This window comes from Streptomyces sp. NPDC050997 (assembly GCF_040660135.1).
GTDB lineage: Bacteria > Actinomycetota > Actinomycetes > Streptomycetales > Streptomycetaceae > Streptomyces.
This window is the reverse complement of record NZ_JBFAGK010000009.1, coordinates 283,660-341,330: the sequence shown is the minus strand read 5'-3', so window position 1 is coordinate 341,330 and position 57,671 is coordinate 283,660. Positions and strand designations below refer to the sequence as shown.

The window sequence follows — 57,671 nt, the reverse complement described above, 5'->3', positions numbered from 1 at the left end:
GGGCGATCAACGAGAACTGGACCTCCATGATCCGCCAGGACTTCAGCCGGGGCAGCGAGCCGGGTGTGTTCGACATGGACGGTGCCAAGGTCGGCCTGGTCACCTGCTACGAGGCCGCCTTCGACTGGGCCGTGCGCTCCGAGGTCACCGACGGCGCACAGATGATCTCCGTCCCGAGCAACAACGCCACCTTCGACCGCAGCGAGATGACCTACCAGCAGCTCGCCATGTCCCGGGTGCGCGCCGTCGAGCACAGCCGGACCGTCGCCGTCCCGGTGACCAGCGGGGTCAGCGCGATCATCATGCCGGACGGCCGGATCACCCAGAAGACCGGCATGTTCGTGGCCGACTCACTGGTCCAGAAGATTCCCCTGCGCTCCTCGCAGACGCCCGCCACGCGGCTGGGCACCCTGCCGGAGATCGCCCTGGTACTGGTCGCCGCGGGCGGACTCGGCTGGGCGATCGGCGCCGGTATGCGCCGCCGACGCGCCGGTGACGTGTAGCCGTACGCCCGACGCACGCCCAGCGAAGATCACCGAGTGATGAGACCGGCCCGTTAGGGTCGGTCTCATGGCTACTCCTGACTTCATCACTACGCTCCGGACCTCCATCGGCCACCACTTGCTCTGGCTGCCCGGCGTCAGCGTCGTCGTCTTCGACGACGAGGGGCGCGTGCTGCTCAACCGCCGCTCCGACACCGGCAAATGGGCGCTGATCGGCGGTATTCCGGAGCCGGGTGAGCAGCCGGCGGCGTGCGCGGTGCGGGAGGTCGAGGAGGAGACGGGGGTTGTCTGCGTGGTGGAGCGGGTGATCGCCGTGCAGGCCCTCAAGCCCGTCACCTACGACAACGGCGATGTGTGCCAGTTCATGGACATCGCCTTCCGCTGCCGTGCTGTCTCCGGGGAGGCCCGGGTCAACGACGACGAGTCGTTGGACGTGGGCTGGTTCGCCGTGGATGGCCTGCCCGAGCTGAACGAGTTCGCGCTGCAGAGGATCAAGCAGGCACAGTCGGGCACACCCACATGGTTCGACCCCACGAGTTCCGAGTGAAGTATGGGTGGTGACCATATGGGGTGGGAGACGGGTGCTGCCTAGGGTCGGGACATGACCGCTCGTAGTGCCCCTCCGGGAACCCACTCCTCCACCCTCGACCTCGGCGGCCGCACCGCCCTCGTCACCGGTGCGGCCGGCGGCATCGGCCGCGCCTGCGCGTTGCGGCTCGCCGCCGCCGGGGCCAAGGTGAGAGCGGTCGACCGGGACCGCGCCGGTCTTGAGACGCTCGCCGACCAGGGCCGGGACCTCGCCGGCACCGTCGAGGCGCACGTGCTCGACCTCACCGACCTGGAGGCCGCCGAACTCGCCGCCGCGGGCACCGACATCCTCGTCAACAACGCCGGGCTGCAACTGGTGCGCCCCATCGAGGAGTTCCCGCCCGACGTCTTCCACACCATGCTCACCGTGATGCTGGAGGCACCCTTCCGGCTCATCCGCGGCGCCCTGCCCCACATGTACGGGCAGGGGTGGGGCCGCATCGTGAACGTGTCCTCCGTACACGGTCTGCGTGCCTCGGCCTACAAGTCGGCCTATGTGACCGCCAAACACGGTCTGGAGGGGCTGTCCAAGACGGCCGCCCTCGAAGGCGCGGCCCATGGGGTCACCTCGAACTGTGTGAACCCGGCATATGTGCGCACGCCACTGGTCGAGGCACAGCTCGCCGACCAGGCCCGGGCACACGACATCCCCGAGGAACGGGTGCTGGCCGAGGTGCTGCTGCAGGACAGCGCGGTCAAGCGGCTGATCGAGCCGGAGGAGGTCGCGGAGGCCGTGGCATACCTGTGCGGGCCGCACGCCTCCTTCGTGACCGGCACCTCGCTCGTCCTCGACGGCGGCTGGACCGCCCACTGAGCGGTCGGACCCCGGTCGCCCGCGGAGTTTTCCACAGGGCGGAACGGACGGCCGGACGATGGGGAATCCTGTGAGCATGTCCCGCGATCACGTGCAATCAGGCCAACGAGTCGGTACCGGCGGTGCCGCCGCGTCGGACGCCCGTGCGTCCGCCGTAGACGCGTCGGCCGACGGCGGGCCCTATGACAGCAGGCCGGGCGGGAGCGCGCCGAGCGACGGTTCCGAGGCGCCGGGCCTCGCCGGTGCGGGCACCGCGCCAGAGTCCGGCAGCGGCGAGCTGTCCGTGTCCGGCAGCGGTGAGACGCGCGCGCCCGGCAGCGCCGAGGCGCCGTTCCTGGAGCTCCTCGCCCGGGGTGCGTCCGCCGACGCCTATGAGCAGCCGGTGCTGATCGCCCGTGCCGAGGGGAGGCCGGCCGAGGAGATCGCCGCGCTGGAAGCGGTCAAGCCGCTGGCGCTGCGCGTCCGCTCGGAGCTGGAGGGCCGGCGCCGACGGGAGGCCGAACTGTCCGCGCTCTTCGAGACCGCCCATGACCTGGCCGGACTGCGCGACCTGGACGCGGTCCTGCAGGCGATCGTGCAACGCGCCCGCTCGCTGCTCGGCACGGACGTCGCGTATCTCAGTCTCAACGACCCGGCGCGTGGTGACACCTACATGCGGGTCACCGAAGGCTCGGTCGCGGCCCGCTTCCAGCAACTGCGCCTGGGGATGGGGGAGGGACTCGGCGGCCTCGTCGCCCAGACGGCCAGGCCGTACGTCACCGACGACTACTTCAAGGACGCCCGTTTCCAGCACACCCTCGTCATCGACGCGGGCGTGCGCGACGAGGGCCTGGTCGCCATCCTCGGGGTGCCGCTGATGCTCGGGCCCCATGTGATCGGGGTCCTGTTCGCGGCGGACCGGCGGGCCCGGGTCTTCGAGCGGGAGCAGATCGCTCTGCTCGGATCCTTCGCGGCGCTGGCCGCCGCCGCCATCGACACCGCGAACCTCCTCACCGAGACCCGCTCCGCACTCGGCGACCTGGAGCGGGCCAACGAGATCATCCGGGACCGCAGCGGGGTCATCGAACGGGCCTCGGACGTCCACGACCGCCTCGCCGAACTCGTACTGCGCGGCGGCGGAGTCCACGACGTGGCCGCCGCCGTCTCCGAAGTCCTCGACGGCACGGTCGAGTTCACCGAGCCCGCCGCGGCACCCGCCCGGGCCGTGGAGGTGTCCCGCGCCGAGGGACACGCGGTACGGCACGCGGACGACTGGATCGCCGCCGTGGCCGCCGGCGGTGAACTGCTCGGCGCGCTGGTGCTGCGCGGCCACCCGGGACTGGACCCCGTCGACCAGCGCACCCTGGAGCGCGCGGCCATGGTCACCTCGCTGCTGCTGCTCGCCCGACGCTCCGCGTCCGAGGCCGAACAACGGGTGCGCGGCGAGCTGTTGGACGACCTGCTGGACGTCCGGGACCGCGACCCGCGGCTGCTGCGCGAGCGGGCCTCCCGGTTGTCCGCCGATCTCGACGCCACCCATGTGGTGCTCGCCGCGCGCCTGGACGGTACGGCGGCCGACGCCGACCAGGAGGCGGCCGCACGCCGGCGTCTGTGGTCCGCCGCGTCCCACCTCGCCGCGACCCGGCACGGTCTGGCCGCCGCCCGCGACGGCGGCACCGTCCTGTTGCTGCCGCTGGAGCCGGGCGACACCGCGACGGAGGTGGCCCGCCGCACGGCCCGCCACCTCGGCACCGCCGTGCACGAGTCGGTCACCGTCGGAGCCTCCGCCCCCGTCGCGGACCTCGCCACCCACCCGGACGCCGTGGCCACCGCCTATGAGGAAGGCCGACGCTGCCTCGACGCCCTACGGCTGCTCGGCCGCTCAGGTGACGGGGCCGCCGCCGACGACTTCGGTTTCCTGGGCCTCCTGCTGGCCGGGGACCGGGACATCACGGGCTTCGTCGACCGTACGATCGGCCGGGTCGTCGCGTACGACGAACGGCGTGGCACCGACCTTGTGCGCACCCTTGACGCCTACTTCGCGAGCGGGATGAGCCCGGCCCGCACCAAGGACGAACTGCACGTCCATGTGAACACGGTCGCTCAGCGGTTGGAGCGGGTCGCGCGTCTCCTGGGCGACGACTGGCAGAGCCCCGCTCGGGCCCTGGAGATCCAACTCGCCCTGAGGCTGCACCGGTTGTCGGGCGGGGGACGAGGCTGACCCCCGTACGCTCGAACGTACGGGGGCCGGATCGGACCTGTCGGCTCGTACTTGCCCCCCGGGGGGCTCGGACTCGCCGGCTCGGGCCTGGTGGAGGCGGCGGGAGTTCAGACGGCGCGGGCGTCCGCCGCCTCGGCGGTGGTGGGCTCCGCGTCCGCGGAGGGCTCCACATCGGTCAGGTCCCGATGACGGGTCTCCTTGGCCACGCCCACGGCGATGATCGTGAGGACGGCCGCGGCGATGACGTACAGCGCGATGGGGGTGGAGCTGTCGTAGTCGGCCAGCAGCGCGGTGGCGATCAGGGGCGCGGGCGCGCCCGCCGCTACCGAGGCGAACTGGGCGCCGATGGAAGCCCCGGAGTAGCGCATCCGGGTCGCGAACATCTCGGAGAAGAAGGCGGCCTGAGGCGCGTACATCGCCCCGTGCATCACCAGGCCGACGGTCACCGCGAGGATCAGGTTGCCGAAGCCGCCGGTGTCGACGAGCGAGAAGAACGGGAACATCCACAGGCCGACGCCGACCGCGCCCAGCAGGTAGACGGGACGGCGGCCCACACGGTCCGACAGGGCGCCCCAGGCCGGGATCACCGCGAAGTGCACGGCCGACGCGATCAACACGGCGTTGAGCGCGGTCTGCTTGGAGACGCCGGCCGACGTGGTGGCGTAGACGAGGATGAAGGCGGTGATGACGTAGTAGCTGATGTTCTCCGCCATACGTGCGCCCATCGCCACCAGCACATCCCGCCAGTGATGCTTCAGCACGGAGACGATCGGCAGCTTCTCGGGCTCCGCCTGTGCCGCCTTGCGGGCCTCGGCCTGCGCCAACGCCTGCTTGAAGACCGGCGATTCATCGACAGACAGACGAATCCACAAACCGACGACCACCAGCACACCGGAGAGCAGGAACGGGATCCGCCAGCCCCAGCTGCCGAACGCGCTGTCCGACAGAACGGCGGTCAGCAGGGACAGCACGCCGGTGGCGAGGAGTTGTCCCGCGGGCGCGCCGGTCTGCGGCCACGAGGCCCAGAAGCCGCGCCGCCGCGCGTCCCCGTGCTCGGACACCAGCAGTACGGCGCCGCCCCACTCGCCGCCCAGCGCGAACCCCTGCACCAGCCGCAGCACGGTCAGCAGCACGGGAGCGGCGCTGCCGACCGTGGCGTGCGTCGGCAGCAGCCCGATCGCGAAGGTCGCCCCGCCCATCAACAGCAGGCTCAGCACCAGCAGTTTCTTCCGGCCCAGCCGGTCGCCGTAGTGCCCGAAGACCAGCGCACCCAACGGACGGGCGGCGAACCCGACGGCATACGTCAGAAACGACAGAAGCGTGCCGACCAGCGGGTCCGAGTCCGGGAAGAACAGCTTGTTGAAGACGAGGGCGGCCGCGGAGCCGTAGAGGAAGAAGTCGTACCACTCGATGGTGGTGCCGATGAGGCTGGCGGCGACGATGCGTTTGAGGCTGGCGGGGGTTTCCGGCGCTGGGGGAGCGGTCGCGGGGGAAGACATCGGTACCACTTCCAAGCGGTTGGCGGGGACGTGTTCGTGTGGCCATACCGTAGGAATACGCAGGTCAGCGGCACATGTGGTGGGACACCATAGTTCTGTGTGCGGAAGTGCGTGCGGCCACCATGAGGGCGGCGTCGGGGGGCTCCACGAGGGCCTCGATCGGTCCCGAGGGAGCACTGTCTGAGGTGCGGCGACCTTGTATCGCCGAACTGGCGGCGACCCACCGAAGAGGGCGCGGACGGCTCCGGCGTACGTGAGCTCTCAGTCAAGGTGGAAGATCTCCTCCGCGGGGGCCCACCACTGTCCCTCGGCCGCGGTGTCCAGGGGCCGCTGGCACGGGTCCGTCAGGGCCCACCACTCGCGCGAGATCGGGTCGGCGGCGATCGCCGCGGTGTCCGCGGCGTAGTCGGTGCCCGTGTACTCGAGGTAGCTGAACAGCAGGCCGTCCCGCAGGAAGATGGAGTAGTTGCCGATGTTGGCACGCCTGAGGGCTGCCAGGACGTCCGGCCACACGGCGGAGTGGAGTGCGCGGTACTCCTCCTCCTTCTCCGGACGCAGCCGAATCACGGTAGCGAAGCGCTGTACTTGCATCAGTCCGCCTTCTGTAGCCGCAGCCCGTCCATACCGCTGGTGGCCGCCGCCGATTCCGTGAGGATGGATCTGCTTCATCTGGCAAGCAGGACCTTAAGGATGGGATCTATTCTGTGCAACATCCTGACGGAAATGCGTAGTTTCTTCCGCTTTGACCGCATCCTTGCAGGGCTTCTGCCTCAGATCTGTCCGATCTCTTCCCAACGTGCAGCGGCAGTGCCATATTGGCCACCATAAATGAACCAGATTAATCAGTGGTGGCAAGAGGGGGCACGCCTTGGGCGAGTCAACACAGGTTCCTGACAAGGGAGATGACGTGGCGTCACGTCCCTACCGCCCGGGATATGAACTGGTCGCGGAACAACTGCTGAACTACATCGCCCAGGAGAACCTGCGGCCCGGCGACCGCCTCCCCACCGAACAGGGCCTGGCCGAGATCCTGGGAGCATCCCGCAACGTCACCCGGGAGGCCGTGAAGGTCTTGGCCGCCATCGGCCGGCTCAATGTGCGGCGAGGCGCCGGTATCTTCGTCGCCGCGTCGGTCGGCGGGCTGCTGGACGACGAACTCTCGCACTTCCGGCCGACCAGCATGGAAGACGTCCGCATGCTCCTGGACTACCGCAAGGTGATCGAGTCGGAGACAGCACGCCGTGCCGCCTCCCTCGCCACTCCGATCGAGGTCCGGGCCATACGGGAGAGCGCGGAGAGCTCCCTGGCAGCGGCCACGAAGAACGACGTGGACGCCTTCGCCAAGGCTGACGCTGCCTTCCACGACTCGGTGGGCGCCGCCTCGCACAACGTGTTCCTGAGGTCGAGTGTCGCCGGTGTGAGGCGCTTGGCATCCCAGTCCGACGTGCTGCTCTTCCACGGCGATGTGCCCGGATCGCTGGAGGTCGCCGCGGGGCAGCATGTGGCCGTAGCGGAGGCGGTCGCCGCGGGGGCGGCCGATCTCGCCGAGCGGCTGATGGTGGAACACATCGCCACCACGCAGAGCCAGTTCGAGAAGAAGATCCGCGACCGGCTGTTCGGTCCGGGCGCTCACGCGGCCGCTGAGGGACCTCCGGGGACTTCGAAGAACGGCAGCACCGGGGCTCCACCGCCGTCCGCGGAGGCAGCAGCCTCGTAAACCGGCTGACCCCGCATGTGCGGCAGCACAGCGGCCGAGCCGTCCAACGCCCTGGGAGTTCCGGTGGACGACCGGGACTCCCAGGTATCACCTCCTCAGGCGATTGGATACGTATGCTTCATCCGTCTGCGCGCAGGGGCGTCTTCGCGCCGCTGCGAAGAAGTTTCACGGCCGCCGTCTCGGTGGCCGCGGTGGCAGCCCTGCTGAATGCCGTGCCGGCCCAGGCGGCTCCGCGATCGCCGGACCTCGATGTCTATGTCTCTCCCACCGGCCGGGACGTGGGCTCAGGTAGCGCCGCACACCCTTTCAGGACGCTCGACCACGCGCGGGACTATGTGCGCGACGTCAAGCAGAAAGCCAAAGGCGACATCCATGTCCGGCTCATGTCCGGTACCTACCGGCTCAGCCGTACGTTCGCCCTGACCGCCCGGGACTCCGGCCGCGACGGACACAAGATCGTCTACGAGGCCGCCCCCGGCGCACAGCCGGTGATCAGCGGAGGCGAGCGGATCACCGGCTGGGTTCCGGCCGACGGAGCAGGACGGGTCTACAAGGCCAAGGTGGGCGACATCGACACCCGCCAGCTCTATGTGGACGGCGAACTGGAGACCCGGGCGCGCAGCGCCAAGAACCCCTCCGGCTTCAGCAAGACGTCCACCGGCTACGCCTTCACGGACTCCGGCCTCAACACCTACAAGCGTCCCTCGGACCTGGAGGTCGTCAGCTCCTGGGGCTGGAAGCTGATGCGCTGCCCCGTGCAGTCGATCGCCGACAACAAGATGACCATGCAGCAGCCCTGCTGGCACAACGCCCATCTCCAGCAGGGCCAGGAGATCCAGAACCCGACCTGGCTGGAGAACGCCCGCGAACTGCTGGACACACCCGGTGAGTGGTACCTGGACAAGGGCGAGGGCGAGATCTACTACATGCCCAAGGCCGACCAGAACCTGTCCACCGCGACCGTCACCGTGCCACTCGTGCAGGACCTGGTGGACATCAACGGCACCAGGACCGACCCGGTCAGCAACGTGTCCTTCCGAGGCATCACCTTCTCCTACTCCACCTGGCTCGCGCCCAGCTCCTCCGAGGGCCTCATCGAGGGCCAGGCCGGCTTCCGGATGGTCGGCAACGACCCCGACTTCGACGCGACCCGCCTGAAGTGGCAGAAGACGCCCGGCGCCGTCAATGTCAACTACGGCCACGGCATCGGCTTCGAGGGCAACACCTTCACCCATCTCGGCGCGGTAGGGCTCAACCTGAACACCGGTACCCAGGGCTCCGACATCACGGGCAACGTCTTCCGCCAGATCGCCGCCACCGGCATCCAGATCGGCGGGGTCGAGGTGATCGACGCCCACCCCGACGACTCCCGGGACATCACCAAGGACACCAGGGTCGACAACAACGTGGTCACCAAGGTCGCCGACCAGTACAACGGCTCCATCGGCATCCTGGCCGGCTACACCGACCACACCACCATCACCCACAACAAGGTCTACGACCTGCCCTACACCGGCATCTCCGTCGGCTGGGGCTGGGGCCTCACCGACCAGGGCGGCAACAGCAACTACTCCCCGGGGAATCTGGGCGTACCGATCTGGGACACCCCCACGACCAGCCGCGACACCGAGGTCACGGACAACGAGATCTACGACATCATGAAGTCGCAGGCCGACGGCGGCGCCATCTACACACTCAGCACCAACCCCGGCGGCGTGGTGTCCGGCAACTACATCCACGGCATACCGTCACCCGCCTACGGCGCGATCTACCACGACGAAGGCAGCCGGTACTGGACGAACACCGGCAACGTTCTGTGCGACGTCGCGTACCAGTGGCTGTTCCTCAACCACGGCATGGACATCAACGCCACGGGCAACTTCACCACCCAGCCTGCCTACTCCGCCCAGGCCAACAGCACGGGCAGCACCATCAGCGGCAACACCACTGTGGGTTCCTGCGGCCAACTGCCGGCTTCCGTGGTCAACAACGCGGGCCTCCAGCCGAGTTACCGCCACCTCGACCCGGGCCCCGAGGTCTCCGACCACCAGGCGCCCAGCAAGCCCGGCACTCCGACCGCGGCCGCCGATTTCCCGACGGTGGCAGACCTCTCCTGGGCGGCATCCACCGACGACACCGCGGTCACGGGCTACTCCGTCTACCAGGACGGCAAGCTGATCAGCGCCACCGGCAAGACCTCGGTGCGCCTTTCGGGCCTGACCGCCGGGAAGACGTACGCCTTCCAGATCACCGCCCGTGACGCCGCCGGCAACGAGTCCGAGCCCAGCCCGACACTGCACGTCACCATGCCCTCCGGCACGGACCTCGCCCTCAAGAAGTCCATCACCGCCTCGTCGTACTCAGAGGGCAACACTCCCCAAAAGGCGGTGGACGGTGATCTGTCCACGCGCTGGGCGCAGGGCCTCGGCCTGCCCGACCCGTCCTGGATCCAGGTCGATCTCGGTGCGTCGTACGACGTGAACGGCGCGATCACGACCTTCGAGAAGGCCAGCGGGTACAAGTACCGCATCGAGGTGTCACCCGACGAGGTCCACTGGAAGACGCTCGCGGACCGCACCGCCGCGAACACCACGGCGGCGACCGACTACGCCCACACGGACGATCCGGTCACGGGCCGTTTCGTGCGACTGACCGTCACCGGATCCAGCTGGAACGGCGGCAGCATCTACGACTTCCAGGTCTACGGCACTCCCAGCACCGTCACGGACCACACGGCCCCTACGGCACCGGGACAGCCCACGGTCAAGCCGCTGCTGCCCGGCCTGGTGGATGTCAGCTGGCCCGCGGCCACCGATGACACCGGCGTGACCAGCTACGTCGTCTACCAGGACGGCAAGCGGATCGCTGTCACCGACGCCACGACCCTGCGGGTTTCCGGCCTGACCGCCGACACGGAGTACTCCTTCACCGTCGTGGCACGCGACGAGGCACTGAACGCCTCCGACCCCAGCAAGGCGGCTGTCGTCACCACGCCGGCCGACCACGACCTGGCCCTGAACAAGCAGGTCACCGCCTCGTCGTCGTACTCCAACGACTACGCGCCCGAGAAGGCTGTGGACGGGAATCCCTCCACTCGCTGGGCGCAGGGCTCGGGCCTGCCCGACCCGTCCTGGATCCAGGTCGACCTGGGCAAGGACACCGGCGTCTCCAGCGTGGTGACCACCTTCGAGAAGGCCGGCGGCTACAAGTACCGCCTGGAGTACTCCACCGACGGCACGACCTGGTCCATGTTCGCGGACCACACATCCGACCCCACCTCGTCGTGGGCCGACTACTCCTTCGCCGACAAACCCGTCACCGCACGCTACCTGCGCCTGACTGTCACCGGTTCCAGCGGGAACGGCGGCAGCGTCTACGAGCTCCAGGCGTACGGCGGCTTCTGAGTACTCCGCTTCCGAGCCGGCACCTTTCACATCTCGTACAGGAAACGAAAGCCAGGATGAAGATCACCCATGTCGAGGTACACCGGATCGATGTTCCGGCAGCCAGTCCGCCCTTCCGCTGGCGCGACGGGCTGAGCGGAAGCGCTCCGGCGGGCGACGGCGCGGTCCTGCGCATCGGGACGGACGAGGGAGCCGAGGGCGTGGCGGTGTTCGCCCGCCCGGGCGCCTACTCCACCCTGCGGGACCTGGTGGACCGGGTCTTTCGTGAGGAACTGGTCGGAGCCGACCCGTTCCAGCGGGAATGGCTGTGGCACCGGGTGTGGGAGCTGGACCGTATCCACGAACTCCCGCTTCCCACGCTGGGCCTCATCGACATCGCCTTGTGGGACCTGGCCGGCCGGTACCACGGCCAGCCGGTCTGGCGCCTGCTCGGCGGCTTCCGAGAAGCCATCCCCGCCTACGCCTCCACCTCGACGTTTTCCAGCATCGCGGAGTTCCTCGACGTGGCGGACCAGTGCCTGGCCCTGGGGTACCGCGGCATCAAACTGCACGCCTGGGGCGATGCCCGCCGTGACGCGGAACTGTGCCTGGCCCTGCGCGAGCACGTCGGTCCGGACGTCCCTCTCATGTACGACGGATCGGCGGGCTTCGACCTGCCCGACGCGATCCGGCTGGGGCGGGCGCTCTCCGAGGCCGACTACCTCTGGTACGAGGAGCCGATCCGCGAATTCAGCATCTCGGCCTATCAGAGGCTCGCCGAGACCGTGGACGTACCGCTTCTGGTGGCCGAGACCTCCGACGGAGCGCACATGAACGCGGCGGACTTCATCCGGGCCGGTGCCGCCACCTTCGGTGTCCGGGCCGGCACCACCCTCCGAGGCGGCATCACCGGCGCCATGCGCACCGCACATCTCGCCGACGCCTACCGGCTGCGGGCCGAGGTGCACGGTTCGGACATTCCCAACCACCACCTGTGCATGGCCATCTCCAACACCACCTACTACGAGTCCCTGGTGACCTCGGCGGACGTTGTCCGAGAGCGCCACGTGGACGACCAGGGCCTGGTGCACGCCCCCGCGGGGCCCGGCATAGCCCTTCCCCTCGAGTTCGGCTACGGCAACGAGCTGCTGCCGTTCGTCGAGCAGCCGCGCTGAACGGCGCAAGAACAGAAAGGCAAGGCAAGACAATGGGGTCTTCCAGATCTTCGAGAACCGGCCGGCGTCACTCGCTGCTCCGCACGGCGGCAGTCACGCTGTCCCTGGCCACCACGGCCGCCCTGGCAGGCTGCGCCAGCGCCGACACCACCACCCCTTCCTCCTCCGGGCAGTCGGCGTTCAAGCCGGCCGCGCAGAAGGAGGGCTCGCGGATAACGGTGTGGGCCGACTCCACCAGACTGCCGTCGGTGCAGGCTTACCAGAAGTCGCACCCCGACGTGAAGATGAAGATCGTCACGTACGACGGCGGAGCCGACGGCTCGACGTATCTGCAGTCGAAGGTGCAGCTGTTCGACCGGACCGGCAGCGGCTGGCCGGACGTGGTGTTCGGCACGCCGACCGACGTGACCTGGGCGTCGGAGGCCACCAAGCCCGGCGGGCAGCCGTTCGCCGCACCCCTGGACGAGAAGCTCGTACCGAAGAGCACCCTGGACGGGTTCGCCAAGGGTTCGCTGACGCCCTGTCAGTTCAACGGCCACACCTACTGCATGCGCAATGACATCGCGCAGGTTGTCCTCTGGTACAACAAGCCCCTCATGGACAAGTGGGGTTACAAGGTCCCCACCACCTGGGAGGACTACGAGGCCCTCGGCAAGCAGGTCGCCAAGGATCATCCGGGCTATCTGGTCGGCTCGGTCGGCGACACCAACTCCCACGAGTCGTACTTCTGGTCTGGGCAGTGCCCCGCGTTCAGCCTGGTGAAGCCCGACACCCTGCGCACTGATCTGCAGGACCCGAAGTGCACCCGGATGGCGAAGCTCCTCGACAACCTGATCAGCGCCAAGGCCATCGCCACGCAGGGCTTCTTCAGCCAGGGATTCGCCAAGAACAGCGGCAGCAAGGTCCTGATGGCCTACGGCCCTTCCTGGTACGGCCAGTACCTCTTCAAGGCCGGCTTCAAGACTCCGGCCAAGCAGATCGCCGCGGCGCCCCCTCTGACCTGGAAGGGTGAGAGCACGACTGCCACGGGCAACGTCGGCGGCGGCGTGTGGATGGTGTCCTCGCACAGCGCCGACCTCAAGGCGTCCACGGACCTGGTCACCTGGCTGACCACCTCCGACGAGAACCAGGCCACCGCGCCCACCTATCCGGCCTACACCCAGGCCGCGAAGGCCTGGCTGGCCAACCCGGCCAACAGGAACTACTTCGCCAATGATGTGAGCGAGCCGTTCGAGCAGGCCGCGAACGCGGTGTGGACCGGCTGGTCGAACACCAAGTTCTCGGACTCCACCGCCTGGTCCAGCGTCGTCCTCCCGGCTCTGACCTCCGGAAAGAGCCTGACCGACACGCTGCCGGCCTGGCAGCAGGAGATCGCGGGCGAGGCCAAGACCCAGGGCTACAAGGTGGTCGATCAGTGACCTTGCTGGAGACCGAGCGCGTCGCCGTCTCCCCCTCGCGCCGCGGCACCACGCCGCGGCGCGAGGGCCGCGGTCGCGCGGGATACTTCTTCGTCGCCGGCTACGCGCTGCTGCTGCTCGCGTTCGGCGTCTTCCCCACCGGGTACGCGTTCTACCTCGCGCTCACCAATGACCAGGGCCAGTTCACCGGGCTCAACCAGTTCGTGAAGGTCATCCAGGACTACCGCTTCGCTCCGGCCTTCACCCACATGCTGATCTACCTGGTCATGTGGCTGGTGACCCTCGTCGTCCTGGTCGTGCTGACCGCTGTGATTCTGCGCAGCCGCGTGCGTCCGGGCACATCGGCGCTCTTCCGCTTCCTGTACTACATCCCCGGCGCCCTCGCCGGAGTGGCGAGCGTTCTGGTCTGGCTGTTCATGCTGGACCCCGACGTCAGCCCGGTGTCCTGGCTGCTCACCAGCATGGGGTTGAAGACGTTCGCCGCCGTCCTGGCGCCCGGCAACCTGCCCCTGATCCTCATGTTGATCGCCTTCTGGACCGGCGCCGGAGGCTGGATGGTCGTCATGTACGGGGCTTTGAACAACATCCCTGACGAGGTGCTGGAAGCAGCCCGCATGGACGGCGCGGGCCCGTGGCGCACCGCCTGGCACATCCAGATCCCGATGATCCGGCAGTGGATCGTCTACATGACGATCATGGCTTTCGCGACGGGCACCCAGTTGTTCGTCGAGCCCCAGCTTCTCCAGACCGCCAGCCTCGGCAGGGTGAGTCCCACCTGGTCGCCGAACCAGCTCGCCTACGTCTACGCCTTTCAGCAGGGCGACTTCAACGGCGCCGCCGCCATCTCCGTCGTCCTCCTTGCCGTGGGCCTCCTCGCCGCCGGGCTACTGGTCGCTCGCTCGAACCTGTTCAAGTTGGATGAGAAATGACACAGACCGCTCTCTTCGTGACGGCCGTGAGGCGGCGTATCCGTCCTTCCAGGACCCTCCCCTTCCTGGTCGTAGGACTCCTCCTGGCCTTGCTGCTGTTGTTCTTCGTACTGCCGGTGATCTGGCTGCTGTTGGCGCCGTCGAAGACGGCCGGCGCAGTGGTGCGGGACAACCCCCTCTCCTTCGGTTCGTTCCATCAGATCGGCACGGCCTGGCGGCACCTGTTCGCCTTCCAGGACGGCGCCATGATGACGTGGCTGCGTAACTCGGCCGTCTACTCGGGCGGTTCACTCATCCTGACGCTGGCAGTCAGCGTTCCGGCCGGCTACGCGCTGGCGCTGACGAAGTTCCGGGGACGCAAGGCGCTCCTCGTGATCACCCTCGTCACCATGATCATGCCGCAGGCCACCCTGGTGCTGCCGATCTTCCTGGAACTCAACCGCTTCCACCTGATCGGCACCATCTGGTCGGTGATCCTGCCCTTCTCCTTCTACCCGTTCGGCGTGTACCTCGTGTACATCTACTTCGGGAGCAGCCTCCCCAGGGACCTGCTGTCCGCCGCGCGGATCGACGGCTGCACGGAGTGGCAGCTCTTCTCACGCATCGCGCTCCCGCTCGCCAAGCCGGTGGTCGGACTGGTCGCGTTCTTCAGCTTCGTGGGCAACTGGAACAACTTCTTCCTGCCCTATCTCGTCCTGCCGAGCAGCGAGCAGTTCCCCGTCCAGGTGGGCCTGAACCAACTGCTGACCTCCACGCCGTCCTTCAACCCCGTCGCCGGCGCCGGACTGAACGTCACCATCCCCGAACTCGCCCTGGCCGTCATCATCGCCATCCTGCCTGTGCTGGTGCTCTTCCTCTTCTCACAGCGCACTCTGGTGTCCGGGATGCTCGCCGGAGCGAGCAAGGAATGAGCCCCTCCGCGCCGCCCTCTTAGCCATCGAGGGTCGCGGACACGGGCTCGGTGGCCGGTGCTCCTGGCGGCCCGGGCGGCGCTCGGACGCATCGCCGCCCGAGGCGCCCTGGGCATCGACACCGGGGGCCTGGCGCCCGTACCGGGCCGGATCGTGGTGGGCGCGTCGGCGTGAACCCCGCAGCAGCACCGATCTGGGGGTGAAGTGCCTGAAAGCCGTGCGGTACGGGGGAGCGGTTGCTGTGGAGGTCCTGTGTGCACCTCCTCGTGTGCGGTGGGGACGGCTACGTGGCAGGCCACCGTAGAAAGGCGCAGGTCAGAGGCGGGCACATGTGGTGGGACGCCATAGTTTCATCCGGTCGATTGGCAGCCGGTCTCCGGTGCCCCGGGGCGTGGGACCGCTGTGACTTCTCCCACCTGCTCTTGCCGGGGCGAGGAGCGCTTACCTACGTTCGGTCGCATGTCCTCCCACGGCCGGTCCTTTCCCGGCGAACCGGACGAACCCGCTGAGGCGAGCAGGCCTGCCTCGGACCGAACTGGCGCCGTCCCCACCGTCGACCTGGCCATCGACCTGAGCTCACACGAACTGCTCCGGCGCGTTCATGTCCTGGACGCTCTGGGCCCCGACTGGGACCCCGTCGCCGCACTGCGCGGCGAGGAAGCGGCGTATGAGCTGCTGTATTCCGGCCTGAGCGCGGAGCAGCAGCGCGTGTACGACGAGCTGGTCTCGGCCGGTGTGCTTCCGCGGAGAGGGGACGGTCATGCTGCCGCTTGACCCGCAGGCCGACATAGGGCGCCGCGCCTGGGTGGCCTGCCCCAACTGCGACGACCGTCGCGGGTGCGGCACCTGCGAGCAGGGGCGCACCTGCTCCGAGCACTGGCGCTACCTGCTCTCCAACATCGGCAGCCTGCTCCACCTGCAGTGCCGGTCGTGCACCCACATCTGGACGCACGAGACCCACTTCGGTGCCACCCGCTCCCCGTGGGAGCGCATCACCAGCGGCCTGCCCCCACGCTGATCATTCACAACGGCCGACTCGGTGAGCCGGGTCGCCGGTGCCGTCGCGGGCGATGGCCGGTGAGGCCGGACGGCGGATCGGCACCCGCTTTCGGATGACCTCACCGTTTGTCGTCCGGGGACGGCAGGCCCCCTGGCCGAGGATCGCGGTCGGCGGCCACCCCTTCCTGCCGTTCGTCCGTCCGGAGGCAGTCGTGCACATCCTGCTCCTAGCCAGCGCGTTCAACAGCCTCACCCAGCGCGCCCACGCCGAGCTGCGCGACCGCGGCCACACCGTGGCGGTCGAACTCGCCCTGCCCGGCAGCCCGTTGCCGGACGCGGTGCGGCGGCACACACCGCAGCTCATCGTGGCGCCGATGCTGAAGACGGCGATCCCCGAGGAGATGTGGACGGCGCACACCTGCCTCATCGTCCATCCCGGGCCCGTGGGCGACCGCGGACCGTCCTCCCTGGACTGGGCGATTCACGAGGGCGTCGACGAGTGGGCCGTCACCGTCCTGCAGGCCGCCGAGGAGATGGACGCCGGTGACGTGTGGGCCTGCGTACCGTGCCGGGTCCCTCCGGTGTCCAAGAGCGAGGTGTACCGGGGCGAGATCGCCGACGCCGCGCTCGAAGCCATCATGCTCGCGGTGGAGCGCTTCGCCGGGGGGACCCACGTACCGCGCGAGCAGGACCCGGCAGGCACGGCCGACGCCCGCCTGCGCCCGCGTCCGTACCTCGACCAGAGTGTCCGGCGGATCGACTGGGCCGAGGACTCCACTGAGACCGTCCTGCGCAAGCTGAGGGCGGCGGACTCGCAGCCCGGTGTGCTGGACGTGCTGCTCGGCGGTGAGTGGTATCTGCACGGCGGACACCCCGAGAGCGTGCTGCGCGGCCGCCCGGGCGAACTGCTGGCCACCCGGTCCGGTGCGGTCTGCCGGGCCACCAAGGACGGGGCCGTGTGGATCCCCGAGCTGCGGCCCCGACGCGCGCCCGGGCAGCCGCCCACGTTCAAACTGCCCGCCGTGCGGGCCCTGGGCGACCGGCTGCCGCCGCTGCCCGAACATGCCCTGCCCCTGCTGCCCGAGGTGCGGCAAATTACCTGGACGGACATCCGCTACCGGGAGGACGGGAACGTCGGCTTCCTCTCCTTCTCCTTCCCCGGCGGCGCCATGAGTACGGACCAGTGCCGACGTCTGCTGGACGCCTACCGGGAAGCATGCGCGCGGCCCACATCCGTGCTGGTGCTGGGTGGCGAACGCGACTTCTTCTCCAACGGCATCCACCTCAACGTCATCGAGGCGGCCGCCGATCCCGCCGCCGAGTCCTGGGCGAACATCAACGCCATCGACGACCTGGTCGAGGCGGTCCTCACGACGACGGACCGGCTGGTGGTCTCGGCGGTCGCGGGCAACGCCGCGGCGGGCGGGGTGATGCTCGCCCTGGCGGCCGACGAGGTGTGGTGCCGCTCGGGCGCCGTACTGAACCCGCACTACCGTCTGATGGGCCTGTACGGCTCGGAGTACTGGACCCACACCCTGCCCCGCAGGGTGGGCCCCGAGACGGCCGAACGGCTCATGGGTGAGGCGCTGCCGGTGAGCTCGGCGGCCGCACTGCGCCTCGGGCTCGTCGACCGGGTGGTCGACGGCGGTCCCGACGGGTTCGCGCGGGAGGTCGGCGGCCTGGCGGGGCGTCTGGCGTCACTGCCGGCGACGGCGTCACGGATCATCGCGAAGAAGACGGAGCTGGACCGGCTGGAGAGTACGACCCCACTCGCCGGCTTCCGTGAGCGGGAGCTGACCCGGATGCGCCGGACCTTCGACGACCCGGACGCCCCGTATCACGCTCTGCGCCGTTCCTTCGTGCACAAAGAGCGGCCGCAGTCCACCCCGCCGCACCTCGATCCGGACGCGTTCGCGTAACCCGGTCCGATCCCCTCGGCCGCGGATGTCACCGGAACGGCCCTCTATGGCATCTCATCGCGGCGGACCGGCTGATACGAAGGAACGCGACGGCCGAAATACAGGCCTTCATCCCTTACCTCCCCAGGAGGCGGTCCCATGACTGAGGCCACGCCGGGCACGGTCCGCGCTGCGGACGCCGACAGTGCGCCCGCCGAGGAGACACCCACGATCCACATCCTCTGGATCAACGCGGGGCTGAGCTGCGACGGCGACTCGGTCGCGTTGACGGCGGCCATGCAGCCCAGCATCGAGGAGATCGTGCTCGGTGTGCTGCCGGGTCTTCCGAAGATCGCCGTCCACTGGCCGCTCATCGACTTCGAGAGCGGTCCGGTCGGCGGCTCGGACACGTTCATCGAGTGGTTCTTCAAGGGGGAGCGGGGTGAGATCGACCCGTTCGTCCTGGTCGTCGAGGGCTCCATCCCCAACGAGGCGATCAAACCCGAGGGTTACTGGTGCGGCTTCGGCGACAACCCGGAGACCGGCCAGCCGATCACCACCAGCGAGTGGATCGACCGGCTCGCCCCGAAGGCGCTGGCGGTCGTCGCCATCGGCACCTGCGCCACCTACGGCGGCATCCACGCCATGGCGGGCAACCCGACCGGCGCCATGGGCGTGCCGGACTACCTCGGCTGGGACTGGAAGTCCCACGCCGGCATTCCCATCGTGTGCGTCCCCGGCTGTCCGATCCAGCCCGACAACTTCTCCGAGACGCTCACCTATCTCCTCTATCAGGCGGCCGGCTCCGCCCCGATGATCCCGCTGGACGACAAGCTGCGCCCGACCTGGCTCTTCGGGGCCACCGTCCACGAGGGCTGCGACCGCGCGGGCTACTACGAGCAGGGCCAGTTCGCCCTGTCGTACGACTCGCCGAAGTGCCTGGTCAAGCTCGGCTGCTGGGGCCCGGTCGTCAAGTGCAACGTGCCCAAGCGCGGCTGGATGAACGGGATCGGCGGCTGCCCCAACGTCGGCGGCATCTGCATCGCCTGCACCATGCCCGGGTTCCCCGACAAGTTCATGCCGTTCATGGACGAGCCCCCCGGCGCCAAGGTGTCGAGCAACGCCAGCGAGGCCTACGGCACCGTGATCCGCAAGCTGCGGTCGATCACCGCCAGGACGGTCGACAAGGAGCCCAAGTGGCGCCGCACCGGAGACAAGATCACCACCGGATACCGACCCCCGTGGTGAACATCCGCCACACGTAATCCCGCTCCCCGTTTCGTGCACCCCCCACACGAACCTCCCGCGCAACGAAGGGCACGGCACACAGATGGCACCGAAGACGAAGGCGGCCGGCGACGGCAGCGGCCTGGTGGAGATGGCCTGGGATCCGATCACCCGGATCGTGGGCAGCCTCGGCATCCACACGAAGATCGACTTCAAGCAGAAGCGGGTCGCGGAGTGCTACAGCACCTCGTCGGTCTTCCGCGGCTACAGCGTCTTCATGCGCGGCAAGGACCCCCGCGACGCCCACTTCATCACCAGCCGCATCTGCGGCATCTGCGGCGACAACCACGCCACCTGTTCGGTGTACGCGCAGAACATGGCGTACGGCGTGAAGCCCCCGCACCTCGGCGAGTGGATCATCAACCTCGGTGAGTCCGCGGAGTACATGTTCGACCACAACATCTTCCAGGAGAACCTGGTAGGGGTCGACTACTGCGAGAAGATGGTCAAGGAGACCAACCCCGGCGTGCTCGAACTCGCCGAGCGCACCGAGGCCCCGCACGCGGGGGAGCACGGCTACCGCACCATCGCCGACATCATGCGCTCGCTCAACCCCCTCGAAGGGGAGTTCTACCGCGAGGCCCTCCAGGTCAGCCGCTACACGCGCGAGATGTTCTGCCTGATGGAGGGCCGCCATGTGCACCCCTCCACGCTCTACCCGGGCGGCGTCGGCACCATCGCCTCCGTACAGCTCTTCACGGACTACCTCAGCCGGCTGATGAAGTACGTGGAGTTCATGAAGCGCGTCGTGCCCCTGCACGACGACCTGTTCGACTTCTTCTACGAGGCGCTGCCCGGCTACGAGGAGGTCGGCCGCCGCCGGGTCATGCTCGGCTGCTGGGGTGCGCTCAACGACCCCGAGTACTGCGACTTCACCTACGCCAACATGACCGACTGGGGTCGGCGCATGTTCGTCACGCCCGGCATCATCGTCGACGGCAAGCTCGTCACCAACGACCTCACCGAGATCAACCTCGGCATGCGCATCCTGCTCGGCAGTTCCTACTACGAGGACTGGCAGGGCCAGGAACAGTTCGTCACCCACGACCCGCTCGGCAACCCGGTGGACCCGCGCCACCCGTGGAACCAGCACACCATCCCCGCCCCGCAGAAGCGCGACTTCGGCGACAAGTACAGCTGGGTCATGTCGCCCCGCTGGTTCGACGGCAAGGACCACCTCGCCCTGGACACCGGCGGCGGCCCCATCGCCCGCCTCTGGTCGACCGCCCTGTCCGGACTCGTCGACACCGGGTACGTGAAGGCCACCGGTCACAGCGTGGTCATCAACCTGCCCCGCACCATGACCAGGCCCGAGACCACCTTCGAGTGGAAGATCCCGAAGTGGAGCAACGCGCTGGAACGCAACCGCGCGCGCACCTACTTCCAGGCCTACACCGCCGCCGTCGCGCTGCACTTCGCCGAGAAGGGGCTGGAGGAGGTCCGGGCCGGACGCACCCAGACCTGGGAGAAGTTCGAGGTGCCGGACGAGGGTCTCGGCGTCGGCTTCACCGAGGCGGTCCGAGGTGTCCTCTCCCACCACATGGTGATCCGCGACGGCAAGATCGCCAACTACCACCCGTACCCGCCCACCCCCTGGAACGCCAGCACCAGGGACACCTTCGGCACGCCGGGCCCGTACGAGGACGCCGTACAGAACACGCCCATCTTCGAGGAGAACACCCCGGAGAACTTCAAGGGCATCGACATCATGCGCACCGTCCGCAGCTTCGACCCCTGTCTGCCCTGTGGCGTCCACATGTACGTCGGGGGCGGCAAGACGGTGAAGTCGATGCACGTGCCCACCGGCCTGAGCGGACTGGGCGGATGAGCGCGGTCACCTCGGCGGAGCAGACCGGGCGGCGTGTCGAGGAAGTCCTCGACAGGCTGGCCGCGAGCGGCGACCCGGCCGCCGCCGCGGCGGCGGAGGAACTCGTCCGGTCCCTCATGGACTTCTACGGCGCCGGCCTGGCCCGCATCCTCCACCTGCTGTCCTCCGCTCCCGGCGAACCGCCGGCCGGACTGCTCGGCGACGAACTGGTCGCGAGCCTGCTCGTCCTGCACGACCTGCACCCCGAGGACCGCGACACCCGTATCGCCCGGGCCCTGGACAGCGTCCGGGAACACAGCCTGGACGTCGTGGGCTTCGACGAGAAGAGCGGCGCCCTGACGCTGCGGGCCCAGGAGACCGGCGGCTGCGGTTGCGGCTCCGGCGCGGGCGAGGGCGCCCGGGAGGCCGCCCTGGCGGCGCTCGCCTGCTTCGCACCGGAGGTCAGGGACGTCGACGTACAGACCGCACCCGCGGGGCCCACGCTCCTCCAGATCGGCACGGCACCGGCGGGGGCCCGATGACGGCGTCCCCGACGACGCGCACGCCCGGCCTGCGGAGGTTCCTCACCGAGAGACCTCCGCAGCCCGAACGGTGCGAACTGTGCGCGGTGACGGTGGAGGCGGACCACCGCCACCTGGTCGACACCGAGAAACGCGCCCTCGTCTGCGCCTGCCCACCCTGCGCGCTGCTGATGGAACAGCCGGGCGCCGCCGCGGGCCGCTTCCGCACGGTCCCGGCCCGCTACCTCACCGACCCCGGACATCACCTCGACGAGAGCGCGTGGGACGCGTTGCAGATCCCGGTCGGCGTCGCCTTCCTGTTCCGCAACGCCGCGCTCGACCGGTTGGTCGTCCTGTACCCGAGTCCGGCCGGAGCCACCGAGAGTGAACTCGAACCGGTCACGTGGACGGAGGTCCTCGGCGGCAGCCGTCTCGCCGAACTGCTCGAACCCGACGTGGAGGCGCTGTTGCTGCGGCGTACCGACGGCCGTTGCGAGTGCCACCTCGTACCGATCGACATCTGCTACGAACTCGTCGGCCGTATGCGCCTGTTGTGGCAGGGCTTCGACGGTGGTGCCGAGGCCCGCGCCGCTCTGGACGCGTTCTTCGCGGACGTCTCGCGACGCGCCCGGCCGGTGGGCGAGGCGGTGCGGCCGTGACGGAGTTCTCCTTCGCCTGCACCGGCGTCCGCGCCGACCGGTACGCCGCCGGACCGACCCTCGTCTTCCGGCTGCGCGTCACCGCCGCCGGCAACGCCCGCGTGCACGCCCTCGCGCTGCGCTGCCAGATCCGCATCGAACCCGCCCGCCGAACCTACGAGTCCGCCGAGGCCGGCGGCCTGGCGGACCTCTTCGGTGACCGCTCACGCTGGGGCAGCACACTCCAGCCGGTGCAGTTCGCCCAGGTCTCGCTCATGGTCCCCGGCTTCACCGGGGAGACCGAAGCCGACCTCGTCGTGCCCTGCACCTACGACATGGACGTCGCCGCGACCCGCTACCTCACCGCCCTCACCGGCGGCGAGGTCCCGCTGCTGATGCTCTTCTCCGGTACGGCGTTCACCGGGGACGGCGGTTTCCAGGTCGAGCCGGTTCCGTGGGACCGGGAGGCGACCTTCCGGATGCCGGTCGCGACCTGGCGGGAGATGATCGAGCAGCACTTCCCCGGATGCGGCTGGATCCGGCTGCCCCGCGACACCATGGACGCCCTCCTCGCCTACCGCTCCCGGCACGCGCTGCCCTCCTGGGAGGCGACCATCGAGGCCCTGCTCGACGACAGCGGCACCCCGGACCCGCCCGCGAGCGACCCGTTCCGCGCGCTCACCGGCACCACCGGAAGGACCGAACCGTGACCGTGACCGCGTTCGCCTCCGAGACGGAGGAGCGGTTCGCCCTCGCCCGGCAGGTGGCCGACGCCGTTCTCTTCGAGGGCTATGTGCTCTACCCGTACCGCGCCTCGGCGGCCAAGAACCGGCTGCGCTGGCAGTTCGGGGTGCTGGTGCCGCCCGGCTGGGGCGCCGAGTGCGAGGAGCACGACTTCCAGCACACCGAGTGCCTGATGGAGCCGAAGGCGGGCGCGATCCTCTCGGTCGAGGTGCGCTTCCTGCACGCCCGACGGCGCACGGTGCAGCGGGCCCTCCCGGACGGCGGCTTCGAGACCGTGCCCGAACTCCGCCTAGACGACCGGGTGTTGGTGCCCTGGGACGAGGGGGGCGAGGAGCGCGTCGAGGTGGTCGCCTCGGTGGACGAACTCCTCGGCGACGGTGTCACGCATCATTTCCGACGCCCCGCCCGGGAGGACACCGAACCGGTCCTGGACGCGGCCGGCCGCACCGTCGGCCGACTGGTCCGGCGATGCGAGGAGATCAGCGGGACGCTCCGGCTGTCCGCCGGCGAACTCGACGGCCCCTACCGGACCATGCGGCTGACCGCCGTCGTCGAGAACACCAGCGACTGGACACCCCCCGAGGGCCGCGGCGCCGACCGGGACGCGGCGCTGCCGCACTCCCTGGTGGCCACCCACCTCCTCATGGCACTCAGCGCCGGATCGTTCCTGTCGATGACCGATCCCCCCGAGTGGGCGAAGGGCGCCGTCGCCGCCTGCCGCAACCTGCACACCTGGCCCGTACTCGCCGGTGAACCCGGCCGTGCCGACCTCGTGCTGTCCTCGCCGATCATCCTGGAGGACCATCCGGCCATCGCCCCGGAGAGCCCCGGGGCGCTCTACGACGCCACCGAGATCGACGAGATCCTCGCGCTGCGCACCGCGGCCCTCACCGACGAGGAGAAGCGTGAGGCCCGGGGCACCGACGAGCGGGCCGCCGCCGTGATCGAGCTGGCGGACTCGATGCCGGCCGAGGTGCTGGAGCGTCTGCACGGGGCGGTGCGCAGCCTGCGTGAGGCGACCGGCCCCGCCGCCCCGGGGGACGGCTTCCCCGACGAGCACGGGGTGCCGCGTCCGGACACCCCCTGGTGGGACCCCGCGAGCGAGGCCGGATTCGACCCGGCGCGGGACCGTGTGGTCGTGGCCGGCCGGTCGGTGGGCCAGGGCAGCCGCGTCGAGTTGCGTCCGGGCCTGCGGCGCACCGACGCGCAGGACATCTTCCTGCGGGGCCGCACCGCGAAGGTCGAGGCGGTGCTGCACGACGTCGACGGCGGGGTGCACCTGGCGGTCACGGTCGAGGGTGATCCGGGTGCCGACATCCGCCGCGAGCAGGGACGCTTCCTGTACTTCCAGCCCGACGAGGTCACACCGCTGGAGGACGACGTATGAACGCCTCCCCGCAGTCAGGCCCCAGGACCCTCGTCGCCGGCATCGGCAACATCTTCCTCGGGGACGACGGTTTCGGTGTGGAGACCGTGCGCCTGTTCGCCGAGCGTGACCTGCCCGGACACATCGAGGTCGTGGACGTCGGGGTGCGCGGGGTGCATCTCGCCTACCAGCTCCTGGACGGCTACGACACCCTCGTCCTCGTGGACGCCACGGCACGCGGCGAAGCCCCCGGCACGCTGTACGTCATCGAACACGACGTCGGCGACGGAAGCCCTTCGCCCGTCGCCCCCGCGCTGGACGGCCACCGGATGACCCCGGACACCGTCCTGGCGCTGCTGGGCACCCTGTGCGCCGGGACCGGCGGCGAGCCACCGCGCCGCGTCCTGGTCGTCGGATGCGAACCGGCCTCGGTGGACGAGGGCATCGGTCTCAGCACGCCGGTGTCCGACGCCGTACCGGAGGCCGTCCGGCTGATCGAAGAACTGCTGACCAACGGCGAGCCGGGAGAGTCCGCGCCGCGGGCCACGGCCGGTGGGATCTCGACATGAGGAGAGACGGATGAAGAAGATCGTCATCGGTGGAGCGGCCCTGGCGGCCCTGGTCGCCATCGGCGCCGAGGTGCTTCCCGACGTGCGGCGCTACCTGCGGATCCGCCGGATGTGACGCGTGGCGCCACCGGCGTGCGTGCGGTTGCGTCGAACGGCGTACCCGCCGGCCCGTGACGGCGTGCCGGGCCGTACGACCCGGCAGCGCGCGCCTCTAATGAAGGCCGACCGGGGCCGGCCGCGGAAGGACTCAGACCCATGCACGAGATGTCCGTCGCGCTGGCCGTCGTCGACCAGGTGACTGAGGCCGCTGAGCGGGCCGGTGACGTCACGGCCGTGCGAACGGTACGGCTCCAGGTCGGCGAACTGGCCGGAGTCGTACCCGACGCGCTCGCCTTCTCCTTCGAACTGGCCTGCGCCGGAACCCTGCTGGAAGGCGCCGAACTGGTCACCGAAGCGGTGCCGGGACGGGCCCGCTGCACGTCCTGCGTACACGAATGGGCCGTCGGCATGCCGCCCCGGCTGACCTGCCCCGGGTGCGGCGGAACGCGGACCGACCTGCTCGCGGGCCGGGAACTGCAGATCGTCGACGTGCACTGGGAGGACGGCGGCCCCACGCACGCACCCACCCGCGAACCGATCTCCGAGGAGCGCTGAACCATGTGTCGTGTCGTCGACCTGCGCCAGGCCGTACTCGCGAAGAACGACGCGAGCGCCCACGAACTGCGTGCTCACCTCGCGTCCCGAGGCACCGCGGTCGTCAACCTGCTGTCCAGTCCGGGCAGCGGCAAGACCGCGTTGCTGGAGCGCGAACTGCTGCGGGCACGGGAGCGGTCCGTTCCCGTCGCGGCGCTGAGCGCCGATCTCGCCACCGAGAACGACGCGGCGCGCCTCGCGCGTTCGGGCGTCCCGGTCAAACAGGTGCTCACCGACGGACTGTGTCATCTGGAGGCGGGGATGCTCGCCGGCCACCTGGACGGATGGCTGCCCGACGACACCCGGCTGCTGTTCGTGGAGAACGTCGGCAATCTGGTCTGCCCGGCCTCCTACGACCTGGGGGAGACGTTGCGGGTCACCCTCGCCTCCGTGACGGAGGGCGAGGACAAGCCGCTCAAGTACCCCACCGCCTTCGGCCTGGCCCATCTGGTCGTGGTCACCAAGACCGACATCGCGGAGGCCGTCGAGTTCGACGAGGCCGCCTTCCGCGCGAACGTGGAGCAGGTCAATCCGGGAGTCGAGGTGGTCCTGACCTCGGCACGCCGGGGGCAGGGAGTCGGCGCGCTGCTCGACCGGGCGATGGCAGTCGCGGACGGCGCACCCGTCCACTCGCCGGTCATGGCCCGGCTGCCCCATCACCACGGTCACACCCATGAGCACGACGGTCATACGCATGACGACGGTCACACGCACGCGGCCGACGGTCATACGCACGCGCACCCGGAGGCCGCCGGCACGATGGCCCACACCCACCCGTGAGCGGTCCGCAGGCCCCGGCCGCCGTCGCCGAGGACACTCCGCGACGCCGCCGGGTCACGGTCCGGGGAGTGGTGCAGGGCGTGGGCTTCCGGCCCTACCTGTACGGCCTCGCCACCGAACTCGCCCTGGCCGGACACGTGACCAACACTCCGGAGGGCGTCGTCGTGGAGGTCGAGGGCACCGCCTCGGCCGTGGCCCGGTTCTGCGACCGGATCGCCGCCCAGGCACCCCCGCTGGCCCGCGTGGAGTCCGTCCACCACCGGGAGATGGCCCCCGCCGGCGGCACCGCGTTCACCATCCTCACCTCCCGCACCGACGGGCCGGCCCGCACCCTGGTCTCCCCGGACTCCGCCACCTGCGCCGACTGCCTCGCCGAGCTGGCCGACCCGGCCGACCGGCGGCACCGTCACCCGTTCGTCAACTGCACCCACTGCGGCCCACGTTTCACGATCGTCACCGGCGTGCCGTACGACCGGGCCCACACCACCATGGCCGGCTTCGCGATGTGCGCCGACTGCGCCCGCGAGTACGCGGATCCGGCCGACCGCCGGTTCCACGCGCAGCCGGTCGCCTGCCCGGCCTGCGGGCCGCGCCTGCGGCTGGTCGTCGCGCAGCAGTCAGGGGTCAGCAGTGCCGAGGGGGCGGACCCGGTCACCGAGGCGCGCACACTGCTGACACGGGGCGCGATCCTCGCCGTGAAGGGCCTGGGCGGCTATCACCTGGCCTGCGATGCCACGAACCAGGCGGCGGTCGCCCTGCTACGACGTCGCAAGGCGCGCGGGGACAAGCCGTTCGCCCTCATGGCCAGGACCGCGGACGATGTCCGTCACCTCGTCCGGCTGAGCCCCGAGGAGCGGAGCCTGCTCGAAGGCCGGGCCCGGCCGGTCGTCCTGGTCAGGCGCCATCCGCACGCCCACGGGAATGGGTGGCCCGCCGACGCCGTCGCGCCCGGCAGCCCCGACCTCGGGGTGATGCTGCCGTACACGCCCCTGCACCATCTGCTGCTCGGCCTGCCCGGCGACCCGGACGGCCCCCGGCTGCTCGTCATGACCAGCGGCAACGTGTCCGGTGAGCCGATCGTCACCGACGACACCGAGGCGCTGGAACGGCTCGCGCACCTGGCCGACGCCTGGCTCACACACGACCGGCCGATCCACGTCCCGTGCGACGACTCCGTGGTCCGCGTCTGCGACGGAAAGCCGCTGGTGATCCGCCGCTCCCGTGGCTACGCCCCACTGCCGGTCTCCCTCCCCCTGCCCGTGCGGCCGGCTCTCGCCGTCGGCGGAGACCTGAAGAACGCCTTCTGTCTGGGGGCGGGCCGTCGCGCCTGGCTGTCGGCGCACATCGGTGACATGGACGACGTCGGTACGCAGCGGACCTTCGAACGCGCGGTGGCGCAGCTGGAGTCCATCACGGGGGTGCGGCCCGAGACCCTGGTCTGCGACCGGCATCCCGGCTACCGCTCCGCCCGATGGGCCGACCGGAACGCGGCGCGCCGGCCCGTCGTACGCGTCCAGCACCATCACGCGCACATCGCCGCAGCGATGGCCGAGCACGGCCTTGACGGCACCCGGGCGGTGATCGGCGTCGCCTTCGACGGCACCGGACATGGCGACGACGGCGCCGTGTGGGGCGGGGAGTTCCTGCTCGCGGACTACGACCGCTTCACCCGGTTCGGACACCTCGCGTACGTCCCGCTGCCCGGTGGCGACGCCGCGGTGCGCCGCCCGTACCGCATGGCGCTGGCCCATCTGAGGGCGGCCGGGATCGGCTGGTCCGACGACCTCGCCTGTACGGCCGCCTGCGCGCCAGACGAACTACGCCTCCTGGAACGGCAGTTGGAGCGGGGCCTGAACTGCGTCCCCACGTCCAGCATGGGCCGGCTCTTCGACGCCGTGTCCTCTCTCGCCGGGGTGTGCCACCGAGCCGGATACGAGGCGCAGGCCGCCGTAGAGCTGGAGGGCGCGGCTCTCGACGCACCCGTCGACGACACCACCGCGTACGTCTTCGCCCTGCGCATGTCGGAGGAGAGCCGGGGCGGCGTCGTACGGGCCGATCCGGCACCCGTACTCGCGGCGATCGTCGACGACCTGCGCGCGGGCGTCGAGCCGGCCCTCGTCGCGGCTCGCTTCCACCGGAGCGTGACCGGCCTGGTGCGCCGGATCTGCGCGCGGGCCCGAGAGCGGTACGGGCTGGACACGGTCGCCCTGACGGGCGGCGTGTTCGCCAACACGCTGCTCTCCTCGGCCTGTGCCGCCGCCCTGCGCGAGGACGGCTTCACGGTCCTGCGGCACCACCTGGTGCCGCCCAACGACGGCGGCCTGGCGCTGGGCCAGCTGATGGTGGCCGCCCGGGCCACTTCCACCGACTGAGCAAAGCGCGACCCACAGCGAGGAGAGGCTCATGTGCCTGGCGGTACCCGGCAAAGTGCTGGACATCGAGGAACGGGACGGCACCCGGATGGCCACCGTCGACTTCGGCGGCGTGGTCAAGGAGGTGTGCCTGGAGTACCTGCCCGACCTCCAGGTCGGCGAGTACGCCATCGTCCACGTCGGGTTCGCCCTGCAGCGGCTGGACGAGGAGTCGGCGCGGCAGACACTCGAACTCTTCGCCGAACTCGGCCTGTTGCAGGAGGAGTTCGGCGATCCCTGGGAAACGGCGGCGGCGGAGGCGGGCGCGGACCCGGTGGAAGAGGGGCACAAGTAGTGAAGTACATCGACGAGTTCCAGGACCCGGAGCTGGCTCGCCGGCTCCTCGACGACATCCACGCCACGGTGACCAGGCCATGGGCGCTGATGGAGGTGTGCGGAGGGCAGACGCACAGCATCATCCGCCACGGCATCGACCAACTCCTGCCGAAGGAGGTGGAGTTGATCCACGGGCCCGGCTGTCCCGTGTGCGTGACCCCGCTGGAGGTCATCGACAAGGCTCTGGAGATCGCCTCCCGACCCGAGGTGATCTTCTGTTCCTTCGGTGACATGCTGCGCGTGCCGGGCACGGGACGGGACCTGTTCCAGGTCCGCGGCGAGGGCGGTGACGTGCGCGTCGTCTACTCGCCGCTCGACGCGCTGCGGATCGCGCAGCGGAACCCGGACCGCGAGGTGGTGTTCTTCGGCATCGGCTTCGAGACGACCGCGCCCCCCAACGCCATGACGGTCCATCAGGCCCGGAAGCTGGGCATCGGGAACTTCAGCATGCTGGTGTCCCATGTCCGCGTACCCCCGGCCATTGAGGCGATCATGTCGTCGCCGAGCTGCCGGGTGCAGGGCTTCCTCGCGGCCGGACACGTCTGCAGCGTGATGGGCGTGGGGGAGTACCCGGAACTGGCGGAACGCTTCCGGGTGCCGATCGTCGTGACGGGCTTCGAGCCACTGGACATCCTCGAAGGGGTGCGCCGGGCCGTCGGTCAGCTGGAACGCGGTGAGCACACCGTCGACAACGCCTACGCCCGTGCCGTCCGCCCGGAGGGCAACCCGGCCGCCCGGGCCATGCTGGAGGACGTCTTCGAGGTCACCGACCGTGCCTGGCGCGGCATCGGGGTGATCCCCGACAGCGGCTGGCGGCTGTCGTCGAAGTACCGCGACCACGACGCCGAGCACCGGTTCTCGGTCGAGGGCATCCGGACGGAGGAACCGGCCGAGTGCCGCAGCGGAGAGGTCCTGCAGGGGCTGCTCAAGCCGCACGAGTGCGAGGCCTTCGGCACCCTGTGCACCCCCCGCACCCCCCTGGGAGCCACCATGGTCTCCAGCGAGGGCGCCTGCGCCGCGTACTACCTCTACCGGCGGCTGGACATGCCCACCACCACAGCCCGGGAGGCGAGCCCCGTTGTCTGACACCACCGATCTCCCCGCCCTGGACGTCGAGGCGTGGACGTGTCCGGCGCCCCTGCGCGACCGGCCCCGTGTCGTCATGGGCCACGGCGGCGGTGGAGTCCTCTCCGCCGAACTCGTCCAACAGATCTTCGCGCCCGCCTTCGGGGGCGAGGTGCTCGCCCAGCTGGGTGACGCCGCCGTCCTCTCCCTGGGCGGCGCCCGGCTGGCGTTCTCCACCGACTCCTACGTGGTGCGGCCGCTGTTCTTCCCCGGCGGCAGCATCGGTGACCTGGCGGTCAACGGCACCGTCAACGACCTCGCCATGAGCGGCGCCCGCGCCGCCTACCTCTCCTGCGGATTCATCCTGGAGGAGGGCGTGGAGCTGGACGTGGTCACGCGGGTGTCCGAGGCGCTGGGCGCGGCCGCGCGCACCGCCGGTGTGGAGGTGGCAACCGGCGACACCAAGGTGGTGGAGACCGGACACGGCGACGGGATCTACATCAACACCGCGGGCATCGGACTCGTCCCGGCGGGTGTCGACCTGCGTCCGCAGCGGGTCGTCCCCGGCGACGTCGTGATCGTCAGCGGCGCCATCGGCGTCCACGGGGTGGCGGTCATGAGCGTGCGCGAGGGCCTGGAATTCGGAGTGGAGATCAAGAGCGACTGCGCCGCGCTCGGCGGACTGGTCGACGCCATGCTCGCCGTCACCCCGGATCTGCACGTCCTGCGCGATCCCACCCGAGGCGGCCTGGCGGCCACACTCAACGAGATCGCGGAGGCCTCCGGAACGGGGGTGGTCATCCGGGAACGCGACGTCCCGGTCCCGCCTGCCGTGGCCAACGCCTGCGCCATTCTCGGGCTGGACCCCATGTACATCGCCAACGAGGGGAAGCTGGTGGCCTTCGTCCCGCGCGAGCACGCCGACGCCGTCCTCGACGCGATGCGGGCCCATCCTCTGGGAGCGGACTCCGTGATCATCGGTGAGGCCGTCGAGGCGCATCCCGGCATGGTGGTGGCCCGGACCGGCCTCGGGGGAACCCGGGTGGTCGATCTGCCGATCGGGGAGCAGCTGCCGCGGATCTGCTGACAGAGATGTCGCTCGTCGAGGACTCGGCCGTCCACGTCCCGGACACCCCTCGGCGCCTGTCCGGCACGATCCGCCGGACAGGCGCTGATCCGATCAGCGCCCGGACGGCGGGTCCTGCGGGTCCACGCCGGTCTCGGCGGAGGCGTCCTTGGTGCCGCTGGGGCGCTGGGAGCGGCCCTTGCGTCCGGTGTCCCGCCGGCCCTTCTCGTCCGCGTCGCCGTACTTCTCGCCGCGCGCACCGCGACTCTCGGCCGTGTCGCCCGGAACGGACTTCGTCTCCTCCCGGGACTTCGTCCGGCCCCGGCCCTTTTCGCCGGCCTTCTCCGCATCGAAGGAGCGGCGGGCGCTCGGGTTGTCCTGCTGACGCGTCTCATCCACATCGGGCGACCAGCCGTGCTGACCGGTTCCCTGGTGACGGCTGGGGCCCTTTCCGTGCGGTGGCTCGGAAGAAGGGGGTTTCTTGGACATGGTCCGACCTGCCTGTTCATGGTCCGTGGGGGACGCCGGTCAAGCGTCGCGATATGGGTCAATTGTCTCCTATTGCGAAGTGTCGAGCATGTTGTGGCTGGGGCTGGTCCCCGCAGAAGCACCGGCGGCCGGAAAGCGACGCTGAACCTGTGGGGGACCTGAGAAGTTGTGTGACCCATGTTGCGTCCGGGAAGGCGCCGCTCTCATGAGCACCCCCCACCGGAGCACGGTAGCCAAGGCCGCGGAGCAAAGCCTGGGCGGGCGAGCGGCGCCGCCCTTCGTCCCCGTCCCGGCGCCACGGCGCAGAAGCGGCGGACATGGCTTTCCGTCGGCACTGCGTGGTGGGCGGGTGGCGGGGCTCGACGGATTGCGGACGGTCGCCGTGGTGCTGGTGATCGTCTATCACCTGGAGCCGGACGCGGTGCCCGGAGGCTCGGTGGCCGTGGACGTCTTCTTCACGATCAGCGGGTTCGTCATCACCCGGCTGCTGGTCGCCGAGTACGCCCGAACCGGCCGCGTCGACCTGCGGTCGTTCTACCGGCGGCGGTGGCTGCGGCTGGGGCCGGCCATGCTGGTGATGTGCACGGTCACCGCCCTGCTCTCGGTGGCGCTCCCACTGCCGCTGTTCGACGGGGCGTGGGTGGCGGCGGCGCTGGCCGGGGCCTCGGTGGTCAATCTCGTACGGGCCGGTGAGTCCGGACCGTACTCGGATCTCACGGCGCCGCTCAGCCACACATGGTCCCTGGGAGTGGAGGAGCAGTTCTATCTGGCCTGGCCGCTTCTGCTGCTGGTGCTGCTGCGGCGCGCGACGGCGCGGACCGTGCTGAGCTGGGTGGCGGTGCTGTGCGTCCTGCCGGTGCTCTGGCGGATGGTGCTGTGGGACCCCACGGCGGCGCACCGCATCTACAACGGCCCCGACACCCGCGCCGACCAACTCCTCGTCGGGGCGCTGCTGGCCGTCGTCCTGGCCCGACTCCGTGCCGACGACCCCCGACTGGCGCTGCTGCGCAGTTGGGCGGGACGGCTCTGCTGGCCGGCGCTCGCGCTGTTGGGGCTGATCGCCTGGCAGATCCCGATCACGGAGGCGAGCGGGTGGAACCCCGTGTGGTTCACGGTCGGATTCCTGGCCGCCGCCGTTCTGTCGGCCTTGGTGGTGGCCGCGCTGGAACTGTGCCCGCGGTCGTGGCCCTCCCGTCTGCTGTCCGTGTCCGCGGCGGCGTGGGTCGGACGCAACCTCAGCTATGGGATGTACCTGTGGCACTACCCCGTCATCAGGTTGCTCTCCGACCTCGGCGTGGAGGGCGGTCGACTGCTCCCCGCCGGGTTCGCGGCGACGGTCGCGGCGGCTCTTGCCTCGTACCTCCTCGTCGAGCGGCCCTTGTCGCGACGTGACCGGGTCCGCGTGCGACGGCTGGAGGCAGGTGCCATCGCGGCGCGTTCACCCACCGTGTGAGGATCTTTTCTCAGGTGACACCTGAGGCAAAGGCGGCTGTACTTCCCCCGTGGTCGACTACAGGCAAAGGCACACCGCGGACTGGCTCCGCTACTTGGCACGCCGCGGGTACGACGCGGCCAGGCCCCTGGCCGCCGGGGTCGAGGGCGCCGTCTACCGGCTCGACGAGGGCACGATCGCCAAGGTGTGGAGCGGCAGACCACCGGCCGACCTCGACCTGACACGCCAGGTGTACGCGGACATCGCTCGCCACCCCTTGCCCTTCGCCACACCGGACATCGTCAAGGTCGAGGAACACGAGGGTGTCCTCGTCACCTACGAGCGCGCGCTGCCGGGGTCACCCTTCGGCCAGGACTCACCGGTTGGACCCGAAGGACGCGAAGTGCCCCGTGAGGAGACCGGCGCTCTCCTCACGGTCCTGAGCGGTCTGGCCACCGTCCCGGGCACCGAGGCCATGCGACAGCTCACGGTCCAGGGCGACGACCGCCCACTCTGGCGGGGCCACACGCGCTTCCCCGACGCCCTCGCCGGCCTCGTCGAACGGGCCGCGCGCCGCCACGGCAGCCTGCTCGACGCCCACGTCACGAACCTTTCCGCGAAAGTCGTACGAGCCGTTCAGTCGCTCAGGGCGCTACCCGACACTCCCGTCACCGTCATCCACGGCGATCTCGTGCCGCCCAACATGCATGTCGACGACTCCGGCCGGCCCGTCGCCATCCTCGACTTCGGCTTCTTCACCACCGCCGGCGACCCCGCTTTCGAGGCCGCCGTCACCGCCGCCATCTGGGACATGTACGGGCCTCACGCCGAGGAGCACACCGCCGCCCTCACCCGTCTCTTCGCCACCGAGCTGCACTACGACCCGGACACCCTGGCGCTCTACCAGACGGTCTACGCCCTCGCCACCTACGACTTGTTCAGCCCGGACGGCAGCGACGGCCACTTCCGCTGGTGCGCCGCCCTCTTGAACCGCGGTCCCGGCTGACTCGGCGAAGGGTCGGCCCGGGAGGAGTTCGTCAGCCGCTTATGGGTGGTCGTTCGGGAGTTCAGTGCCGTCGGCCACTTACGTCAGCCGTGGGCCTCGCTATGGTGGGCCTGAAGCGGACAGTAGTCCGCTCGCGGGTAGAGTGGCGGACAGGTGTTCGACTGAGTAGGGGGTTCGGGTGTGAGCGCGGGAGGAGGGCCAGTGGAGCCAAGGGGTGACGTGCCTCAGCGCTCGGACGCACAGCGTAATCGCGAGCGCATCCTGAAGGTGGCGCTGGTCGAGCTGACGCGCTCCCCGGACGCCGCGCTGAGTGCGATCGCCAAGAAGGCGTGTGTAGGGCAGGGCACCTTCTACCGCAACTTCCCCAACCGTGAGGCACTCGTCCTGGAGATCTACCGCCACGAGGTGCAGCAACTCGTCGACAGCGCGGCCCAACTGCTGCGGACCCGGGAGCCCGACCAGGCTCTGCGTGAATGGATGGACGGCGTCGCCCGGTTCGCCATCGCCAAGGCCGGACTGGCCGACGCGCTGCGTCAGGCCACCAGCGCGACCGGAAGCCCGGCGAAACAGGGATACGCGTCCATGCTCGCGGCGATGGAACTCCTGCTCAACGCCAACCGTGAGGCCGGCGTCATCCGGCCGGATGTGACCGCCGAGGACTTCGTCCTCGCGATCGCGGGTGTCTGGCAGATCGACCCGCACGGGGACTGGCAGTCCCGGACCGCCCGGCTCCTGGACCTCATCATGGACGGCCTGCGCACCGGAGCTCCCGGCCGTCGGTGAGACGGGCGACGTATCCGCCCTCGCCCCGGTGTCTTCGCGAACTGCTGGCGTACACACGGTAGTTGGTGTGGAAAACTGTCGTGAGTCATGCGCGGTCAAGGGGGCCGTCGCGGTCACCGAGAGGAGCGCAGGGTGACACAGAACGGCGTCCGCCCCGACGAGATCGACACCAGCAGGCCCCATCCTGCTCGGATCTACGACTATCTGCTGGGCGGCAAGGACAACTACGAGGTGGACCAGCGGGCCGGGGACGAACTCGCCGCCGCCGCACCCGAGGTGCGGATCGGTGTGCGCGCCAACCGTGCCTTCCTGCGACGCGCCGTCCGGCATGTGGTCGGCAGCGGCGTCCGCCAGATCCTCGACATCGGGACCGGGCTGCCCACCTCGCCGAACGTGCACGAGACCGCCCAGGAGCTGGCGCCGGACGTACATGTCGCCTACGTCGACAACGACCCGATCGTCAACGCACACGCCGGCGCGCTGCTGAGCGACTCCGGCGCGAGCAGCGTCGTGCTCGCCGACCTGCGCGATCCGCGGGCCGTCCTGGACCACCCCGACGTGCGGCGGGTCATCGACTTCGACGAGCCGGTGGCCCTGCTCCTTGTCGCCGTCGTGCACTTTCTCACCGACGCGGACAAGCCCGGCCAGATCATCGCCACCCTGCGCGACGCGCTACCGGCCGGAAGTTTCCTGGTGCTCTCGCACGCCACCGGCGACTTCGCCGATCGCAGCGCGGCTCAGGACGTCTACAGCAAGGCGTCCGCCACTTTGAACCTGCGGTCCCGGGACGAGATCGCGGGGTTCTTCGACGGTTTCGAGCTGGTGGATCCCGGCCTCGCCCAGGCCCCGTTCTGGCGTCCGGACACCCCGCCCCCGGCCGGATCCGCCGAGATCGGCTTCTACGGCGGCGTGGCCCGCAAGACCACCTGAACCACCACGGACAGCCGAGGCGTCCGACCAGCCGTCCAGCAAGCCCCCGGGTCAGCGGCCCGGGGGCTTGCTGCTGCGCTCAAGCAGGTGCAACGGCAGCTCGCCGACGACCAGGCGCTTGACCTTCACCGAGAGCAGCGATCGCGCGGCCGCCCTGCCAGCCACCGCGCAACGGTCCCCGGACTACCGCGAAGTCGTGCTCAGCTTCATCGAACGCCGACCGCCTACGTGCGCAGGTCTGGGCGAGGCCACGTCCACGCTCGAGGAGGCCACGTCGTGACCCGCCCCGAACTCCCGCTGCACCGCCGCACGATCACCGTCCGCGCGTACCAGGAGCCCGGCGACGAGATCTCGGTGGAGGCGGACATGGCGACCTTCCCGCACGCCGAGTGCCCGCTGATCGCCCCGGTCTTCGAGGGCCTGGTCGGGATGAGCGTCGCCGCCGGATACAGCCGGGCGGTCCAGGCCCGGTTCCGCGGGGTGTCCGGCTGTACGCACCTGTACGAGCTGGCCCGTGCTCTTGGTCCCGCGGTCGTACAGGCCGCCATCTCGGCGGGAGCGTCGCGTCGTGTCGGCGGCGATCCGACCCACAACCCGCGAGGCACCGCCGGAGTGCTGAACAGCTGCCGCGCAAACCCGACGCGGGCCGGCGCCCGGGCACCGGCCCACGTCCGGTCCCCGAGCTCAGCACCTTCGAGAGCGCCGACTAGTCGACGTCCACCGGGCCGTTGTCGGCCTTCTTGTCCTTGCCCGAGCGCAGCTGGATCAGGCCGTTGGTGGTGCCCTCCTCGGGGTGGCGGCCGTCGGAGGTGTCCGGGCCGTTCAGGTTCTGCCGGACCGAGTCGAGGATCGTCAGGCCCTGGGACACCAGGCCCGCGGCGATCTCGCCGAGGCCGTCCGCGCCGTTGAGGACGTTGACGTTGGCGCCGGCGAGACCGCCCGCGGCCTCCTTCACGATCTGCGGGAGCTGGTCGATCAGCATCCGGTCGAGCGCGACCCGGTCGTAGGAGGCCGCCGCCTCGGCCTGGATCTTCATGCGCTGCGCGTCGGCGGCGGCGAGCACCCTGATCCGCTCGGCCTCGGCCTCGGCGGGCTTCACGATCTCGGCCACCAGCTGCTGCTGGCGCAGTTTGGCCTGGCGCAGGGCCAGGTCCGTCTGGGCTGCCAGGACCTCCTGCTGGGCGTGGGCCTGCGCCAGCGGTCCGGCCTGGGCGGACTGCGCCTGCGCGCGGTCCACCTGGGCGGAGTACTCCGCCTTGACGATGGCGGTCTGCCGGGAGTACTCGGCCTGCTTGCGGGCCGCCTCCTGCTGCGCCTCGACCGAGGCCTGGGTGGCCTGGGCCTGGGCGATCTGGGCCTGCCGCTGGATGGCCGCCTTGTGCGGCGCGGACATCGCGTCGATGTAGCCGGCGTCGCCGTCGTCGATCGACTGGATCTGCAGCGAGTCGACGATCAGGCCGATCTTCGCCATCTCGGTCTTCGAGGTGTCCAGGACCTCCGCGGCGAGCTTCTGCCGCTCGGTGACGATCTCCTCGACGGTCATCGAGCCGATGATGGCCCGCAGGTGACCGGCGAAGATCCGGCCGGTCAGGACCGACATCTGGTCCTGGTCGGAGAGGAACCGCTGGCCCGCGTTGATGATGCTCTCGTGGTCGTTGCCGACCTTGAACGCGATGACGGCGCGGACGTGCAGCGCGATGCCCTGCCGGGTCACACAGGTCTCGGTGACCTCGGACTCGCACATCGACAGGGTGAGGAAACGGGTCTTGCGGAAGAACGGGATCACGAACTTGCCGTGGCCCGTCACCACTCGGAACGGCGCGCCCCCCAGTCCCCGCCGGCCCCCCGAGATCAACATCGCCTCGTCGGGAGCGGGAACGCGGTAACCGAACATTTCTCTTTCTACTCCTCAGTCGGCGTCGGCGGGATCGCCGAGCGCGTCCAATGGATCCACCCACTCGATGACGCCGACCTCACGACATCCACGCGACTCGATCACGAGCACCGTCGCCCCCGTGGGCAGTGGATCCTCCGACCAGGCGAGAAAGGTCTCGGAGCCGCCTCTGACCCGCACCAGGATCTCGCCGGGGCCCGTGGATCCGCGGGTTCCGACGAGCACCTTCCCCGTACAGCCGATCACGGCCTCGTCCTGCGGCATCACCGGCCGCCCTCCATCGCTTTGGCCCACGATCTGACGATAGACCCACCGGGGCCGGGCGCCCAACGGGCATGAGGCTCCGATCTTCCTCGCCGGGGACGCGCAGGCACTGACCCACCGCGGCCCTCGGTTCGCGCAGGCCCTGACCCGCCGCGGCCCTCGGCTCCCGCGGCAGCCCGAGCACCTTCTGCGCGAGGATGTTCCGCTGCACCTGGGACGTCCCCGCGTAGATCGTGCCGGAGCGGGCGATCAGGTACGTCGTCGACCAGGACGCCGAGGAGTTCGCGGCGCCCGGGTCGTCGGCGCGGTAGGTGCGCACGCCTCCTCCCCGCGCTCCACGCCCAGCAGGCCGAGGCCGTGCGGTACGCCGGGGTCGCCACCCAGACGGTCGGCGTGTACCCCGACTCCCGCAAGGCGGAACTGCGCGACGCCCTCGCCTGCGCCGGAGTGCAGCGCGTGGTGTCCCTCGGCGGGGCGGGACGGCACCTGGCCGCCGCTCATGGCCGGCCGTGGGCGCATCGGTAGCGGGTGCGTCAGCCGAGCCGGAGAACATCGAGAGCCGTGAGCGCCACATGCAGTTCGGTGCGCTGTTCGCCGGACTCCAGGTCACGGTCGAGGAGCCGTTCGATGGTGCGCAGGCGTTGGTAGACGGTCTCCCGGGACAGGGCGCCGAGCCGGGCGGTGGTGGTCTTGTTGCCCGCCGCGTCCAGATAGTGGCGCAGGGTCGACAGCAGATCGGTGCCGTGGCGGGTGTCGTGGTCGATGAGGCGCCCGAGCTGCCGCTCGGCGTAGTCCTGGATCCGGGTGTCCTCGCGCAGCGCGTACAGCAGCTGACGCAGGCCGATGTCGGACAGTTCGTGGAAGGTCCTGCCCTCGGGGAGCGGCCGGCCGGGCAGGGCCGCCTCGGCGACGCGGGCCGCCGCGCGGAAGGAACGCGCGGCGTCGAAGAGGTGCGTGACCTCCGGACCGACACTCACGACGGCCTCGGGGCACAGGTCGAGGGCGATACGGCTCAGCCGCTCGACGACGGGCCGCCACGGCTGGGAGGGGCGTAGCGCCAGCAGGACACCGAGGCGGCCGGGGGCCAGCGTGCCGACGAGCGCCGGGACGCCCGTCGTCCTGAGTTCCCGCGCCAGCCGGGTCTCCGGACCGCTGTCGTCGTCCTCGGCCCGGACGTCCGCCAGCACGGCGAGGAAGACGCTGCCCTCGGTGGGCAGGCCCAGCGCGGTCAGACGGGCACGGGCGTCCTCGGGGGAGTGGTGGCGCTGTTCGGCGAGATCACGCAACGCGCTTCGGTGTGCCGTGCGTTCCCACGGGGTGGCGTGGATGAGGCGGGCGATCGTGAGGGCCATCGCCGTACGCTCCAGGACGGTGACGTCCTCGGGCACGAAGGCCGCCGCGGCGGAGGCCGGGGTGCCGGGCGGGGGCGGGAGCATGACGACCCGGCCCCAGCGTTCGCCCTGGTACTCCACGGGTGCCACGAGCCAGCTCTCGGGGCCGCTCACCTCCGTGTGATCGCCGGGAGGTGTCGCCCTGGAGCGCTGTTCCCAGCCGGTGAGTGCCTCGTCCACGGTGCTGCCGGAGGGCTCGCAGATCAGCGCCTGGTGCACCAGGTTCTCCAGCACGACCGTGCGCCCGCTCATCTCCGCCGCCGCCCGTACGACCTCCTCGGGGCCCGAGCCACGCAACGTCAGGGCCGTGAACGCCTCGTGGACGCGCTGGGTCCGGCGCATGGCATCGGCCTGGTTGCCGAGGATGAGGGTGTGGACGACCTGGGTGACCTCCAGGAAGTTGACGTCCTCGGCCAGGGTGACGAGCGGGAGACCACGGGTCCGGCAGGCCTGGATGAGCGAGTCGGGCGGCCGGTGGTAGCGCCGTACGAGTTCGATGACCAGGGCCGCGGCGCCGATGTCGGCGAGTTCGTCGACGTAGCGGCGCACGCCCACCGTGTCCTGGGGCAGCGGCATGCCGGTGGTCAGGACGAGTTCGCCGCCCTTGAGGAAGGAGGCGGGGTCCGTCAGTTCGGTGATGTGGACCCAGCGGACCGGTCGGTCGAGCCGGGTCACGCCGGTGAGGACCTCCGGTCGCCCCGCGGCCAGCACCGGGAGGGCCAGCACGTCGGCGAGGGTCAGCACACCGCCCGCGGGGGCGCCGCCCTGGTCGCCGGCTTCGGACGTCCGGGACGTTTCGACGTACTCGCTCATGGTGCCTCCCTGCCCGCCCGGACACTGTGACAAGCATGGCTGACCTGCGCAAGAGCGGGCCGACGGCAGCCACCGGGCCCCCGGGCGGCCCGCCGGGCCCGGCTCGGTTGACACAACGTCCGAACATCGCCTCCCTGCTGGACAGATCACGCGTTGTCGGCCTCCGCCCAGGTCGAGATGCTCGAGATGCCGGAGCAGACCGCAACGCATTGGCCGGGAGACGAACATGACCGCACTGTCGCCGCACCTTCGCCAGGCCACGCCCGTCGTGGCGGTCCGGGGCGAGGGCGTCCACCTGTACGGCGAAGACGGCCGCCGCTACCTCGACTTCACCGCCGGCATCGGTGTCACCAGCACCGGGCACTGCCACCCCAGGGTGGTGGCGGCGGCGCAGGAGCAGGTGGGCACGCTGGTCCACGGCCAGTACACGACCGTCATGCACCAGCCGCTGCGGCAGCTCGTCGACAGGCTCGGCGAGGTGCTGCCGGCCGGCCTGGACAGCCTGTTCTTCTCCAACTCCGGCAGCGAGGCGGTGGAGTCCGCGCTGCGGCTGGCCCGGCAGGCCACCGGCCGCCCGAACGTGCTGGTCTGTCACGGCGGGTTCCACGGCCGGACCGTGGCCGCCGCCTCCATGACCACCTCCGGCACCCGCTTCCGGTCCGGCTTCTCCCCGCTGATGAGCGGCGTGGTCGTCACCCCGTTCCCGACGGCCTACCGGTACGGCTGGGACGAGGACACCGCCACCCGCTTCGCCCTCCAGGAACTCGACTACACCCTCCAGACCATCTCCTCGCCCGCCGACACGGCCGCGGTCATCGTCGAGCCGGTACTCGGAGAGGGCGGATACGTGCCCGCCACCCGGGCCTTCCTGGAGGGACTGCGGGAGCGGGCCGACCGGCACGGCTTCCTGCTGATCCTCGACGAGGTGCAGACCGGCGTGGGCCGCACCGGCCGGTTCTGGGGACACGACCACTTCGGGGTCATGCCGGACATCCTGATCACCGCCAAGGGCCTGGCCAGCGGGTTCCCGCTGTCCGGCATCGCCGCCTCCGAGGAACTGATGGGCAAGGCCTGGCCGGGCTCGCAGGGCGGTACCTACGGCGCCAACGCGGTGGCGTGCGCCGCCGCCTGCGCCACCCTCGACGTCGTACGCGACGAGAAGCTCGTCGAGAACGCCGAGGCGATGGGCGCCCGGCTGCGGCACGGCCTGGAGGCGGTGGCCGAGCGGACGCCGGCCATCGGGGACGTACGGGGCCTCGGCCTGATGCTGGCCTCCGAGTTCGTCACCGAGGACGGTGCCCCCGACCCCGAGACCGCCGCCCGCGTGCAGCGGGCCGCCGTCGACGAGGGCCTGCTCCTGCTGCTGTGCGGGGCCTGGAACCAGGTCGTGCGGATGATCCCGGCGCTCGTGATCGACGAGCCGGCGGTGGACGCGGGCCTTCAGGCGTGGACGGCCGCGGTGCAGGCCGGTACGTCGGGAGCGTCGCGGCGATGACGGACGCCACCCGCGACCTGGCGGGTCTGTCGGCCCGCATCGCGCGGGCCGCGCCCGGCCTGCGGGTGGAAACCGGGCCCGGAGGCACCGGCCCTTATGCCTACGACGCCTCCAACTACCGGGTGCCGCCGCGTGCCGTGGCGTTCCCGCGCACCGCCGACGACGTGTGCGCGGTGCTGCGTGCCTGCCGGGAGGAGGGCGTCCCGGTCACCGCCCGGGGCGGCGGCACCAGCATGGCGGGCAACGCGGTGGGTCCCGGCGTCGTCCTGGACTTCTCCCGGTACATGAACCGGATCCTGGCCGTCGACACCGAGGCGGGTACCGCGCGCGTCGAGGCGGGCGTGGTCCTCGACACGCTGCGGGACGCGGCCGGCGAGCACGGGCTCACGTTCGGCCCCGACCCGTCCTCGCACAGCCGCTGCACCCTCGGCGGAATGATCGGGAACGACGCGTGCGGCAACCGCTCCGTCCGGCACGGACGCACCAGCGGCCACATCGAATCCCTGGACATCGTCACCGCCGACGGGGTGCGCGCCGTCGCCGACCACGCCGGACTGCGCGCCGCCGACCCGAACGACACCGACGCGGTCCGACACGTCGCCCGGCTCGAAGCGGACGTACACCGTCTGATCGCCGACAACCTGGCGCCGATCCGCACCGAACTCGGCCGCATCCCCCGCCAGGTCTCCGGCTACCAACTGCACCACCTGCTGCCGGAGAACGGCTTCGACGCGGCCCGCGCCCTGGTCGGCACGGAGGGCACCTGCGCGGTGATCACGGGCGCGACGGTACGTCTGGTCGCCACCGCACCCGCCTCCGCTCTGCTCGCCCTCGGCTACGACGATGTCGTCGACGCCGCCGAGGACGTCCCCGAGATCCTGCGCCGGCAGCCCACCGCCGTGGAGGGCATGGACGAGGCGATCGTCGCGACCATGCGCGCCCGCCGCGGTCCGGACGCCGTCACCGGCCTGCCCGAGGGCCGTGCCTGGCTCTATGTCGAACTCGACGGCGACGACGCGGCGACGGTGACCACCCGGGCGGCCGAACTGCTCGACGTCCTCAAGGCCCGGGGCCGGATGACGGGCGGCCGGGTCGTTCGGAGCGCGGATGAACGCCGCTCGCTGTGGCGGGTCCGCGAGGACGGGGCCGGGCTCGCCGCCCGCCTGGTGGACGGCCGGGAGTCCTGGCCCGGCTGGGAGGACGCGGCGGTCGCCCCCGAGGACCTCGCCGGCTACCTGCGGGACTTCCGTGGCCTGCTGGCCCGCCACGGGCTCACCGGGGTGCTGTACGGGCACTTCGGCGCCGGCTGCGTGCATGTGCGTATCGACTTCGACCTCGTCACGGAGACCGGCCGGGCGGCCACCCGCCGGTTCCTCGCCGAGGCGGCCGCCCTGGTCGTCGAACACGGCGGAACGCTGTCGGGGGAGCACGGCGACGGGCGGGCGCGCGGTGAGCTGCTGGAGGTCATGTACAGCCGCCGGATGGTCGAGGCGTTCGCCGCCTTCAAGCGGATCTTCGATCCGGAGGGGATGCTGAACCCCGGCGTCATCGTCGCTCCGGCCCCGCTCGACGCCGATCTGGCGCTGCGTGAACTCCCCCTCGTCGACACGGCGTTCACCTTCCCGCACGACAAGGACGGCTTCACCGGCGCGGCCCGCCGCTGCGTCGGCGTCGGCCGCTGCCGCAGTGATGCGGGCGGCGTGATGTGTCCCAGCTACCGGGCCACCGGCGAGGAGAACGCCTCCACCCGGGGCCGCGCCCGACTGTTGCAGGAAATGGTGCGCGGCGAGTCGATCCAGGACGGCTGGCGCTCGACCGAGGTCCGCGACGCCCTGGACCTGTGTCTGTCCTGCAAGGCGTGCTCCACCGACTGCCCGGTCGGTGTCGACATGGCGACCTACAAGGCCGAGTTCCTGCACCAGCACTACCGGGGCAGACTCCGGCCCCGGTCCCACTACGCGCTCGGCTGGCTGCCCCTGACCTCCGCACTCGCCGGCTGGGCCGCCCGCCCGGTCAACGCGCTGCTGCGCGGACCGCTCGGCAGGCTGCTGGCCCGGCTCGGGGGAGTCACGACCCGGCGCGCGATCCCCGCCTTCGCCTCCCGACGCGCGCTGCGTTCGCACCTGCGTGGGACGAGGACCGCCGAACCGGCCGGGGCGGTGCTCTTCGTCGACAGCTTCACCCGTGCCTTCCGCCCCCATATCGCCGGTGCCACAGCCCGGGTGCTCGCCGACGCCGGGATCCCCAGCACCGCTCGGGACGGCCTGTGCTGCGGGCTGACCTGGGTCAGCACCGGCCAGCTGTCGGTGGCACGCCGGGTGATGGCCCGTACGGTCGCCCACCTGGACGACGGTGGTGACGCGCCCGTCATCGTCGCCGAGCCGAGCTGCGCCGCCGCCCTCAAACGCGACGTGCCCGAACTCCTCGACACCGACGCCGCCCGCCGGGTCGCGGCCCGCGTCCACACCCTCACCGGCGCGCTGACCGACCTCGCCGCCCCGGACTGGGCCCCGCCGCCCCTGCCCGCCGGTGTCGTCCTGCAGACCCACTGCCACGAGTACGCCACCTTCACCGGCCGCCGCCCGCGCGACCTGCTGCGCCGACTCGGCGTACGGACCGTGGACGAGGCGGAGGGCTGCTGCGGACTCGCGGGGAACTTCGGCTTCGAGACCCAGCACTACGACACCTCGATGGCCGTCGCCGACCTCGCCCTGAAGCCCCGCCTCGACACCCTCCCCGACCGGGACCGGACCGTCGTCGTGGCCGACGGCTTCAGCTGCGCCACCCAGATCGACCACCTCGCCGGTGACCGAGGCGTCCACGCGCTCCATCTCGCGGAACTGCTCGACCCCGCCGCCGATCGACCAGGAGAGACACCATGACCGACACCCCGACCCAGTTGTTCATCGGCGGCTCCTGGGTGGACGCCGCGGACGGCGCCACCATGCCCGTCGACGACCCCGCGACCGGCGAGATCCTCTGCCAGGTCGCCGACGCCGGTCCCAAGGACGCCAGGCTCGCGGAGGACGCGGCAGTCCAGGCACAGGAGGAGTGGGCGCGGACCGCACCCCGGGCACGCAGCGAGATCCTGCGCCGTGCGCACGAGATCATCCTCGAACGCACCGAGGAGCTCGCCCACCTGATGACGTCCGAGATGGGCAAGCCGCTCGCCGAGGCCAGGGGAGAGGTGGCGTACGCCGCCGAGTTCTTCCGCTGGTTCTCCGAGGAGGCCGTCCGTGTCGACGGCGGCTACGGCACCCTGCCCGACGGCCGTAACCGCATGCTGCTCTCCCGCCGCCCGGTCGGTCCCTGTCTCCTGATCACTCCGTGGAACTTCCCGCTGGCCATGGGCACCCGCAAGATCGGCCCGGCGATCGCGGCCGGCTGCACGATGATCCTCAAGCCGGCCCCGCAGACCCCGCTGTCCAGCCTCGCGCTGGCAGGGATCCTGAAGGAGGCCGGGCTGCCGGACGGCGTCCTGAACGTCGTCACGACCTCCCGCGCGGGAGAGGTCTGCGAGCCGCTGTTGCGCGGCGGCCGGATCCGCAAGCTCTCCTTCACCGGCTCCACCGATGTCGGGCGGCTGCTGTTGGCCCAGTGCGCGGACGCGGTCGTCCGTACGTCGTTGGAGTTGGGCGGCAACGCGCCCTTCATCGTCTTCGACGACGCCGACCTGGAGAAGGCCGTGGACGGGGCGATGACCGCCAAGATGCGCAACATGGGGGAGGCGTGCACCGCCGCCAACCGTTTCTTCGTGCACCGGTCGGTGGCGGAGGAGTTCGGCCGGCGGCTCGCCGCACGCATGGGAGCGCTCGTCGTGGGCCCCGGCACCCGGGACGGGGTCGACGTCGGCCCGCTGATCGACGCGACGGGCCGCGCCAAGGTCGAGGAGCTGGTCGGCGACGCGGTGGACCGCGGCGCCCGCGTGCTTGTCGGCGGCCGGACGCCGGAGGGCCCCGGCTGCTTCTACCCGCCGACCGTGCTCACCGACGTCGACCCCGGCAGCCGTCTGATGGACACGGAGATCTTCGGTCCGGTGGCGGCGATCCTCACCTTCGACGAGGAGGACGAGGTCGTCCGCCGGGCCAACGACACCCCCTGGGGGCTTGTCGGCTATCTCTTCACCGAGGGCCTGGACCGAGCCCTTCGCATCAGCGAACGCCTGGAGGTGGGCATGGTGGGCCTCAACACCGGCCTGGTGTCGAATCCGGCGGCCCCGTTCGGCGGCGTCAAGCAGTCCGGCCTGGGCCGGGAAGGCGGCCGGGTGGGCATCGACGAGTTCCTGGAGTACCAGTACTTGGCGATCCCGGTCACGTGAGCGACCAAGGGGTGTGACCGAGATACGCGGCAAGGGGGCAACGAGATGATCTTGAACCTCTGACGGGTCTTCTACGGTGCCGAGATCACGGCGGCGTGTTCGTCGTGGTCGCGCAGCATCCGCATCACGGTCGCCGGTGACGGATGCTGGCCCTTCTTCTTGCCGGTGGTGATGACGAGCCGCTTGGCCATGTCGCGCAGGCTCATCTCCTGCTCTCGCAGGTGCAGGGCCATGGACAGCATGGATTCGTCTGCGACGCTGGCGCCGCCGATGGTCTTGCCGCGCTTCCTCGCGGATTCGTGGCCTTCGAGGGTGCGGTCGCGGATGTACTCGCGTTCCATACCGGACATGGCCGCCAGCACGGTGAACACGATGCCGGACGGGTCGTGCGAGCCCTTCAGTTCCCCGGTGAGGAACTCCAGGCCGATGTCGCTCGCCTTCAGTTCCTCGGCGAGCATGGCGAGTTCGATGCCGCGGCCGAGCCGCTTGTGTTCGTGGACGACGAGGGTGACGCGCACACCGGAGGAGCGGATCTCCCCGGCGAGCTTGACGGCGGTCTCCAACTCGGGGCGTCGGGCGGAGCGGGTGGAGATCTTCTCCGAGAAGACCCGGGTCACTCCGGCTTCGGCGAGGGAGTCCAACTGCGCGTCCAGGGACTGCCGTCCGGTCGAGGCGCGGGCGTACCCGAGACGGACGTGTCCGACTGGCTCGGCGCCGGCGCTCGCGGGCTGGGGCAGTTCGGTCCAGACCGAGCCCGGCTTCCGTACGGCGGAAGTCGGCACGCTGAGCGCCTTCGCGAGTTGGGGCACGAGACGGAATCGGGCGGTGTGGTACTGGATCGCCACCTTGCCCTTGCCGGTGCGGCATGGGGAGCCCGCCGGAGCGGCGCAGGTGGACATCGGGCAGGTGTGCGATTCCACGCGCTTGAAGTCGTCGCTCACGCCCCAAACCGTTTCATGAGGATGTTTCAGGCGTCCAGCCGTTTGCAACAACTCATGAAACATGATCGCCGCAGGTGGACCTTCGGGCGGCGGGGTGTTTCATGAGCGACCGCCTATGAAACAACCTCAGTGTCCGCGTTGTCGCCTCTTCGAGTCGGCGGACGTCCTCGCCGCCCGCCTACGACACCGATTCGCGCCTGTGACCTACCTGGCCGCTGGCGTGTGGCACGTTTCGCTCGTATTCCGGTCCCACCCCCACTGCGGTGAGCTCCCGATCGAACGGTGGGTGGGTCCTCGTCATCGGTGGCTCCTCGGTTTCAGGGGCAGCGGTGGCGCCGCCCTCGCGTTGTGGACCGTGATCCGGTGTATCAGTTCGTGTCGGAGAGCGGGTCGATGATGGTGTCGGCGACCCGGCGTGCGACCTCGGCCGGGTAGGGCCCGTCGAGTCCGAGGACGATGTGACTGAACCCGCCGTCGAGTGCCGCGCGGACGACGTGGCGGGTGTCCTGGGGCCGGTCGTAGGAGGCGGGCAGGACGATGGATCGGGTGATCTCTGCGGGGTTGCGGCCGATCTCGGCGCACAGCCGGTCCAGCGTGGCGCTGCGGGCGATCGCCTGCTCGATGCTGCCCCCGGGCATGTTCCAACGGTCGGCGTGCTCGGCCACCACGCGCAGCGTCGGGGTGGCCTGGCCGCCGATCAGGATCGGCGGGTGGGGTTGTTGGACGGGTTTGGGACCGCAGAACGCGCCCGTCAGCTGGTGGTAATCGCCTTGGAAGTCGAACGGTGCGGTTTCGGTCCATAGTCTGCGGATGATCGTGCACGCCTCGGCGAGGCTTCCGACCGCGTGGGCGGCATCGTGGAAGGGAAGGCCGTGAGCTGCGTACTCACGCCGGGCCATTGGCACGTCGGGCCGAGAGCCCGCGCCGATGCCGAACTCGAGCCGGCCGCCGGAGATGACATCGACAGTGGCGGCGATCTTGGCCAGCATGGCCGGTGGGCGGAACCTGTTGCTGGTGACCATCACCCCGAGCCGCAACCGCTCGGTTCGGGCTGCGAGAGCGGACAGCAGTGTCCAGCCCTCGAAGGTGGGCCCGTTCGGGTCGCCGCCGAGCGGCATGAGGTGGTCGAACAGCCAGGCGTGCTCGATCTGCGGGATGCCGTCCGCCTCACGCCAGACCCGCAGGACATCGTCGTAGGCGACCTGAGATGGGGCGGTCATGATCCCGAAACTGGGCCTGCGGGCCGGCGCGAGGGGGTTGGTCACTTCGAGTCGATCCTCCCCAGCGCGTCGACGGCCGCGGCCAGGGACCGGCGGGCGGTAGGCCACACGTCGTTGTCGAGGCCCAGCGCGGTACGCAGATACGCCAGGGTGACGTGCTGGACGACCGCGACACGCTCGGGGCTTTCGTCGGTGGTCCGCGTGTCGTTGGAACCCAGGATGCCGCCGAGTACGTGTTCCGCGCCGAACAGGGTCAGCAGATCGGTGGCGCCCGAGCTGAGGCGATAGCCGTCGGTGAACCAGTCCGGACCGCGCACCGTCAGCGGGGACTGGTCATGGTCGCCGGCGACGATCAGGCTCGGCGTCTTCAGCTCGGCGAAATCAGGGCTCATGAACGGGAAGTACTGGACGGCGAGCGGGCTCAGGTCGGCGCCGCCGGTACCGGGCAGGCACAGCAGTACCGCCGCCTTCACACGCGAGTCGCTCATGCTCCCACCGGGAGTGCCGTCGGCGTCGACGACCCGTGCGCCCGCGAGGGTGCTGGCGGTCTGTGCGCCCCACGAGTGTCCGGCGACCGCGATGCGGTCGTGGTCGATGCGGCCGGCCAGCCCGGGCACGCCGGCTTCGATGGTGCCGAGCTGGTCGAGGATCCCGGTCAGGTCGTCGGTCCGGATACGCCAGATGAGCGGGGTGCGCGGGTCGTCGGGGAGCAGGCCCAGCGAGTCGAGATGGGTGGGCTGGACGACGACGAACCCGCGGGCGGCCCAGAAGCCGACCAGCGGTGCGTAATCGTCCATGGTCGCTGCCATGCCGCCCGAGAAGACGACGACAGGCAGGTTGTGGCCGGTCGTCGGCGCTGTGACCCGTACCTGCAGGTCCTGGCCGCGGTCCGGGGCGGCCAGTGCGATCGGTCTGACAGATATGACCGGGGCGGTGGAGTCGTTGCCGCCGTCGGCGGACGTGGTGTCGCTCATGAGGTGAATGTCTTTCTCGGAGGGGCCCAGTGGCCCGTGCTTCGCGGCGTCTGGCATGATTGAAATGCGGAGCCCCGCTCCGCATTACGATACGGAACGTTGCTCCGCTTTGCAAGTGGGAGATGCTCACGATGTCCACGCCCAACACGCCGCCACCCCCTGTCGGCCGCAAGCGATCCGACGTCCGCCGAAACGAGCAGATACTGCTGGACGCCGCGGCGGCCGTGTTCGTCCGTGCGGGAGTCGACGCTCCCGTGCGGGAGATCGCCGCCGAATCGGGCCTCGGCATGGGCACCATCTACCGCCACTTCCCCACCCGGGCGGAACTGGTGGTCGCCGTCTTCAGGCACCAGGTCGACGCGCTCTCCACCGCCGTGCACACGGCGCCCGCTGCCGATACGCCGTACGAGGTCCTGCGGCTGTGGGTGCACCAATTCGCCGACTTCCTGGTCACCAAGCACGGCCTCGCCGAGGCACTGCACTCGGACCAAGCCGGATTCGAGAGCCTGCACAACGAGTTCGTCGAACGCCTGCTGCCCGTGCTCGACCAGCTGCTGAAAGCGTCCGCCGCCGCCGGCTCCACACACGCGGACATCCGCGCCTACGACTTCATGCTCGCCATCGGCAACCTGTGCATCGGAGTCGGAACCTTCCCCGACTACCAGGCCCGCCGCATGATCGACCTGCTGCTCGCCGGCCTGGCACAGACCGCCCCAGCACCGACAGCCAGCGAACCGAAATAGCGCCAGCGCTCACGCACGCCCGTGCCAGGACCCTGTAGAGCTGATCGCGGGTGAGGCCGTCGGGACCGGAGTGGGAGCTGTTCGACGGACCTTGTGGCGGCGGGTCCGTAGGGACTGGTGACCGAACTGCTCGGTGGTCCTGGCGGAACCCTTCGGTAAGTCGGGCAGTCAGGCGGCCTGACCGAGGCCGGCGGTGGTGAGGTCCTGCTCGCGCAGCGGGGTGAAGTCGATGTCGAGCGTCGGGTCGTACGCCTCGGGCTGGATGCCGACTTCGTGAGTGCTGTACTCGCCGAACCGGTTGATGTGCTCGGTCAGATACGGCGAGATGTGCGCCAGGTCCTCCGGATCGATCTCCCAACCCTCCTCCAGCAACTGCCGCACGATCTCCGCGATGTCCAGGGCATTGTGGAAGATCACCGCGTTCGTGAGCAGGGCGTTGAACTTCATTGCCTTCTCCTGCTCGATCGGGTCGTTGTCTGCGATGACCCCGCGGTTTCCGAAGCCGACCCACTGCGAGAACCGGTTGAACGACTCCACCTTGTTCGTCGCCGCAGTCACCCGCCGCCGCAGCGGCGCGTCCGAGAGGTAACGCAGCAGCTGCACGGTGCGGATCACGCGGCCGACCTCGCGGAAGGCAGCGTAGGTGGCGTTCTTCCGCGACCCGGAGCGCAGCCGCTTGAGCAGCGTGGAAGAGGAGATCGCCCCCTCCCTCACGGAGACGGCCACGCGCATCAGGTGGCGGAACTGGGACTCGATCAGGTCGAAGTCGATGACGTTCTTGCCCGGCTCGCCGAACAGGGCGTCGATGTGCACGTACTCGCTCTGCTTGGAGGGCCGGTAGAAGGCCAGTTCCTTCCAGTTCCTGATCCTGGGCATCAGGTCAAAGCCCAGCAGGTGGGCGAGCGCAAAGACAGGGAAGCTCTGGCCTTGGGTATCTGCATGCACGGTGGTCGGCTGCACCTCGCTTGTGTTCTTCAGCAGGCCCTCGATGATGTAGACGGCCTCCCACACGCCGCACGGGATGAAGTGCGTGAACAGCGCGATGTACGTGTCCGAGATGTGGTGGTAGGTGATCCCGCCCGGCTTGCCGTACCTGACGCTCGTCTCGGAGAGCAGGTTGTCGAGATAGGTGTCCATGTGGGTGCCGTCCGCCGTGACGGCGGTCCCGTCGCCCCACGCCTGCGAGATGTCCAGGCGTGCGTGCGCGTTGACCAGGTCGGAGATCACCTCGTTCAGCAGCACGATCGAGAAGTGCCGGTTCGCGACGTACGACAGCTCGTGCCCGCTCACGCCGGGGATGTGCCGGGCAGCTTCGTAGGGGCCCATGTTGGTGCCCTTGACGAACGTGACGATCACGTACCGGCCCAAGGGGTCGGTGAGCTTGGGCTCGTTCCCGGAGGGCGGGCCGAAACGGCGCCACCACTCCACCCAGTACGCGGTCCGGGCCACGATCCCCATCAGTGAGCGCTCCGGCATCCTCGCCTTGATCTCCTGCTCCAGCAGCTTCGCCGAGGGCCGCTGACCGTCAGCCCGGTGCGCCTTCAGCGACGGGATGCCCGTCTCCGGATCGATGACCAGGCCCTCGTTGTCCGGGTACCCGGAATCCGTCGCCGCGGCGGCGTTCCGCAGCTTGTCCTCCAGCTGACGGCGGAAGAACTTCGCGTCGAACTCGGTGGTCTCGCCCTCCTCACACAGGCCGACCTCCCCCAGATAGGACCCCAGCGTCTCCTGGACAGCCTCCCAGTCCAGCAGTTGCTCGGACCAGTCGGCGTACTCCTCCGAGCCCACCACGGCCACATCACCGGTACGCAACTCCTCCGCGAGAGCGGTGAAGACCATCGCCTCGAAGTGCTTGCGGACGAACTGCCCGGTCCGGGTCTTGTCGACCACAGCCTTGCGCCAGTTCTGCGTGGCAAAGGAGATGTCGACCTCCTTGCCCTCCTCGTTGAAGGCGGTGATGTACTCGCCGCGGGCACTCTGGTGCCGCTGGGCGTGCGCGAGTGCGTCCAACACCCGGCTGTCCTCGCTGGTCGCGGTGAACTCCAGCTTGTCAGCCAAGTCGAACATCACCGCCCGGTCCCGGCCGATCTGCCCGTACAGCAGCACTTCCCAGAAGTTGCCGTGGTGGGCGGAGACCTTCTCGATCTGCTCGTACTGCTTGGTGAACCCGCCGAAGCTCTCCACCGCCTGCGTGACCGCGCCGAGGCCGCCGGCCTGCACCACCTGGGCCCTCACCAAGGCGAGGACTGCCGGGGAGACCCTGCCCTCCAGCCGCCGCGTGACCTCGGCGGCCGACGCCTCCTCGTCCAGGCCCTGAAGGGCCTGGCGGGCCTCGGCGGTCATGGCTGCGGCCTTCTCCAACGCCTCCTGGGCCGGGCCGCCCGCGTCGATGTGCTTGAGCACCGTGCGGTAGTTCCCGATCAGGGCCTCGACGATCTCCCGCTCGGCGAGCCGGATCTCCTCCAGCTCCGCCCTGGCCTTCTTGATCTTCGTGGCCACGCGCTTGCAGAACATCGTCGCGAGGTCGTCCCGCACCCGCATCCGCGCCTTGTGCGTCAGGGCCGCGACCAGCGCGATGCGCTTGACGGGGACGAAGTCCCGCAGCTCCGAGGCATCGGCTGCGTCCGCCTCCCCAGCGAAGTCGGTAATCTTCCCTGCGGCGACACCGTCCATCCACACACAGGTGTCGCCGAGATCGTCCAACCATTCCAGACGCTTGGTCAGGTTCTTGAAGTGCGACCAGGTCGGGCCCTGCGCGGGCTTTTTCAGCCGGTTGAACAGCGTCGTCCCGTCGCTGTCGCGCTCCTCCAGCAGCCGCAGCAGCCCCGCCCGCTGAGCGGCGCTCATGCGGTCGTGGATGCCCGCGCGGATCGAGGCGTTCACCTCGGTGCGGATCTTCGAGGCCATCTTGTCGAAGGCGGAGAACCCGGGTAGCTCCAGCCCGGCCTCCACCACCTTTTCCAGCGCGATGTTGATGAGGTCCGCCGGGCGGTTCTTCGCCGCAGCCTCCTTGCGGATCGACTGCTCGGCGATCCCACGGGCCTTGGCCTGGTCGTATTTCACGCCGGGTTGCTTACGGACCAAGCCCCGGTGATGCTTGGCCTCTCTGCCCGGTACACCGGCAGCGTGCCCTCCGGCAGCTCTACCTGACGTCGCACGAAGTCCACCACCATCTCGGGGATGTCCTCCACCGCCGGGAAACACCCCATGCGCTGGTACGACTTCAGCATCAGCAGCAGGGCCACCAGATGCTCATCGCAGTCCGTGGCATCGGCCGCCCACTCCAGCTCGTCGCGAGTCGGCGAGAAGAACAGATGCAGCTCGTGCGCGGTGATCAGCCGCTTGAACCGCGGATACGCGGTCCGCTCGATCGAAGTCACAACCCACCTCAGGCCCGGACGACAACAACATCACCAACGAAACTGAGCCGAATGGGTGACGGGCCGAGCCTCTCGAGGCTTCAAGGTCATTCCGTTGCCCCTTTGCCGCGTATCTCGGTCACACCCCACCAAGGGGCGCGGGGCTGTGTCAATTCGCGGCTCCGCCGCGTGGGCGCGTTTAGCCACAGACTCCCCGCGCCCGCGTAACTCCCCGCCCGCGCACAACCCCTCGCACCCGCGGAGCGCTCACGCACCCAAACGGCGCGCCGCGATCTCCTTCGCCGTCTCCCCGACAAGAAGCCCCAGCTCAGGAAGGTGTCCCGGGTCGAACCGTGACTCCGGCATGGACACCGCGATCGTCGCCAGCGGTGTCCCGTCCTCGTCCAGGATCGCCGCTGCCACGGCGCACACATCTGGCCGGTACTGATTCCGGTTGACCGAGTAGCCGTCCTCGCGTATGCGGTCCAGCTCGGCGTGCAACGCTCCCGCATCGGTCGGCGTCGCCTCGCCGAACGCCTCCAGCCCCCGCTCGACGAGCTCATCGACGTCCGCCTTCGGCAGCTGCGCCAGGACGGCGCGCCCGGTGGCGGTGGCGTGCAGCGGAGACGTGTCGCCGATGGCGTGGAACGTCCGTACCGCATGCGTGCAGTCCACCCGGTCGACGACCACCATGCCCTGCAGCGCGTCCGGCACCGACAGATGAATGGTCTCGTTCACCGTGTCCCGCAGCCGGATCATGGGCTCCCGCGCCGCGGCGAAGAGGCTCGACCCCTGAAGTGCCGCCGGCCGTACGGCGAGCACCCGCGCGCCGATCTCCCAGCGTGTCGTGTCCTTGCGGTTCGCGCGCAGCCACCCCGCCTCGTTCAGCGTGACCAGCGTGCGCTGCACCGTCGACTTGGGCAGTCCGAACAGTTTGGTCAGCTCGCCGACGGTCACCGGCTGGTGCTGGGCCACCGCCTCCAGGATGCGCAGTGACCTGGTGACGCTCTTCATTTCCATCTGGTTTCCCCCGTTAACTCTGCGAATTCCTCGCGTACACCCCTTGACTCCCTCCAGCGGCCGCTGCCAAGCTCGTGCCAGATTCTAGCACAGCGTTCCACAATGTGGCACGGGCGCCGAAGAAGAAGCAGAGCCCGAAGCCCTCTCCCCGAACGGCGCGAGCCGTGGCCCTCCGGGCCCGAAACCGCCGCCCCTTCCGGAATCCCCAAGTCCGCAAAACCGGGCGTTCAGCATCCACGCTCCGGGAGTCGAAAGGAACCCCCTCGTGTCTGCCAGCAAGCGCGTCGCCGTCGTCGGCGTCGGAACGATGGGCAGCCAGGCCGCCTGGCGCCTGGCGGCCCGAGGAGCCGAGGTCGTCGGCTACGACCGCTTCGCCCCGGGCCACGACCGCAGCGCCGCGGGCGGCGAGACCCGGATCTTCCGCAGCGCCCACTTCGAGGACTCCCGGTACGTCCCGCTGCTCCAGCACGCCGACGCCCTCTGGGAGGAACTCCAGCGGGAGACCGGCCGGGAGCTGCGCCGCCTGACCGGATGCCTGCTGATGGGGCCGACCGCGCACCAGCAGATGGCGACCGTGCTGCGGTCCATCGCCGAGCACGGCCTCGACCACGAGGTCCTCGACGCCCGGCTGCTGGCCAAGCGTTTCCCGCAGTTCCGGATCGAGGACGGCGACGCGGCCGTACTCGACCGCCGCGCGGGGTTCATCCGCCCCGAGCTGACGATCCACACCGCCGCCCGCCGCGCCGAGCAGTTGGGCGCCCGCATCCACCGCTACACCACGGTCCGTGAGATCGTCCCGAGCGGCAGCGGGGTCGAGGTCCGCACCGACGCCGGCGGCGAGTGGTTCGACGCGGCCGTGGTCAGCCCGGGCCCCTGGGTGAACGACCTGCTGCCCGACCTCCCGTGGGAGGTGGACATCCGCCGGCTGATCAACGCCTGGTACGTGCCCACCACCGACGCCTGGTTCGGCGAGGAGCGGCCGGCCTTCATCCGTACCGCGCCCACCCACTGCTACGGACTGCCGTCCCCGGACGGGGTCTCCGTCAAGCTCGGCCTGTCCCGGGCCCTGCACCGCCCGGCCGGCGACCCGGACCGGCTGGACCGGACGGTGGCGCCCGAGGAGCTGGACGTCTTCACCGAGCTGCTCGGCCGGTACCTGCCCGACCTGCACCCGGACCCGGTCCGCCTCTCCGTCTTCATGGAGGGCTACACCGAGAGCAGCCGCCCGCTTGTCGGCCCGCTGCCGGGCAACGACAACGTGGTGCTGCTCGCGGGTTTCTCCGGCCACGGTTTCAAGCTCTCGCCCGCTTTCGGCGACATCGCGGCGGATCTCGCGCTGGACGGCACCTCGGCCCGGCCCATCGACTTCATCTCCACCCTCGACCGGCAGGCGGCGTGACGACCATGACCAATGACCTGCTGTCCGTCGGCCCCCTGCACGCCGCCCCCGGCACCAAGACCCGCGGCACCGTCCCCGCCGACCTCGGAACCCTTACCGTCGACATTCCGCTGACCCTGGTCAACGGCGCCCGCCCCGGCCCACGCGTCGTCATCACCGCCGGTGTCCACGGCGGCGAGTTCACCGGAGTCGACGCCGCCACCCGGCTCGCGGCCCTGCTGGACCCCGCCGACGTGCACGGCCGGATCATCGTGTGCCCGGTCGCCAACCCGCCGGCCGTGTACCAGGGGCGCCTCGGCGTCTCCCCGCTCGACGGCGTCAACATCAACCGCGTCTTCCCCGGCGCCCCCGACGGCGGCCCCACCGAGCGACTCGCCGCCTGGCTCTTCGCCCACCTGCTGAACGGCGCCGACGCCTATGTGGACCTGCACTCCGGCGGCATCGACGAGGTCCTGCGCGACTTCGTCGGCTACCGCCTCACCGGCGACCCGGACCTCGACGCGAGGACCGCGGACATGGCCGGCGCGCTCGGCGTCGAGGACGTCATCCTCGGGCTGAACGCGGACGGCGGCAACAGTCACGCGGCCGCCGCCCGCGAGGGGATCCCGGCGATCCTGGTCGAGACCGGCCAACTCGGCGAGCGCGCACCGGAGTCGGCCCGTCGCCTCGTCGGCGGTCTGTACCGGTTGCTGCGTCGGCTCGGCACCCTGGACGCGGACCACCCGGTCGACGAACCCGCCGCTGTCCGCGCCTGGGTATGGGCGGCCGGCGTCACCGCCGAGGCCACCGGCCTGTGGTACCCGGAGTTCACGCTCGGGGACGACGTGACGGAGGGCCAGGTCATCGGCCGCGTCATCGACCCGTCCGACGGTCAGGAGCACAAGGTCCACGCCCCCGCCACCGGCCGTGTCTTCTACGGAATGCACGGCCTCACCGTCGCCCCCGGCGCGGAACTGGCCGCCATCGCCGCACCGGCCCCCCGGGACACGGACACCGACCACACCTGACCCCCCCCCGTACTCCACCCCCCCCGTACTCCCCCCCGTACTCCACCCCCCTGGTACTCCCCGTACCCCACCGCACCACCAGAACGAGACCCACCAGCACGCACCCCTCTTCACGTACCGCACCCCCAGGAGGCTCCCGGTGACGAATCGAATTGCGGCCCTGCCGCGTGGCGCCCGGATGGACCGCAGAGTGTTTCTGCGCGGAGCGGGCGGAGTCGCGGCAGGCATCGCCGCCACCTCGCTCACCGCGTGCGGCACCGGCACCAGCCGGTCCGTCGGCGGCGGCGCCGGCGCCGGCAAGTCCTCCAAGACGCTCGTCGTCCGCAACAGCGGCGGCAGCTACGGCGACGCCAACCAACAGGCGATCTATGAGCCGTTCACCAAGGAGACCGGCATCCAGGTCAAGGTGGTGAACATCGCGTACGCGCAGATGCTCGCCCAGGTCAAGCAGGGCCGCCCCCAGTTCGACGTCATCGACGACTCGATGGCGGACTTCGTCCTCTTCAAGCAGCAGGGCGCCACCGAGGAACTCGACTTCGACCGGCTGAAGAACTTCAAGAACGCCGGCATAGCCAAGAACCTCGTGGCCAGCAACGCGGTGGGCAAGAACTACTGGGCCAGCGTGATGGCGTACCGTACGGACGCCTTTGGTGGGAAGAAACCTTCCTCCTGGGCCGACTTCTGGGACACCAAGGCGTTCCCCGGTGACCGCGCCCTCCAGGCCCTGGACGCGGACCTGCCCGAGCTGGAGTTCGCCCTTCTCGCCGACGGCGTACCGCTGGACCAGCTCTACCCCCTCGACGTGGACCGGGCCTTCAGGTCCCTCGACGCCGTCAAAGGACACGTCAAGAAGTTCTGGGACACCGGCGCGCTGCC

The 57,671-nt window shown here is 70.2% G+C and carries 50 protein-coding genes and 1 pseudogene (2 of these 51 only partly in view); 39 read left to right on the top strand and 12 right to left on the bottom strand.

What is annotated here, in order from left to right:
* The 4 genes from lnt to AB0H86_RS22775 all read left to right on the top strand — a co-directional run.
* A protein-coding gene (lnt, locus tag AB0H86_RS22790; protein ID WP_362441511.1) for an apolipoprotein N-acyltransferase crosses the window boundary here: on the top strand, nt 1–503 show its final stretch. The gene continues 1,108 nt to the left of window position 1, outside the view; the window shows 503 of its 1,611 coding nt (coding positions 1,109–1,611); its start codon lies beyond the left edge, outside the window; it ends in the stop codon at nt 501–503.
* Nucleotides 504–570: 67 nt separating this feature from the next.
* On the top strand, nt 571–1,050 hold the full coding sequence (locus AB0H86_RS22785; protein WP_362441508.1) for an NUDIX domain-containing protein: 480 nt from the start codon (nt 571–573) through the stop codon (nt 1,048–1,050).
* 54 nt (nt 1,051–1,104) lie between these two features.
* Nucleotides 1,105–1,905 (top strand): 3-hydroxybutyrate dehydrogenase, encoded by an 801-nt coding sequence (locus AB0H86_RS22780; RefSeq protein ID WP_362441505.1) that lies wholly within the window; start codon nt 1,105–1,107, stop codon nt 1,903–1,905.
* A 76-nt stretch (nt 1,906–1,981) separates the two neighbouring features.
* A complete protein-coding gene (locus AB0H86_RS22775) occupies nt 1,982–4,105 on the top strand; it encodes a GAF domain-containing protein (protein ID WP_362441502.1) in 2,124 nt (707 codons plus the stop codon).
* A gap of 107 nt (nt 4,106–4,212) precedes the next feature.
* Here AB0H86_RS22775 and AB0H86_RS22770 read toward each other — a convergent pair whose 3' ends face one another.
* Together AB0H86_RS22770 and AB0H86_RS22765 are read right to left on the bottom strand one after the other, a co-directional pair.
* Nucleotides 4,213–5,604, bottom strand: a complete 1,392-nt coding sequence (locus AB0H86_RS22770) for an MFS transporter (protein WP_362441499.1) — start codon at nt 5,602–5,604, stop codon at nt 4,213–4,215.
* Between the two features lie 261 nt (nt 5,605–5,865).
* A complete protein-coding gene (locus tag AB0H86_RS22765; protein WP_362441496.1) occupies nt 5,866–6,195 on the bottom strand; it encodes an L-rhamnose mutarotase in 330 nt (109 codons plus the stop codon).
* 277 nt (nt 6,196–6,472) lie between these two features.
* On the opposite strand from AB0H86_RS22765, the gene AB0H86_RS22760 reads away from it, so the two are divergent.
* The 22 genes from AB0H86_RS22760 to hypE all read left to right on the top strand — a co-directional run bounded on the left by AB0H86_RS22760 (nt 6,473) and on the right by hypE (nt 31,338).
* Nucleotides 6,473–7,321 carry an FCD domain-containing protein gene (locus tag AB0H86_RS22760; protein WP_362441492.1) on the top strand — a complete coding sequence of 283 codons (849 nt, stop codon included), beginning with the start codon at nt 6,473–6,475 and terminating at the stop codon, nt 7,319–7,321.
* A gap of 113 nt (nt 7,322–7,434) precedes the next feature.
* Nucleotides 7,435–10,725 carry a discoidin domain-containing protein gene (locus AB0H86_RS22755; RefSeq protein WP_362441489.1) on the top strand — a complete coding sequence of 1,097 codons (3,291 nt, stop codon included), beginning with the start codon at nt 7,435–7,437 and terminating at the stop codon, nt 10,723–10,725.
* Nucleotides 10,726–10,781: 56 nt separating this feature from the next.
* On the top strand, nt 10,782–11,879 hold the full coding sequence (locus AB0H86_RS22750) for an enolase C-terminal domain-like protein (protein WP_362441486.1): 1,098 nt from the start codon (nt 10,782–10,784) through the stop codon (nt 11,877–11,879).
* A 32-nt stretch (nt 11,880–11,911) separates the two neighbouring features.
* Nucleotides 11,912–13,297 carry an ABC transporter substrate-binding protein gene (locus tag AB0H86_RS22745; RefSeq protein ID WP_362441483.1) on the top strand — a complete coding sequence of 462 codons (1,386 nt, stop codon included), beginning with the start codon at nt 11,912–11,914 and terminating at the stop codon, nt 13,295–13,297.
* On the top strand, nt 13,294–14,226 hold the full coding sequence (locus tag AB0H86_RS22740) for a sugar ABC transporter permease (RefSeq protein WP_362441480.1): 933 nt from the start codon (nt 13,294–13,296) through the stop codon (nt 14,224–14,226). Before AB0H86_RS22745 ends, AB0H86_RS22740 begins: the two co-directional genes overlap by 4 nt.
* The gene (locus tag AB0H86_RS22735; protein WP_362441477.1) at nt 14,223–15,137 is read left to right on the top strand and encodes a carbohydrate ABC transporter permease; all 915 of its coding nucleotides are present in this window, start codon (nt 14,223–14,225) and stop codon (nt 15,135–15,137) included. Before AB0H86_RS22740 ends, AB0H86_RS22735 begins: the two co-directional genes overlap by 4 nt.
* 459 nt (nt 15,138–15,596) lie before the next feature.
* Nucleotides 15,597–15,911 (top strand): DUF6400 family protein, encoded by a 315-nt coding sequence (locus tag AB0H86_RS22730; protein ID WP_362441474.1) that lies wholly within the window; start codon nt 15,597–15,599, stop codon nt 15,909–15,911.
* Nucleotides 15,898–16,155 carry a hypothetical protein gene (locus AB0H86_RS22725; protein WP_362441471.1) on the top strand — a complete coding sequence of 86 codons (258 nt, stop codon included), beginning with the start codon at nt 15,898–15,900 and terminating at the stop codon, nt 16,153–16,155. The genes AB0H86_RS22730 and AB0H86_RS22725 overlap by 14 nt, the downstream gene beginning before the upstream one ends.
* A 193-nt stretch (nt 16,156–16,348) precedes the next feature.
* Complete coding sequence (locus AB0H86_RS22720) at nt 16,349–18,055, top strand: hydrogenase maturation protein (RefSeq protein WP_362441604.1); 1,707 nt, start codon at nt 16,349–16,351, stop codon at nt 18,053–18,055.
* Nucleotides 18,056–18,193: 138 nt separating this feature from the next.
* Nucleotides 18,194–19,282: a hydrogenase expression protein HypE gene (locus AB0H86_RS22715; RefSeq protein WP_362441468.1), complete on the top strand. Its 1,089-nt coding sequence runs from the start codon at nt 18,194–18,196 to the stop codon at nt 19,280–19,282.
* 82 nt (nt 19,283–19,364) lie between these two features.
* A complete protein-coding gene (locus tag AB0H86_RS22710; protein ID WP_362441465.1) occupies nt 19,365–21,149 on the top strand; it encodes a nickel-dependent hydrogenase large subunit in 1,785 nt (594 codons plus the stop codon).
* Nucleotides 21,146–21,670 carry a hypothetical protein gene (locus AB0H86_RS22705; RefSeq protein WP_362441463.1) on the top strand — a complete coding sequence of 175 codons (525 nt, stop codon included), beginning with the start codon at nt 21,146–21,148 and terminating at the stop codon, nt 21,668–21,670. The genes AB0H86_RS22710 and AB0H86_RS22705 overlap by 4 nt, the downstream gene beginning before the upstream one ends.
* Nucleotides 21,667–22,308, top strand: coding sequence for a DUF5947 family protein (locus tag AB0H86_RS22700; protein WP_362441460.1), 642 nt, complete (start codon nt 21,667–21,669; stop codon nt 22,306–22,308). Before AB0H86_RS22705 ends, AB0H86_RS22700 begins: the two co-directional genes overlap by 4 nt.
* Nucleotides 22,305–22,997: a DUF6084 family protein gene (locus AB0H86_RS22695; RefSeq protein WP_362441457.1), complete on the top strand. Its 693-nt coding sequence runs from the start codon at nt 22,305–22,307 to the stop codon at nt 22,995–22,997. Before AB0H86_RS22700 ends, AB0H86_RS22695 begins: the two co-directional genes overlap by 4 nt.
* Nucleotides 22,994–24,418, top strand: a complete 1,425-nt coding sequence (locus AB0H86_RS22690) for a hypothetical protein (protein WP_362441454.1) — start codon at nt 22,994–22,996, stop codon at nt 24,416–24,418. The genes AB0H86_RS22695 and AB0H86_RS22690 overlap by 4 nt, the downstream gene beginning before the upstream one ends.
* Nucleotides 24,415–24,966, top strand: coding sequence for a hydrogenase maturation protease (locus AB0H86_RS22685; RefSeq protein ID WP_362441451.1), 552 nt, complete (start codon nt 24,415–24,417; stop codon nt 24,964–24,966). Before AB0H86_RS22690 ends, AB0H86_RS22685 begins: the two co-directional genes overlap by 4 nt.
* 255 nt (nt 24,967–25,221) lie before the next feature.
* Nucleotides 25,222–25,620, top strand: coding sequence for a hydrogenase maturation nickel metallochaperone HypA (locus AB0H86_RS22680; RefSeq protein WP_362441448.1), 399 nt, complete (start codon nt 25,222–25,224; stop codon nt 25,618–25,620).
* 3 nt (nt 25,621–25,623) lie between these two features.
* Complete coding sequence (gene hypB, locus AB0H86_RS22675) at nt 25,624–26,439, top strand: hydrogenase nickel incorporation protein HypB (protein ID WP_362441445.1); 816 nt, start codon at nt 25,624–25,626, stop codon at nt 26,437–26,439.
* Nucleotides 26,436–28,811: a carbamoyltransferase HypF gene (gene hypF / locus AB0H86_RS22670; RefSeq protein WP_362441442.1), complete on the top strand. Its 2,376-nt coding sequence runs from the start codon at nt 26,436–26,438 to the stop codon at nt 28,809–28,811. The genes hypB and hypF overlap by 4 nt, the downstream gene beginning before the upstream one ends.
* A gap of 31 nt (nt 28,812–28,842) precedes the next feature.
* Nucleotides 28,843–29,145, top strand: a complete 303-nt coding sequence (locus tag AB0H86_RS22665; RefSeq protein ID WP_362441439.1) for a HypC/HybG/HupF family hydrogenase formation chaperone — start codon at nt 28,843–28,845, stop codon at nt 29,143–29,145.
* Nucleotides 29,145–30,272: a hydrogenase formation protein HypD gene (gene hypD / locus AB0H86_RS22660; RefSeq protein ID WP_362441436.1), complete on the top strand. Its 1,128-nt coding sequence runs from the start codon at nt 29,145–29,147 to the stop codon at nt 30,270–30,272. The genes AB0H86_RS22665 and hypD overlap by 1 nt, the downstream gene beginning before the upstream one ends.
* Nucleotides 30,265–31,338: a hydrogenase expression/formation protein HypE gene (gene hypE / locus AB0H86_RS22655; protein ID WP_362441433.1), complete on the top strand. Its 1,074-nt coding sequence runs from the start codon at nt 30,265–30,267 to the stop codon at nt 31,336–31,338. Before hypD ends, hypE begins: the two co-directional genes overlap by 8 nt.
* A 93-nt stretch (nt 31,339–31,431) precedes the next feature.
* On the opposite strand, the gene AB0H86_RS22650 is transcribed toward hypE, so the two are convergent.
* The gene (locus AB0H86_RS22650; protein WP_362441430.1) at nt 31,432–31,806 is read right to left on the bottom strand and encodes a hypothetical protein; all 375 of its coding nucleotides are present in this window, start codon (nt 31,804–31,806) and stop codon (nt 31,432–31,434) included.
* A gap of 205 nt (nt 31,807–32,011) precedes the next feature.
* On the opposite strand from AB0H86_RS22650, the gene AB0H86_RS22645 reads away from it, so the two are divergent.
* The 5 genes and pseudogenes from AB0H86_RS22645 to AB0H86_RS22625 form a co-directional block, all read left to right on the top strand.
* Nucleotides 32,012–33,259 carry an acyltransferase gene (locus tag AB0H86_RS22645; protein WP_362441427.1) on the top strand — a complete coding sequence of 416 codons (1,248 nt, stop codon included), beginning with the start codon at nt 32,012–32,014 and terminating at the stop codon, nt 33,257–33,259.
* A gap of 49 nt (nt 33,260–33,308) precedes the next feature.
* Nucleotides 33,309–34,244 carry an aminoglycoside phosphotransferase family protein gene (locus AB0H86_RS22640; protein ID WP_362441424.1) on the top strand — a complete coding sequence of 312 codons (936 nt, stop codon included), beginning with the start codon at nt 33,309–33,311 and terminating at the stop codon, nt 34,242–34,244.
* Between the two features lie 201 nt (nt 34,245–34,445).
* The gene (locus AB0H86_RS22635; RefSeq protein ID WP_362441422.1) at nt 34,446–35,027 is read left to right on the top strand and encodes a TetR/AcrR family transcriptional regulator; all 582 of its coding nucleotides are present in this window, start codon (nt 34,446–34,448) and stop codon (nt 35,025–35,027) included.
* 132 nt (nt 35,028–35,159) lie between these two features.
* On the top strand, nt 35,160–35,957 hold the full coding sequence (locus AB0H86_RS22630) for an SAM-dependent methyltransferase (protein ID WP_362441419.1): 798 nt from the start codon (nt 35,160–35,162) through the stop codon (nt 35,955–35,957).
* 228 nt (nt 35,958–36,185) lie between these two features.
* Nucleotides 36,186–36,437 (top strand): annotated as a pseudogene (locus AB0H86_RS22625) (DUF2889 domain-containing protein); the annotation flags it as partial.
* A 226-nt stretch (nt 36,438–36,663) separates the two neighbouring features.
* On the opposite strand, the gene AB0H86_RS22620 reads toward AB0H86_RS22625, so the two are convergent.
* Nucleotides 36,664–37,851, bottom strand: coding sequence for an SPFH domain-containing protein (locus AB0H86_RS22620; protein ID WP_362441416.1), 1,188 nt, complete (start codon nt 37,849–37,851; stop codon nt 36,664–36,666).
* A 15-nt stretch (nt 37,852–37,866) separates the two neighbouring features.
* Entirely contained in the window at nt 37,867–38,115 is a 249-nt protein-coding gene (locus tag AB0H86_RS22615) for a hypothetical protein (RefSeq protein ID WP_362441601.1), read from the bottom strand.
* Between the two features lie 357 nt (nt 38,116–38,472).
* On the opposite strand from AB0H86_RS22615, the gene AB0H86_RS22610 reads away from it, so the two are divergent.
* Complete coding sequence (locus AB0H86_RS22610) at nt 38,473–38,640, top strand: hypothetical protein (protein WP_362441413.1); 168 nt, start codon at nt 38,473–38,475, stop codon at nt 38,638–38,640.
* A gap of 8 nt (nt 38,641–38,648) precedes the next feature.
* Here AB0H86_RS22610 and AB0H86_RS22605 read toward each other — a convergent pair whose 3' ends face one another.
* Nucleotides 38,649–40,319 (bottom strand): PucR family transcriptional regulator ligand-binding domain-containing protein, encoded by a 1,671-nt coding sequence (locus tag AB0H86_RS22605; RefSeq protein WP_362441411.1) that lies wholly within the window; start codon nt 40,317–40,319, stop codon nt 38,649–38,651.
* A gap of 226 nt (nt 40,320–40,545) precedes the next feature.
* On the opposite strand from AB0H86_RS22605, the gene AB0H86_RS22600 reads away from it, so the two are divergent.
* From AB0H86_RS22600 to AB0H86_RS22590, 3 genes are read left to right on the top strand one after another with little or no spacing between them, the layout of a single operon-like run.
* On the top strand, nt 40,546–41,814 hold the full coding sequence (locus AB0H86_RS22600; RefSeq protein ID WP_362441408.1) for an aminotransferase class III-fold pyridoxal phosphate-dependent enzyme: 1,269 nt from the start codon (nt 40,546–40,548) through the stop codon (nt 41,812–41,814).
* Complete coding sequence (locus tag AB0H86_RS22595; RefSeq protein WP_362441405.1) at nt 41,811–44,696, top strand: FAD-binding and (Fe-S)-binding domain-containing protein; 2,886 nt, start codon at nt 41,811–41,813, stop codon at nt 44,694–44,696. The genes AB0H86_RS22600 and AB0H86_RS22595 overlap by 4 nt, the downstream gene beginning before the upstream one ends.
* Nucleotides 44,693–46,132 carry an NAD-dependent succinate-semialdehyde dehydrogenase gene (locus AB0H86_RS22590; protein WP_362441402.1) on the top strand — a complete coding sequence of 480 codons (1,440 nt, stop codon included), beginning with the start codon at nt 44,693–44,695 and terminating at the stop codon, nt 46,130–46,132. The genes AB0H86_RS22595 and AB0H86_RS22590 overlap by 4 nt, the downstream gene beginning before the upstream one ends.
* A 71-nt stretch (nt 46,133–46,203) precedes the next feature.
* On the opposite strand, the gene AB0H86_RS22585 is transcribed toward AB0H86_RS22590, so the two are convergent.
* From AB0H86_RS22585 to AB0H86_RS22575, 3 genes are all read right to left on the bottom strand, one after another.
* Entirely contained in the window at nt 46,204–47,073 is an 870-nt protein-coding gene (locus AB0H86_RS22585; RefSeq protein ID WP_362441399.1) for a recombinase family protein, read from the bottom strand.
* Between the two features lie 368 nt (nt 47,074–47,441).
* A complete protein-coding gene (locus AB0H86_RS22580) occupies nt 47,442–48,293 on the bottom strand; it encodes an LLM class flavin-dependent oxidoreductase (protein ID WP_362441396.1) in 852 nt (283 codons plus the stop codon).
* Nucleotides 48,294–48,334: 41 nt separating this feature from the next.
* On the bottom strand, nt 48,335–49,267 hold the full coding sequence (locus AB0H86_RS22575) for a chlorophyllase (RefSeq protein ID WP_362441394.1): 933 nt from the start codon (nt 49,265–49,267) through the stop codon (nt 48,335–48,337).
* Between the two features lie 131 nt (nt 49,268–49,398).
* On the opposite strand from AB0H86_RS22575, the gene AB0H86_RS22570 reads away from it, so the two are divergent.
* A complete protein-coding gene (locus tag AB0H86_RS22570) occupies nt 49,399–50,010 on the top strand; it encodes a TetR/AcrR family transcriptional regulator (protein ID WP_362441391.1) in 612 nt (203 codons plus the stop codon).
* 168 nt (nt 50,011–50,178) lie between these two features.
* On the opposite strand, the gene AB0H86_RS22565 is transcribed toward AB0H86_RS22570, so the two are convergent.
* The 3 genes from AB0H86_RS22565 to AB0H86_RS22555 form a co-directional block, all read right to left on the bottom strand.
* Nucleotides 50,179–53,073 carry a Tn3 family transposase gene (locus AB0H86_RS22565; protein WP_362441388.1) on the bottom strand — a complete coding sequence of 965 codons (2,895 nt, stop codon included), beginning with the start codon at nt 53,071–53,073 and terminating at the stop codon, nt 50,179–50,181.
* Nucleotides 53,070–53,390 carry a DUF4158 domain-containing protein gene (locus AB0H86_RS22560; protein WP_362441385.1) on the bottom strand — a complete coding sequence of 107 codons (321 nt, stop codon included), beginning with the start codon at nt 53,388–53,390 and terminating at the stop codon, nt 53,070–53,072. Before AB0H86_RS22560 ends, AB0H86_RS22565 begins: the two co-directional genes overlap by 4 nt.
* A gap of 246 nt (nt 53,391–53,636) precedes the next feature.
* Complete coding sequence (locus AB0H86_RS22555) at nt 53,637–54,383, bottom strand: IclR family transcriptional regulator (RefSeq protein ID WP_362441598.1); 747 nt, start codon at nt 54,381–54,383, stop codon at nt 53,637–53,639.
* Nucleotides 54,384–54,654: 271 nt separating this feature from the next.
* Here AB0H86_RS22555 and solA point away from each other — a divergent pair, with 271 nt between their 5' ends.
* The 3 genes from solA to AB0H86_RS22540 all read left to right on the top strand — a co-directional run.
* Entirely contained in the window at nt 54,655–55,788 is a 1,134-nt protein-coding gene (gene solA / locus AB0H86_RS22550) for an N-methyl-L-tryptophan oxidase (RefSeq protein ID WP_362441382.1), read from the top strand.
* A 5-nt stretch (nt 55,789–55,793) separates the two neighbouring features.
* Nucleotides 55,794–56,795, top strand: coding sequence for a succinylglutamate desuccinylase/aspartoacylase family protein (locus AB0H86_RS22545; protein WP_362441379.1), 1,002 nt, complete (start codon nt 55,794–55,796; stop codon nt 56,793–56,795).
* A gap of 178 nt (nt 56,796–56,973) precedes the next feature.
* A protein-coding gene (locus tag AB0H86_RS22540) for an ABC transporter substrate-binding protein (protein ID WP_362441595.1) crosses the window boundary here: on the top strand, nt 56,974–57,671 show its 5' portion. 397 nt of this gene lie beyond the right edge of the window; 698 of the gene's 1,095 nt are visible here — the first part of the coding sequence; it begins with the start codon at nt 56,974–56,976; its stop codon lies beyond the right edge, outside the window.

Bases quoted from the DNA above. Each gene is read 5' to 3' on its own strand.
- AB0H86_RS22710 (WP_362441465.1), top strand. From the start codon at position 19,365: ATGGCACCGAAGACGAAGGCGGCCGGCGACGGCAGCGGCCTGGTGGAG.
- AB0H86_RS22555 (WP_362441598.1), bottom strand. From the start codon at position 54,383: ATGAAGAGCGTCACCAGGTCACTGCGCATCCTGGAGGCGGTGGCCCAG.
- AB0H86_RS22700 (WP_362441460.1), top strand. From the start codon at position 21,667: ATGACGGCGTCCCCGACGACGCGCACGCCCGGCCTGCGGAGGTTCCTC.
- AB0H86_RS22545 (WP_362441379.1), top strand. From the start codon at position 55,794: ATGACCAATGACCTGCTGTCCGTCGGCCCCCTGCACGCCGCCCCCGGC.
- AB0H86_RS22605 (WP_362441411.1), bottom strand. From the start codon at position 40,319: ATGAGCGAGTACGTCGAAACGTCCCGGACGTCCGAAGCCGGCGACCAG.
- AB0H86_RS22750 (WP_362441486.1), top strand. From the start codon at position 10,782: ATGAAGATCACCCATGTCGAGGTACACCGGATCGATGTTCCGGCAGCC.
- AB0H86_RS22755 (WP_362441489.1), top strand. From the start codon at position 7,435: ATGCTTCATCCGTCTGCGCGCAGGGGCGTCTTCGCGCCGCTGCGAAGA.
- AB0H86_RS22765 (WP_362441496.1), bottom strand. From the start codon at position 6,195: ATGCAAGTACAGCGCTTCGCTACCGTGATTCGGCTGCGTCCGGAGAAG.
- AB0H86_RS22665 (WP_362441439.1), top strand. From the start codon at position 28,843: ATGTGCCTGGCGGTACCCGGCAAAGTGCTGGACATCGAGGAACGGGAC.
- AB0H86_RS22650 (WP_362441430.1), bottom strand. From the start codon at position 31,806: ATGTCCAAGAAACCCCCTTCTTCCGAGCCACCGCACGGAAAGGGCCCC.
- AB0H86_RS22620 (WP_362441416.1), bottom strand. From the start codon at position 37,851: ATGTTCGGTTACCGCGTTCCCGCTCCCGACGAGGCGATGTTGATCTCG.
- AB0H86_RS22775 (WP_362441502.1), top strand. From the start codon at position 1,982: ATGTCCCGCGATCACGTGCAATCAGGCCAACGAGTCGGTACCGGCGGT.
- AB0H86_RS22770 (WP_362441499.1), bottom strand. From the start codon at position 5,604: ATGTCTTCCCCCGCGACCGCTCCCCCAGCGCCGGAAACCCCCGCCAGC.
- AB0H86_RS22575 (WP_362441394.1), bottom strand. From the start codon at position 49,267: ATGAGCGACACCACGTCCGCCGACGGCGGCAACGACTCCACCGCCCCG.
- AB0H86_RS22745 (WP_362441483.1), top strand. From the start codon at position 11,912: ATGGGGTCTTCCAGATCTTCGAGAACCGGCCGGCGTCACTCGCTGCTC.
- AB0H86_RS22590 (WP_362441402.1), top strand. From the start codon at position 44,693: ATGACCGACACCCCGACCCAGTTGTTCATCGGCGGCTCCTGGGTGGAC.
- AB0H86_RS22725 (WP_362441471.1), top strand. From the start codon at position 15,898: ATGCTGCCGCTTGACCCGCAGGCCGACATAGGGCGCCGCGCCTGGGTG.
- AB0H86_RS22615 (WP_362441601.1), bottom strand. From the start codon at position 38,115: ATGCCGCAGGACGAGGCCGTGATCGGCTGTACGGGGAAGGTGCTCGTC.
- hypB (WP_362441445.1), top strand. From the start codon at position 25,624: ATGTGTCGTGTCGTCGACCTGCGCCAGGCCGTACTCGCGAAGAACGAC.
- AB0H86_RS22600 (WP_362441408.1), top strand. From the start codon at position 40,546: ATGACCGCACTGTCGCCGCACCTTCGCCAGGCCACGCCCGTCGTGGCG.
- AB0H86_RS22715 (WP_362441468.1), top strand. From the start codon at position 18,194: ATGACTGAGGCCACGCCGGGCACGGTCCGCGCTGCGGACGCCGACAGT.
- AB0H86_RS22705 (WP_362441463.1), top strand. From the start codon at position 21,146: ATGAGCGCGGTCACCTCGGCGGAGCAGACCGGGCGGCGTGTCGAGGAA.
- AB0H86_RS22595 (WP_362441405.1), top strand. From the start codon at position 41,811: ATGACGGACGCCACCCGCGACCTGGCGGGTCTGTCGGCCCGCATCGCG.
- AB0H86_RS22785 (WP_362441508.1), top strand. From the start codon at position 571: ATGGCTACTCCTGACTTCATCACTACGCTCCGGACCTCCATCGGCCAC.
- AB0H86_RS22685 (WP_362441451.1), top strand. From the start codon at position 24,415: ATGAACGCCTCCCCGCAGTCAGGCCCCAGGACCCTCGTCGCCGGCATC.
- AB0H86_RS22780 (WP_362441505.1), top strand. From the start codon at position 1,105: ATGACCGCTCGTAGTGCCCCTCCGGGAACCCACTCCTCCACCCTCGAC.
- AB0H86_RS22735 (WP_362441477.1), top strand. From the start codon at position 14,223: ATGACACAGACCGCTCTCTTCGTGACGGCCGTGAGGCGGCGTATCCGT.
- AB0H86_RS22580 (WP_362441396.1), bottom strand. From the start codon at position 48,293: ATGACCGCCCCATCTCAGGTCGCCTACGACGATGTCCTGCGGGTCTGG.
- AB0H86_RS22680 (WP_362441448.1), top strand. From the start codon at position 25,222: ATGCACGAGATGTCCGTCGCGCTGGCCGTCGTCGACCAGGTGACTGAG.
- AB0H86_RS22730 (WP_362441474.1), top strand. From the start codon at position 15,597: ATGTCCTCCCACGGCCGGTCCTTTCCCGGCGAACCGGACGAACCCGCT.
- AB0H86_RS22645 (WP_362441427.1), top strand. From the start codon at position 32,012: ATGAGCACCCCCCACCGGAGCACGGTAGCCAAGGCCGCGGAGCAAAGC.
- AB0H86_RS22570 (WP_362441391.1), top strand. From the start codon at position 49,399: ATGTCCACGCCCAACACGCCGCCACCCCCTGTCGGCCGCAAGCGATCC.